The sequence below is a fragment of the Streptomyces sp. NPDC050842 genome, assembly GCF_044456565.1.
Lineage (GTDB): Bacteria > Actinomycetota > Actinomycetes > Streptomycetales > Streptomycetaceae > Streptomyces.
Genome location: NZ_JBITGA010000009.1, coordinates 113,323 through 169,474, shown reverse-complemented (window position 1 = coordinate 169,474; position 56,152 = coordinate 113,323). Strand labels below are relative to the sequence as shown.

The window sequence follows — 56,152 nt, the reverse complement described above, 5'->3', positions numbered from 1 at the left end:
CGGTTCAGCCCGCCTGGAGCATCAGGCCGATGCCGAGGACCATCAGGCCCGCCCCCACGACCCGGGGGCCGCCGAAGCGTTCCTTGAAGAAGAGCGCGCCGATCGCCGCGCCCACGATGATCGAGGACTCGCGGAGCGCCGCGACCGGGGCCAGCGGGGCCTTCGTCTGGGCCCACAGGACGAGGGCGTACGCCATGAGGGAGAGGGCCGCACTGAGGAGGCCCCGGGCCGCGTACGGGCGGAGTTGGGGGACGAGGGCCGCGCGGCGCCGCCACAGGGCGTACGCCGGGATCGCGAGGCCCTGGAGGATCATCAGCCACGCGATGTAGCCGAGCGGGGTGCCGGACACGCGGACGCCCACCCCGTCGACGACCGTGTAGATCGCGATGGACAGACCCGTCGCGCCGGCGGCGACGAGCGCCGGCCAGTGCGGGCGGGTGTCCTTGCCCCGGATCCCCCAGAGGGCCAGGCCCGTCAGGCCCGCGCACGCCACCGCCACCCCCAGCAGCTGCCAGCCGCCCGGCACCTCGTCGAGGAACACGGCCGCGAGGACGGTCACGACGAGGGGGGCCGTACCGCGCGCGATCGGGTACATCTGCCCGAAGTCGCCCAGCGTGAACGCGCGCATGAGCAGGGCCTGGTAGCCGACGTGGAGGAGCGCCGAAGCGATCAGGTACGGCCACGCGCCGGCCGCCGGGAGGGGGACGAAGACGGCCATGACCAGGCCGAGCAGCGCCCCGCCGCCGCAGATCAGCGTGAACGAGAGCAGCTGGTCCTTGATGTGGTGCGCGACGGCGTTCCAGCTCGCGTGCGTGACGGCGGCGACGATCACCGCGAGGGTGACGAGCGGGGTCACGCCGAGGGCTCGCGGACGTCCACCAGGGTGGCGCCGGCGTGAGCGACCAGCGTCTTCGGGTCCAGCGCGAAGACGGTGTGCGGGGTGCCCGCCGCCGCCCACACCACGTCGTGGTCGAGGACGCCCCGGTCGGCGAGGACCCGGGTCCGGGTGCGGTGCCCGAAGGGCGGGACACCCCCGATCGCGTACCCGGTGGTCTCCCGGACCGCCTTGGCGTCGGCCCGGGTGACCTTCCCGGCGCCCAGCTCCTGCCGTACCCGCTCGACGTCCACCCGCGAGGCGCCGTCCATCAGGACGAGGACCGGCACCCCGTCGGCGGCGAAGATCAGCGACTTCACGATCTCGGCGACCTCGCAGCCGATGGCGTCGGCGGCCTGCTGCGCGGTGCGGGTCTCGTCCGGGAAGCGACGGACCTCGACGTCGAGGCCCAACTCCTGGAGAGCGGCGGCGAACAGGGGGTGCGCGGGGGAGGTCTCGTCAGCGGTGCTCATGGCCCGCACGCTAGCGGTAGCTGTACGGGCCACGCGACCGTGTTCCGCAGGCTGGGTCAGCCGGCCTTCAGGACCTGCGCGACCACCGGGCCCGCCGCGTCGCTGCCGTGGCCGCCCTCCTCGACGACCGCCGCCGCCGCGAGGTCGCCCGAGTAGCCGGTGAACCAGCTGTTGGACGTGCCTTGGCCGTCGACCTCGGCGGAACCGGTCTTCGCGCCCTTCGGGCGGGCGAGCCCCGACATCGCGCGGACCGCGGTGCCGTCCGCCGCCGTCGCCGTCTCCCTCATCATCCGCTGCAGCCCCGAGGCGACCGCGGGGGAGAGCCGGTCGGCCTTGGCGAACTCCCGGTCGTCGAGCTCCTTCGCCACCAGGTACGGCTGGAGGAACCCGCCGTTCTTCACGGTCGCGGAGAGCGAGGCGACGTTCAGAGCGCTCATCGTGATCTTGCCCTGGCCGATGTACGAGGCGGGTGTCTCGCTGCCGGCCGACTCGGGGACGCTGCCGTCCGCCGCCGGGACGCCCACCGCCCAGGTCTGGCCGATGCCGAAGGAGTCGCGGGCGGTGTCGCCGAGGGCGGTGTTCTCGATGCCCTTTTCATTGAGGGGAGGGACCGCCTTGATGAAGGCGGTGTTGCAGGAGCGGCGGAACGACTCGGCGAGGGTGCCGTTGGGGATGCTGAACCTCTTGAGGTTCTCGAAGGTGGTGCTCCTCGACACGACGTCGGGAGGACACTCGACCTTGCTGTCGGGCGTCGCGATGCCGTTCTGCATCATCATCGCCGCCGTGACGATCTTCATCGTCGAACCGGGGGCCTGGGCTCCCCGGAACGCGGTGTTGTACTCGGTGGCCGGGTTGTTGGCGACCGCCCGTATCGCGCCCGTCGACGGCTCTATCGCCGCCACCGAGGCGTTCTCGTACGTCTTGACCGCCTTCTCGGCCGCCGCCTGCACACCCGCGTCGATCGTGGTCTTCAGCGTGCCCGGCTTGCCCTTCGACAGGACGAGGAGGGTCGAGTCCGGCACGGACGCGCTGCCCGACTCGATCCACGTCTCGATGCCGGTCTCGCCGCCCGCCTTCGCCCCGTACCGCTTGCGCAGCTCGTCCAGGACCGGTCTCAGCGACGGGTACTTCTCCGCCGTCAGCTCCTTGCCGTTCCGGTCGACGGTCTTCACCGAGGGCGTCTTCGCGACGCCCGTGCGCAGGGTGGCGTCGGCGGTGAGCAGCCTCGGGTGGAGCACGGACGGTGCCCACTTCACCAGTGGCCGGCCGGTGGTCTGCCCCCGGACGACGGTCAGTTCGGAGGCGTACGACCAAGGCTTCGACACGCCGTTGTGCGTGATCGTGGCCTTCACGGTGAACGGCACCTTCGCCCCGACGGGCGCCCCCGGCGTGATCTCGGCCTCCGAGACGCTCGCGCCCTCCCGGTAGGCCGCCACGGCCGGCCCCGCCGTGACCGGGTCGTTCGTCAGCTGCCCGGCCTTCTCCGGCTCACCGGCGGCCCAGGCCGCGAGGAAGTCCCGCGCGGTCGTCGTCACCTCGTCGCCCGTGACGGGCCCGGTCTTCGGTGCCTCATCGGAGGAACGGTTCCCCACGGACGAATCGCCGCCCGTGATCCCGTTGTAGAGGTTGAATCCCCCGTACCCGACACCGCCTGCCACGACGAGGAACACGCCCCCGACTATCGCGGTCTTGGCTCCACTGCGCATGACTGCGCCTCCCCTCCCCAGGTGGCCGTCCAGTCAACCAGCGTCCTTTCGGTGTGTCGAGCAACTACCGCCACATACGTCACTTGGGCCGTCGTGTACTCGGCAGAGAGGCCGCGTCGTACTCGGTCACCTCCCGCACCTCGTGGAGGAAGAGCTGGAAGAGGAGGTGACCGGGCGTCTGCTGCCACTCGCCGTTCCGTTGCGAGGACTTACCGGGATTGACGCTGAAGTATCCGTGCTGCTCGGCCTTGATCCCGATGTAGCCGCCGAGCGTTCCCTCGTTCGCGGAGGCCGCCACGCGCTGGGGGTCCTTCGCCCCGGGGGGATACGCGTGGTTGATGTAGGTCGGCGCGTCCCCCTGGGGTGCCAGCGCGGTGTACAGCGGGTTGAAAAGCAGCTCGTGAGCTCCGGGCTTGAGCGTGAAGGCGAGCATCCTGCTGCCGTCTTCCATGTAGTTGTGAGCCTGCTTCTGGTCGCCCAGGTGAGTGCCGACCGGGATGTAGGGGTGTCCCGAATCGTGCCATTCCTCGGCGGTCGCCTTCGGGTTCTCCCTGATCCAGGCCTCGGTCGCGGCCTTCTCGCTCACGACGCCTTCAGCGCCCTGGGCCCACTCCAGCACCCGGTCCGCCTCACCGCTGCTCATGCCGCGGTAGAGCGTCATGGACCCGGATGTCGCGGGCTTGGCGTCCAGCTGCACGAGCAGGCTGTTGGCGATTCCGCCGACGATGGCATCGATGGGTCGTGGCTTGACCTTCACGATGCCCTTCATGCCCTTCCTGGCCTTCTGCAGCTCCTTGGCCCCTCCCGCCTGCTGTTCCCAGTAGCGCTGGGTGAGCATGTCGTCGGCTGTGGTGGGGTATTCGACGCGCTGCACGGACGGTGTGCCCGACGCCACCGGAGAAGGGGCCGCGTCACGCTGCACGGCATGTGCGGCCTCCGGCCGGGCGCCCGCCATCACGCGGTTCGCGGTGGCCTCGGCCTCTCGCTCGAAGCGGTCGGAGGGGTCGCTCACGCGGAGCCCGGATCCGGTGTCGGAGCCGGCGACAGGGCCCTGGCGCTGCTGGATGACATGGGTCAGCTCGTGGGCGAGGGTGTGTTTGTCGTTGCCGCCGTCGCCGATGACGACGTGGTTGCCGGAGGTGTAGGCGCGGGCGCCGACCTCGGCGGCGGACGTCCTGGCGGCGGAGTCGTCATGGATGCGGACGTCGGAGAAGTCCGCGCCGAGCCGGCTCTCCATGTCGGTGCGGGTGGCCTCGTCCAGGGAGCGTCCGGGGGCGCGCAGGACGTCGTGAACGGCTGAGCGCTGCACCGAGGGCGCCGCCTGCTCGGTCTGCCCGTGGCCGCAGCCGGCGTTGTGCTGGTGCAGTTCCTGGGCCCAGGGGTGGCCGGCCATGCGGAGCAGTTGGATGGCCGCCGCGTTGCCCGCGCCGGGCGGGAGCCCGGCCGTTCCCTGGGGCGAGGAGGACTCCGCCTCCCGGCGCGCGACCGCCTTGCCGGCCGGTGTCCGGTCCTGCTCTCCGCCGTTGCTGGTTCTGCCGTCGCTCGGGGTCCGCACGGGTACCTCACTCCTGGTCGCGGCCTGAGCTTCCTGGATACACGCAGGCGAGCCGCCGGCCCACGGCACGCGGGGCAGGAGCGGGGGCAGAGGCGGGGGACCGATCGGGCAGCCTCGTACGGCGGCGACGCGGACGGCCCCGGCCATGCGGACGGCCCCGGACATGCGGGAGGGGTGCGACCGGACCGGTCGCACCCCTCCCACATGCCATTCGTGTCTACGTGGCTAGACCCACGTGTCGAGCCACATCCGACCCCGCCATTGGTCTATCGGAATCGGCGTTCCCGTGTAGATCGGCCAGAAATAGATGAAGTTCCAGACGATCAGCAGCACCAGGCATCCGGCCGCCACCGCGCCGAATGTGCGGCGCCTTTCCGAGGAGCCGCGTGGCCCGATGATCGCGCCCAGCATCATGGCCACCGCCAGACACAGGAAAGGCACGAAGACGACCGCGTAGAAAAGGAAGATGGTGCGTTCCTGGTAGAGGAACCAGGGGACCCAGCCCGCCGCGATGCCGCACGCGATCGCGCCCGCGCGCCAGTCGCGGCGGAAGGCCCAGCGCCACAGGACGTACAGGATGGCGAAGCAGGCGGCCCACCACAGGAGAGGGGTGCCGAGGGCCAGGACCTCCTGGGCGCACTTCGCCTTGGCGGTGGCCGGGCAGCCGGCGGTGCCGGGGGCCGGGGACTCGTAGAAGTACGAGACGGGGCGGCCGAGGACGATCCAGGACCAGGGGTTCGACTCGTACGTGTGCGGCGAGGTCAGGCCCACGTGGAACGAGTAGACCTCGGACTCGTAGTGCCAGAGGCTGCGCAGCCACTCCGGCAGCCAGCCCCAGAAGCTGTCCCCGCCGCCCGGGAGCTTGTCCTGGTCGGCGGCCCAGTTCCGGAAGTACCCCTTGTCGGAGACGATCCAGCCGGTCCAGGTGACCAGGTACGTGGCGATCGCCACCGGCACCACCGACACGAACGCCGGGACCAGGTCCTTCTTGATCACCGAGAGGTACGGGCGGACCGCGCCGCCCGTGCGGCGGCCCGCCACGTCCCACAGGACCGTCATCAGGCCGAACGCCACCATGACGTACAGGCCGTTCCACTTGGTCGCCGCCGCGAGGCCCAGCATCACGCCGGCCGCGATCCGCCACGGCCGCCATCCCATGCGCAGGGTCTCCGCGATCTCCCCGTCGGGCCGCAGCACCCCCTCCTCGTCCTCGGGAAGCGCCGCCGCGAGCCGTTTCCGGTTGCGGTCGCGGTCGACGACGAGGCAGCCGAAGGAGGCGAGCACGAAGAACATCAGCACCTGGTCGAGGAGCGCCGTGCGGCTCATCACGAAGTGCAGTCCGTCGACGGCGAGCAGCAGGCCCGCCAGACAGCCGAGGAACGTCGAGCGGAAGAGGCGCCGGCCGATCCGGCACAGCATCAGCACCGACAGCGTGCCGAGCAGCGCCACCATGAAGCGCCAGCCGAAGGGCTCGAAGCCGAAGATCTTCTCGCCGAGGCCGATGACCCATTTGCCCATCGGGGGATGGACGACGTAGCCGGGGTCGGTCGGGACGAGCACCGCGCCCGGGTCGTTCAGGATCGTCTTGTCGATGTCCTTCGGCCAGGCCCCCTCGTACCCCTGGTTGATCAGGGCCCAGGAGTCCTTGGCGTAATACGTCTCGTCGAATATCACCGCGTGCGGCTTGCCCAGGTTCCAGAACCTCAGCAGGCCCGCGACCGCCGTGACCAGGAGCGGACCGCCCCAGGCCATCAGCCGCCACAGCCGCTCGGCCCGGACGGGGCCGATGCCGAGGAGCGACCACACACGCGCCGATGGACGGGCGTACGGGGGGTCGAGCCGCTCCCGCAGCCCGATGGGAGCGGGGTTCTCGGCGCGGGGCGCGTAGCCGAAGCGCCGCAGCCTCTGCTGCCACGAAGAGGGCTCTGCCACGGCGTGCCGGCCCTCCAGGGTCTCGGGTGCGGTACTGGTCACCGCGCCATCGTAGGGAACGCGCCTGTGCGCGTCGCCTGTCCGGGCTGGGAGGATGTCCCGTGTGACAGGAACGCTGGTACTCGCAGGGACCCCCATCGGTGACATCGCGGACGCTCCGCCCCGACTCGCCACCGAACTGGAGAACGCGGACATCGTGGCCGCCGAGGACACCCGGAGGCTGCGCGGCCTGACCCGGGCCCTCGGCATCCACACCTCGGGACGGGTCGTCTCGTACTTCGAGGGCAACGAGTCCGCCCGTACGCCCGAACTGGTCGAGGCGCTCGTGGGCGGCGCCCGTGTGCTGCTCGTCACGGACGCGGGCATGCCGTCCGTCTCGGACCCCGGCTACCGCCTGGTCGCCGCCGCCGTCGAGCAGGACATCAAGGTCACGGCCGTCCCCGGCCCGTCCGCCGTGCTCACCGCGCTCGCCCTCTCCGGGCTGCCCGTCGACCGGTTCTGCTTCGAGGGCTTCCTGCCGCGCAAGGCGGGCGAGCGGCTCGGGAAGCTGCGCGAGGTCGCCGACGAGCGTCGGACCCTCGTCTACTTCGAGGCCCCGCACCGGCTCGACGACACGCTCGCCGCGATGGCCGAGGTCTTCGGCGCCGAGCGCCGTGCCGCCGTCTGCCGCGAGCTGACCAAGACGTACGAGGAGGTCAAGCGCGGCCCGCTCGCCGAGCTCGCCGCCTGGGCCGCCGAGGGCGTACGCGGCGAGATCACCGTCGTCGTCGAGGGCGCCCCGGAGACCGGACCCGGCGAGCTCGACGCCGCGGAGCTGGTGCGCAGGGTGCAGGTGCGCGAGGAGGCGGGGGAGCGGCGCAAGGAGGCGATCGTCGCGGTCGCGGCCGAGGCGGGCCTGCCCAAGCGCGAGGTGTTCGATGCGGTCGTCGCGGCAAAGAACGCGGCAAAGGGCTGACTGGAAGGGTCCTCGTAAACGTAAAGGACTAACCTGAAAGGCAAAGCCGAACCCGGCGCCGGGACTCTTCGCAGGGCGCTTGGCAAGGGAAGAGCCAAAAGCCTTCCATGGTTCGTCTCCTGCTGATGCGCTCCGGCCCGAAAAGGCGTCCACTGATCAGTGGAGAGGAGCTGGCATGAGCGAGATCACCGGCACCGGCATATCCGTCGCCCATGAGGCGTACGCCTTCGCCTGCATGCGCTGTGGATACGGCTGGGAGCAGGCGTACGACATCGAGCACCACGTCGACGCCGCCGGCCAGGAATTCGTCGTCTACAAGGCCGACGGGGAGCGGGTCCCTTCCCCGCTGTCCAGTCCCACCTGCATGAACTGCGGCGGTCACGTCGTCCGGATCATGCGCGCGGGGCAGGTGTCGTCGGTGCTCGACCTGATCGCCGCGACGGAGAAGCACCAGCACGGGGCGAAGGCGACCAAGCCCGTCTCGATGGCCGGGCCGATCGGACAGGAACTGACCGTGGGCGCCGAGGACGCCATGGCCACCGCGGGCACGAGGGGCACGGCGGGCTCGGCGGGCACGGCGGGAGCCTCGGACGCCGCGGGACCGGAGACACCGCCGGTGCCGCACCACTGGCACCTCTCCGACCTCCTGCATCCCTTCCGCAACCGCGAAAGGTAAGCCGGGGGTCACCCCGCGCGCCGGCGCTCGTGGCCCTCGTACGATCGGGGCCATGAGTGCCAAGGACGCCCCGCCGCCGCTGCCCGAACCCCTGCTCGTGGAGGTCGCGGACTCGCACACCCACCTGGACATGCAGTCCGGGACCGTCGAGGAGGCCCTGGTCAAGGCCGCCGCCGTCGGCGTGACCACGGTCGTCCAGGTCGGCTGCGACGTGAAGGGCTCGCAGTGGGCCGCCGAGACCGCCGCCGCCCACGCGAACGTGCACGCCGCCGTCGCCCTGCACCCGAACGAAGCCCCGCGGATCGTCCTGGGGGACCCCGACGGCTGGTCGCGGCAGGGGGCGCGGGAAGGCGGCGGCGACGCCGCCCTCGACGACGCGCTCGCCGAGATCGACCGGCTCGCCGCCCTGCCGTACGTCCTCGGGGTCGGCGAGACCGGCCTCGACTTCTTCCGCACCGGCCCCGAGGGCATCGCCGCGCAGGAGCGTTCCTTCCGCGCCCACATCGAGATCGCCAAGCGGCACGGCAAGGCGCTCGTCATCCACGACCGCGAGGCGCATGCCGACGTGCTGCGCGTCCTCGACGAGGAGGGCGCCCCCGAGCGGACCGTCTTCCACTGCTACTCCGGCGACGCCGCCATGGCCGAGATCTGCGCCGCCAAGGGCTACTACATGTCCTTCGCCGGCAACGTCACCTTCAAGAACGCCCAGCACCTCCGCGACGCGCTCGCCGTCGCCCCGCTGGAGCTCGTCCTCGTCGAGACCGACGCGCCCTTCCTCACCCCGGCGCCCTACCGGGGCCGCCCCAACGCCCCGTACCTCATCCCGGTCACCGTCCGGGCGATGGCGGCCGTGCGCGGGATCGGGGAGAACGACCTCGCCGAGGCGATCGCCGTGAACACGGCCCGCGCCTTCGACTACTGACCACCGGCTACTGATTACTGATCCATAACGGTTACGTGTCGTAGCCGGATAGTTCGGGAGAGTGACCGTGGCCGGGGCTAGTGTCCCGGCCTCGTGAGCACTTCCCAGGGCAGTCACCGAGCCGGACGGCGAGCGGCGACCCTGCCCGTCCACGAGCAGCCCACCCAAGAGGCCCGGCTCGTCGTCCCCGGTCAAGGGGGCTCCCGGGCCGGATCCCGGCGTGCCGCCCGCCGCCGCAAGGCCGCCGGCTCCCCCCGGGACGGCCTCCGGCGGCTCGTCCCGCAGGCCCTCGTCGTCGCCTTCCTCGCCGGCGGCACCAGCGCCTTCGTCGCCAACGACAAGGCGGTCCGGCTCTCCGTCGACGGCGTCCCGCGCAGCTTCCACACCTTCGCCGACGACGTCGACGAGCTCCTCGCCCACGAGGGCCTGACCGTCGGCTCCCACGACATCGTCGCCCCCGCCCCCGGCGAGGCCCTCGCCGACGGCGACGAGGTCGTCGTCCGGTACGGGCGGCCCGTCGCCCTCACCCTCGACGGCCGGCGCCACACGATCTGGACCACCGCCAGGACCGTCGAGGGGGCGCTGCGCCAGCTCGGGGTCCGCGCGGAGGGCGCGTACCTCTCGGTCTCCCGCGCGGCCCCGATCACCCGCCAGGGCCTCGCCCTCGACGTCCGCACCGAGCGGACGGTCACCTTCCTCGCCGACGGCCGCGAGCGCGTCGTCCGCACCAACGCCGCCACCATCGGCGAGGCCCTCGCCGAGGCCGGGATCACGCTCTCCGGCCAGGACACCACCTCCGTCACGGCCGGCTCCTACCCCCGCGACGGCCAGACGGTCACCGTGCTGCGCATCACCGGCTCCCGGCAGGTCCGGGAGGAGGCGATCCCGTACGCCGTCGAGAGGGTCCGCGACCCGGAGCTCTTCGCGGGCACCGAGGTCGTCGAACGCCAGGGTGTCGCGGGCGTCCGCCGCGTCACGTACGCCCTGCGCACGGTCAACGGCGTCAAGCAGAGGCCCCGCAGGACCGGCGAGGAGATCGTCCGCGAACCCGTCAGCCGCAAGGTGCGGGTCGGCACCCGGGCGCTGCCCACCTCCGTCGCCGGCGCCGACGGCCTCGACTGGGGAGCGCTCGCCGCCTGCGAGTCCGGCGGCCGCCCGAACGCCGTCGACCCCTCGGGGACGTACGGCGGGCTCTACCAGTTCGACCCCGGCACCTGGCGCTCGCTCGGCGGCACCGGCACCGCCCAGAACGCGCCCGCGGCCGAGCAGACGTTCCGGGCGAAGAAGCTGTACGTGCAGCGGGGCGCGAGCCCGTGGCCCCACTGCGGCAGGCGGCTCCACGGGTGAGCCGTCGGTCGGCCCCACCGGTGCCCCGTAGGCTGTACCGGTGAGCACCACCACCGGCCCCGAAAGCCCCGACGCCCTCCTCGGCCCCGCCGACATCCGTGAGCTGGCCGCCGCCCTCGGCGTGCGCCCCACGAAGCAGAAGGGCCAGAACTTCGTCATCGACGCCAACACCGTCCGGCGGATCGTCCGCACGGCCGAGGTGCGGCCCGACGACGTCGTCGTGGAGGTGGGGCCCGGACTCGGCTCCCTCACCCTGGCGCTCCTGGAGGCCGCGGACCGGGTGACGGCCGTCGAGATCGACGACGTGCTCGCCGCCGCGCTGCCCGCCACGATCGCCGCCCGCATGCCCGCGCGCGCCGACCGCTTCGCGCTCGTCCACTCCGACGCCATGCAGGTGCAGGAGCTCCCAGGCCCGCCGCCGACCGCGCTCGTCGCCAACCTGCCGTACAACGTGGCCGTGCCGGTCCTGCTCCACATGCTGGAGCGGTTCCCGACCATCGAGCGGACCCTCGTCATGGTCCAGGCCGAGGTCGCCGACCGGCTCGCCGCCAAGCCCGGCAACAAGGTCTACGGCGTCCCGTCGGTCAAGGCGAACTGGTACGCGGAGGTGAAGCGGGCCGGCTCCATCGGCCGCAACGTCTTCTGGCCCGCGCCGAACGTCGACTCGGGTCTCGTCTCCCTCGTCCGGCGCAGCGAGCCGCTCGCGACCACCGCCTCCCGCAAGGAGGTCTTCGCGGTCGTCGACGCGGCGTTCGCGCAGCGCCGCAAGACCCTGCGCGCGGCCCTCGCGACGTGGGCGGGCTCACCCGCCGCGGCGGAGGAGGCCCTGGTCAAGGCCGGGATCTCGCCGCAGGCGCGCGGCGAGGCGCTGACGGTCGAGGAGTTCGCGAGGATCGCGGAGGCGAAGCAGTGACCGTGACCGTACGGGTGCCCGCCAAGGTCAACGTCCAGCTGGCGGTGGGCGCGGCCCGCCCCGACGGCTTCCACGACCTGGCCAACGTCTTCCTCGCCGTCTCCCTGTACGACGAGGTGACGGCCACCCCGGCCGCCGAGCTGACGATCACCTGCGAGGGCCCCGACGCCGACAAGGTGCCGCTGGACCGCACGAACCTCGCCGCGCGCGCCGCCGAGCTGCTCGCCGCCCGGCACGGCATCTCCCCGGACGTGCACCTGCACATCGCCAAGGACATCCCCGTCGCCGGCGGCATGGCCGGCGGCAGCGCGGACGGCGCGGGCGCGCTGCTCGCCTGCGACGCGCTGTGGGGCCTGAACTCCTCGCGCGAGTCGCTTCTCGAGATCTGTGCGGAGCTGGGCTCCGACGTGCCGTTCAGCCTGGTCGGCGGGGCGGCACTCGGCACCGGCCGCGGCGAGACGCTCACGGAACTCCCGGTCGGCGGGACCTTCCACTGGGTGTTCGCCGTCGCGGACGGCGGGCTCTCGACCCCGGCGGTGTACGGCGAGTTCGACCGCCTCACCGAGGGCGTCGACGTCCCCGCCCCGACCGCCTCCCCGCTCCTCCTGGACGCCCTCCGCACCGGCGACACCACCGCCCTCGCGGGCACGCTCGCCAACGACCTCCAGGCGGCGGCGCTCTCCCTGCGCCCGTCGCTCGCGGCGACCCTGACGGCCGGCACGGACGCGGGCGCGCTGGCCGCGCTGGTCTCCGGCTCGGGCCCGACGACGGCGTTCCTGGTGAAGGACGCGGGGGCGGCGGAGTCCGTCGCCGCGGCCCTCATCGCCTCGGGCACGTGCCGCACGGCGCGGCCGGCGACCTCCCCGGCGCCGGGCGCGGCCGTCCTCCCGGCCTGACACCTTCCCTTCACCTTCGCCTGCCACCCTGGGCCGTCGGTTCCGACGAGCCCTGGGGGGCATCGCGTGAAGGTGTGGCGGTGGTGGAAGGCGACGACGGCGAGACACCGGCTGGTGCTGAAGCTGCTCGACGAATGCGGCCAGGTCGGCATGTTCAGCGGGCTGATCGTCTGGAACCTCGCGTTCTGGGACTCCGGCGAGGTCCAGGCCGTCCTGTCCCCGCTCCCCGGCGCCGCCTGGTGGAGGTGGGTGGTGTTCGCGGCCGCCGTCATCTGCCTCCCCGCCGCCTGCCGGGGTGCCGTGCACGCCTGGCGGGCGTGGCGCCGCGACCCGGACCGCGTCCGCGCCGGCTGAGTCTCCTCAGCGCTTGTTCTTGGAGATCCGGGCCAGGAGCAGGTTCGGGTCCGGGTTCTGTGTGTTGAAGAAGGCCGCGCTGTTCACGTAGACGGTCTTGGCACGCACCGCCACGGAGGTCGGGTTGTCGAGGCCGTCCGCGCGGGTGAGCACGGTCTTGTGGGTGCCGTCGGGCCGCACGAGTTCCACCTCGTCGACCTGGTTCAGCGCGGCGAGGACCGTGTCGCCGTGCCCGGTGAAGGCGAAGTCGTCGATGGACGTGAGCCCGGTCGCCCGGGTCTCGATCGGACCCGCCGCGTGGTCGGGGCCGGGGCCGATCGGGATGCGCAGCAGGGTCTCGCGGGCGGTGTTGGACACCCAGACGGCACCGTGGTGGATCTTGAGGCCGTTGGCGCCGAAGGGGATCTGCGCGGTGGGTTCGAGAGCGGCGCCGGTGGCCCAGGCCGTGGGCGTGCCGCCGGTCACCGGGAGGGACCACACCGTGCCGAGCTGCGTGTCGGCGGTGTAGAGGGTGCCGCACTTCTCGTCGAGGGCGAGCCCGTTGGGGAAGGAGTTCGCCGGGAAGAACCCGATCTGCTCCGGCTCGCCGCCGCCGGGCGCGATGCGCCAGACGCCGGTCTCCTCCGTCCCGGTGACGTAGGTGACGTACAGGGTGCCGTCGTGGGCGCGGGCGATGCCCAGGGCGACCGCCCCGCCGACGGGCGTCTGCGCGTCCGGCACCTCGGGCAGGGTGGCGAGGATCGTCGTCCCGCCCTCCTGGGTGACGCGGGCGACCTGATGGGCGAGGGCGAAGGTGATGTCGGCGGAGCCGTCGGGTTCGAGGGCGATGTTCTCCGCGCTCTGCCCGGCGGCGAAGTCGAAGTGGGCGACGACGCGGGGATCGGACACGGTCGGATCGCCGCCCGACGCGGGGCCCGCCGCGAGCACGGCGAGTGCGGCGGTGGCGGTGGCGACGGCGGCGAGGCGTGGGTGTCTCGTCATGGGTGTCTCCTTCGAGGCGGCTTGGGGGCGGTGGCCCGAGGAGAACATGGCGGGTCGTCAGTCACGGGGTCCGGCAGCCGTGGCCGAGGGGTCGCCCGCGTGGTGGACGGCATGGGGCCGGTTGGCACTGCGCCCGGGGGCCCGGGAGGCGCGTACTCAGCGGCCGGTTGAGTATCCGCGCCCTGTCGGCCACCGGCCCCCGCGCGGGACCGTACGCGCATGGGAATCAGCGCTCGTGAACTCGCCGCCGCGACACCCGCGACCCGCGACCGGTACGTCGACCTGCTCCGGGTCGCCTCGCTCGCGGTCGTCGTCCTCGGGCACTGGCTCATGGCGGCCGTCACCGCGGACGGGCAGATCGGGAACCTTCTCGCCGTCGTCCCCGAGCTCCAGCTCGTGACCTGGGTCTTCCAGGTCATGCCGGTGTTCTTCTTCGTCGGCGGCTTCTCGCACGCCCTCGCCCACCGCTCCCGCCCCGGGTACGCGTCCTTCCTGCGGGCCCGGCTCCAGCGGCTGCTGCGGCCGACGATGGTCTTCGTCGCGGTGTGGGGCGCGGCCGCGCTCGTCCTCCAACTGGCCGGCGCCGACGGCGGGCTCACCGGGGTCGCGCTGCGTCTGGTCACCCAGCCGCTCTGGTTCATCGGGATCTACCTCGCGATGGTCGCCTTCACCCCGCCGCTGCTGCGGCTGCACGAGCGCTGGGGCTGGGGCGCGTTCGCCGCGCTCGCGGGCGGGGCGGTCGCCGTCGACGTGCTGCGGTTCGCGGCCCACGTGCCGTTCGTCGAGTTCCTGAACTTCGCGTTCGTGTGGCTGGCGGTCCACCAGCTCGGCTTCCTGCGCGCCGACGGCATGATCCGCCGCCCGGCGCTGCTCGCCGGTGCGGGCCTCGTCGGTGCCGCCGCGCTCGTGGCCCTCGGCCCGTATCCGCTGTCGATGGTGGGAATGCCCGGCGAGAAGGTCTCGAACATGGCCCCGCCGACCCTCGCCCTGCTCTGCCACGGCCTGTGGCTGGTCGGCGCGGTGGAGCTGCTGAGGGGGCCGGGGGCGCGGCTCGTCGCCCGGGCCGGGGTGTGGCGGGCGGTGGTCGCCGCCAACGGGATCGCGATGACCGCGTTCCTCTGGCATCTGACGGCGATGCTCGGCGTGTACGGGGCGATGCTCGGCTTCGGCGTCACGCTGCCCGAGCCGGCGTCCGGCGCCTGGTGGGCGCAGGTCCCGCTCAGGATCGCCGCGGCTGCCGTCCTCACCGCCGGGCTCGTCGCCGTGTTCCGCCGCTTCGAGGCCCCGCCGCGGCCCGCGCCGCCGACCGCCTCGGGCGGCCCCGCCGCGGCCCTCGGCATCACCCTCGCGCTGCTCGGCGTGCTCGGCCTCTCGATGACGGGCTTCGCGGGCCTGCTGACGGGCCACTCGGCGACCCTGATCGCCGTCCCGGTCACGGCCCCGGCGGCCGTCGGCCTCGCCCTCGCGGGCTGGCTGCTGGTGGAGCGGGCGGGGCGGAGCCGGGCCGGGCACGGTTCCTGAGGTCGTCGCCTCAGATCGCGATGACGGTCGCCCGCCCGGCGCAGAGGACCGTCAGGTCCTCCGGGTCCGAGGTGAGCACGGTGACCGGACCGGGCGCCGCGAGAGCCGTCGCGGCGACCATCGCGTCGATGGCGTACGTGTGGCCGTGCAGCCCGTTCTCGGCCAGCAGCGCAGCCGCACGGCGGGCGACGGCGTCCGTCACGGGCTCGATGACGAGGCGGGACAGGGTCCATTCCAGGGCCGCGCGGTTGATCCGCGGGTGCATCACCTCCACCAGCGTGGCGGCGCTCGTCACGACGCGCAGGTCGTCGGCGCGGGCGAGCGCGAGCCAGGTGGTGACCTCGCGGTCACGCAGTACGGCCTTGGCCAGTCCCTCGCTGTCGAGGACCAGGGTGCCGCCGGGGACGGCCTCCGTACGGGTCACGCGGCGCTCGCCCCGGTCGCCTTCGCGTCGCTCTGCTGCTCGCGGGCCCGGCGCAGCTGTTCGCGCCGTGCCTGGATCTCCTCGTCCGTGACGGGTCCGTGCTCGGCCTCGGCCACCGAGACGAGCTCGTTGAGATCGTCCCGCTCTATCTGCCGGGCGACCGCGGCCGCGACATAGGCGGAGAGTCCCGAGGGCCCGCTGCGGGCCCGTGCCGCCTCCGCGATGTCGCGCGGCATGCTGATCGAGTACTTCTGAGTGGGCTCGCTCATGCCCCTTATGCTACTGCCGATGCCACCCGTCGGCGTGGCGTACGCGGCGACGTACCCTGGGACGTCGATCGATCCCCCGTACAGGAAGAGTCAACGTGGCCGTCAACCTGGTCAATGTCGAGGCTGTCACCAAGGTGTACGGCACCCGTGCCCTGCTCGACGGGGTCTCGCTCGGCGTCTCCGAAGGGGAGCGGATCGGGGTCGTCGGGCGCAACGGCGACGGCAAGACCACCCTCATCCGGATGCTCGCCAAGCTGGAGGAGGCCGACACCGGCCGCGTCACGCACAGCGGCGGGCTGCGGCTCGGCGTGCTCACGCAGCACGACTCGCTCGACCCGAAGGCCACCATCCGGCACGAGGTCATCGGCGTCATGGCCGACCACGAGTGGGCCGGCAGCGCCAAGATCCGCGACGTGCTCACCGGGCTCTTCGGCGGGCTCGACCTGCCCGGCTTCGAGCAGGGCCTCGACACCGTCATCGGCCCGCTCTCCGGTGGCGAGCGGCGCCGGATCGCGCTCGCCAAGCTCCTCATCGACGACCAGGACATGCTCGTCCTCGACGAGCCCACCAACCACCTCGACGTCGAGGGCATCGCCTGGCTCGCCAAGCACCTCCAGGAGCGCCGCTCCGCGCTCGTCTGCGTCACCCACGACCGCTGGTTCCTCGACCAGGTCTGCACCCGCATGTGGGACGTGCAGCGCGGTGACGTGCACGAGTACGAGGGCGGCTACTCCGACTACGTCTTCGCCCGCGCCGAGCGCGAGCGCATCGCGGCCACGGAGGAGACGAAGCGGCAGAACCTGATGCGCAAGGAGCTGGCCTGGCTGCGGCGCGGCGCCCCCGCCCGTACGTCCAAGCCGCGCTACCGCATCGAGGCCGCGAACGAGCTCATCGCCGACGTGCCGCCGCCGCGCGACACCAGCGAGCTGATGAAGTTCGCCAACGCCCGCCTCGGCAAGACGGTCTTCGACCTGGAGGACGTGACCGTCACCGCCGGTCCCAAGACCCTCCTTCGGCACCTCACCTGGCAGCTGGGCCCCGGCGACCGGATCGGTCTCGTCGGCGTCAACGGCGCGGGCAAGACCTCACTCCTGCGCGCCCTCGCCGACGCCGCCGTCTCCGACGGCGAGCAGCAGCCCGCCGCCGGCAAGGTCGTCGTCGGCAAGACCGTCCGCCTCGCCTACCTCTCGCAGGACGTCACCGAACTCCCCGGCACGCTGCGCGTCCTGGAGGCCGTCCAGCAGATCCGCGACCGCGTCGACCTCGGCAAGGGCCGCGAGATGACGGCCGGCCAGCTCTGCGAGCAGTTCGGCTTCACCAAGGAGAAGCAGTGGACGCCGGTCGGCGACCTCTCCGGCGGTGAGCGCCGCCGCCTCCAGCTGCTGCGCCTGCTGATGGACGAGCCGAACGTCCTCTTCCTCGACGAGCCCACCAACGACCTCGACATCGAGACCCTGACGCAGCTGGAAGACCTCCTCGACGGCTGGCCGGGCTCCATGGTCGTCATCTCCCACGACCGGTTCTTCATCGAGCGCACCACCGACAAGACGCTCGCGCTGCTCGGCGACCAGACCCTGCGCATGCTGCCGCGCGGCATCGACGAGTACCTGGAGCGCCGCCGGAAGATGATCGAGGCGGCCGTCCCGACGCCCGCCGCCGCCGCGGCCGCGCCGCAGAAGGCCGGCGTCTCCGCGGCCGACGCGCGCGCCGCGAAGAAGGAGCTCCAGAAGGTCGAGCGACAGCTCGACAAGGTCTCCCAGAAGGAGGCGAAGCTGCACACGCAGATCGCCGACAACGCCACCGATTTCGAGAAGGTGGCGAAGCTCGACGCGGAGCTCCGGGAACTCGTCGGGGAGCGCGAGGAGTTGGAGATGCGCTGGCTCGAACTGGCCGAGGACGCGTAACGGGACAGGTGACGGCACGCATAACAAGGGCATCACGGGCCGGTCCTCCCTTGGGTACAAGGGGCGGACCGGTCGCTTTTGCGCCGCCGCGTGAGTGGTAGAAAGAAAACCCGCTCACGTCAAGGGGGAACCGCTGATGACCCAGCCGCCCAGCAACCAGCCGCCGGGGGGCTTCGGAGCCCCTCAGGACCCGAACCAGGTCCCGGGCCAGGGCATGCCGCCCGTGCCGCCGGTCCCGCCGCAGGCACCGCCGGTGCCGCCGCAGGCCGGCGCGCCCGGTCAGCCGGCCCAGCCCGGCCCGTACGGCCAGCCGCAGCAGCCGCCGCAGCAGCCCGGGTACGGATACCCGCAGCAGCCCGGTCAGCCGGCCCAGCCCGGTCCGTACGGTCAGCCGGCCCAGCCCGGTCCGTACGGCTACCCGCAGCAGCAGCCCGGTCCGTACGGCCAGCAGCCGCAGCAGCCCGGCCAGTACGGCCAGCAGCCGCAGCAGCCGGGTCCGTACGGCCAGCAGCCCGGCCAGTACGGCGGCGGTTACCCGACGCAGCCCATGTACCAGGGCGCCCCCACCCCGCCCGCCTCCGGCGGTGGCCTCAAGGGCCGGACCGGTGTCGTCGCGGCCGTGGCCGCCGGAGCCGTCCTGGTCGCCGCCGTCACGACCTGGGCGGTCGTCGGCGGCGGGGACGACGAGAAGGACCCGATCGCCGGGCCGACCGCGACCGCGAGCGCCTCGACCTCGGCCACCGGCGCCCCCAAGCCGACCGAGTCGGTGGACCAGGGCGACGGTTCGGGCGACGGCCGGGGCGGTGACGACGACCTCAACGCCGGCCGCAAGCCCGGCGAGGCGAAGGTGAACTGGCTGCTCAAGAACAACGTCGACCTGCCCCGCAACGGCGCCGACGTCATGGGCCCGTGGATCGTCGGCGACGTCGTCGTCAAGGCGATGTACAAGAGCATCGACGGCTACAGCCTGAGCGACGGCTCCCTGAAGTGGCACGTCGACGTGCCGTTCGAGCTGTGCGCGGCCCCGCCGCAGCCCTCCACCGGCGGCTTCATGGTCTTCGGGCACAACGACAGCGCCAAGGACGGCGCCAAGTGCCTCGGGCTCCAGCAGGTGAACCTCAAGACCGGCAAGGTGGGCTGGAAGAAGTCCATCCCGAAGCCGACCGGTCTCTTCGCCTTCTCCGACAACACCCTGTCCATCAGCGGCAACACGGTCACCGCGGCCGGCTCCAGCACCGCCTACGGCTTCTCCCTCACCGACGGGAAGCAGCTCTTCAAGGGCGCGACCTCCGGCTGCAAGCCCTTCGCCTACGCGGGCGGCAGCAAGCTGATCGCCGCGATGGACTGCCCCTCGGGCAGCACGACCAAGAAGATCCAGGCGGTCGGCGAGGTCAACCCCGCCACCGGCAAGCCCAAGTACACCTTCCAGCTGGAGGCGAACTGGGAGGTCGACAAGGTCTACTCGGTCGACCCGCTGGTCGTCTCCGCCACCCAGCGCGAGCAGAAGAAGTGGACCATCTTCGCGCTCGACGCCAAGGGCAAGCTCCGCTCGCAGATCCAGGGCGGCAAGGACAAGTTCGCCCCGTCCTGCGGCGGCAGCTTCGTCGTCTTCGGCAAGAACCTCCAGGGCTGCACCGGAGTCGCCGCCGACGCCAACACCTTCTACATGGCCACCGAGACCTCGTACGGCAAGTCCAACGAGGTCGTCGCCTTCGACCTGAAGACCGGCAAGCCCAAGTGGCGTTCCAAGGCGCCGGACGAGCAGCAGATGACCCCGCTGCGCATGGACGGCGGGCAGGTCCTGGTCTACGTCGACCCGAAGTACGACAAGGGCGGCGCGGTCGCGACCATCGCCCCGACCGGCGGTGCGCCGAAGATCGTGCTCCAGCACCCGGCCTCGACGTCCGAGGTCGAGAACAGCTTCTACGACCCGGGGTTCGCCTACGGCAGTGGCACCTTCGTCGTCACGAGCGGACGTGTCTCCGCGACGAACGACAAAGAAGAGAAGGAAGTCAAGACGATGATGGCGTTCAGCAAGTGAGGGATTCGGACCGATGACGCAGCCACCCCCGCCCCCGCCGAACCAGCCCCCGGATCCCCAGGGCGGCTTCGGCGCCCCCACGCCCCCGCTGGGGGCACCCGGGCCGCAAGGCCCAGGGGGACAGCCGCCGGGTTACGGCTACCCCCAGCAGCCCCCGGCCCAGCAGCCGGAGCCGGGGTACGGCTACCCGCAGCAGCCGCCGGCCCCGCAGCCCGAGCCCGGTTACGGCTACCCGCAGCATCAGCAGCAGCCGCCCACGGCTCCGCAGCAGTCCCCGTACGGCTACCCGACGCCCCCGCAGCAGCCGGGCCAGCAGCCGGTCCCGCCGCCGTACGGCTACCCGGCGCAGCCGCAGCAGCCCTACGGCGGCTACCCGCAGACCGCCCCGGTCCCGGCCGTGGCGCCCGGCGGCAAGAAGCTGTCGGCGCAGCTCCAGATCGTGATCGCGGCGGCCGTCGCCGTCGTCCTGATCGTCGGCGCCGGCATCTGGTACGCCAACTCCGAGAGCGGCGGCGACGACAAGAACCCCGTCAGTTCCGCCGGCACCTCCCAGGGCACCGGCGGCCAGACCGGCGGGTCCGACGGCGCGAACGGCCTGGGGGGCGACGGCAAGGAGAAGGCCCCGGCTGTCACCCAGGCGCAGGAGGTCTTCCGCATCGGTCTGCCGAAGGTCCCCGACACCACCGACGTCTCCGGTTCCTGGGCCACCGACAAGGCGTTCGTGAAGACCGGCGTGAACTCCGTCGTCGGCTACGACCGCGACAAGGGCACGGCCCTGTGGACGCTCCCGCTGACCGGACAGGTCTGCGGCGCGTCCCGGCACATGACCGCCGACCACAAGGTGGCGATCCTCTTCGAGGCCACCAAGCGGGTGGCGCCGCGCTACTACCAGCCCTGCACCGAGGTCGGCATGGTCGACCTCGGCACCGGGAAGCTGCTGTGGACGAGCTCCGTCACCGGTGGTTCCGCGGGTGACGCGAAGGCCCGGTTCAGCGAGGTCACGCTCAGCGGGCAGACGGTCGCGGCCGGCGGCACCGACGGAGGCGCGGCCTTCGACGCGGCCAACGGCAACCCGCGCTGGAAGCCGCAGGCCAACGACCAGAACTGCTTCGACCTGGGCTACGGCGGCGGCGCGGGCCTCGTCGCGGTCCGCAAGTGCGGTCCGTACGACAGCCAGTACGTGCTGATCCAGAACCTCAACCCGACCACGGGCGCCCCGCTCTCGCAGTACAAGATGCCGACCGGCGTGAAGTACGCGTCGGTCGTCTCCACCAAGCCGCTGGTCGTCGCGGCCGACGTCGGCGACAGCGCCGGTGACGGCAGCGGCATCTCGGACTTCTTCTCGATCGACGAGAAGACCGGCAAGCTGAAGGCGAAGATCACGGCGGACGCCGACCAGTACGGGGCCCGCTGCCGTTCGACCAAGGTCGAGGCCTGCACGCAGGCACTCGTCGGCAACGGCCGGCTCTACGTACCGACCGAGGAGCACGAGGGCTCCACCGGCGAGTACGGGGACGAGACGAACGAGATCATCGCCTTCGACCTGGCCACGGGCAGGACGGTGCCGGAGAAGGCGGACGCGGGCGACACGTACACGCTGGTCCCGCTGCGCATGGACGGCGGCGACCTGATCGCGTACAAGGTCCCCCCGTACGACAAGGGCGGCCGGGTCGTGTCCATCAACGGCGGCACGATGAAGGAGACCGTCCTCCTGGAGAACCCGTCGGAGAAGACGACGCGGGAGACCGAGCGGAGCTTCGGCGTGACCGGCAGCGAGTACCTCTACGCCGACGGCCGGTTCTTCGTCTCGAAGACGTACGTCAGCAAGACCCGCGACGGCGGCTCCTCGGCCACCGGGGAGTACCTCGCCGTCTCGTACCGCGCCAAGGGCTGACAGCCGCGGACACATACAGAAGCGGGCCCCTCCGGTATGCCGGAGGGGCCCGTTTCGTCTGCTCGGCCCGAGACCGAGGAGCCAGGGAAACGGGGTTGGGTCGACATGGGGTGGGGAGCGTGTACCTTGCCGGGTCTGGCCTGCCGGGTGACGGTGGGCCCGGAGGATGGGGGATGACCGGGATGGGCGTACGCCTCGTGGTGGTCGACGACCACCGACTGCTCGCCGAGGCGCTGGCCTCGGCGCTGAAGCTGCGCGGGCACCGGGTGCTCGCGGCGGCGGCGCCGGTGGCCGGGGCGGCGGAGCTCGTGGTGGCCCGGGCGCCGGAGGTGTGCCTGCTGGGCACCGCCGCCCCGGCCGAGCCGGGCGCCTTCGACGTGATCGCCCGGATCAAGCGGGAGCGGCCGCAGGTGGCCGTGGTGGTGCTGGGTCCCGTGCCGTCGCCGCGCGGGATCGCGGCGGCCTTCGCGGCCGGGGCCTCGGGGTACGTCCGGCACGACGAGCGCATCGAGGGCGTCGAGCGGGCGCTCGTGAAGGCCCGGGCGGGGGAGGCGGCGGTGGCGCCGCAGCTGCTCCAAGCGGCCTTCGCGGAGCTGCTCAATCCCTCGGTGCGGCAGGACGACGAGGGCCAGCGGCTGCTGCGGCTGCTCACCCAGCGGGAGGTGGAGGTCCTCGTCCGGGTCGCGGAGGGGGAGGACACCCGGCTGATCGCGGCGGGCATGCGGATCGCGCCGAGCACGGCGCGGACGCATGTGCAGCGGGTCCTGATGAAGCTGGGCGTCGGTTCGCGTCTGGAGGCGGCGGCGCTCGCGGCCCGCACGGGGCTCCTCGACCGGGCGGTGCCGACGCAGCGCGGCACGTTCTCGTAATCCTTCGATCAGGTGTCCGTCCGTCCGTGTGCGCGGGCGGACGGCTTCGGCATTGACGGTGATGTGCGAATGTGATTCTTTGTGCGTGGTTCTGTTTGATCCCGCCCGGAGGGCACCCCCGTGAAGAAGACCGTCACCACGCTCGCCGACGGGCGCGAGCTCATCTACTACGACTCGCGCGACGACGCCGTCCGCGACGCCGTCGACCCGCGCCCCCTCACCCCCGTCGTCTCCCGCTCCGAGATCCGGTACGACGAGCTCACCGGCGACCCCGTCGCCGTCGCCTCGCACCGCCAGGCCCGCACCTACCAGCCGCCGGCGGACGCCTGCCCGCTCTGCCCCGGCCGGGACGGGCGCGAGAGCGAGATCCCCGCCGCGGGCTACGAGGTGGCGGTCTTCGAGAACCGCTTCCCCTCCCTCTCCGGCGGCTTCGGCCGCTGCGAGGTCGTCTGCTTCACCGAGGACCACACCGCCTCCTTCGCCGACCTCACCGAGGAGCAGGCCCGGCTCGTCCTCGACGCCTGGACCGACCGGACCGCCGAACTCTCCGCGCTGCCCGGCATCGAGCAGGTCTACTGCTTCGAGAACCGCGGCCAGGAGATCGGCGTCACCCTGCCCCACTCGCACGGCCAGATCTACGCCTTCCCGTACGTCACGCCCCGCACGGCCCGGATGCGGAGCCGGCTCGACGAGCACCGGGCGGCGACCGGACGGAACCTCTTCGACGACGTCGTCGCCCGCGAGCGGACCGACGGCGAGCGGGTCGTCCTGGAGACCGAGCACTGGATCGCCTTCGTGCCGTACGCGGCCCACTGGCCGTACGAGGTGCACCTGTACCCCACGCGCCGGGTGCCCGACCTGCTCGCGCTCGACGAGGCCGCCCGCACAGAGTTCGCACAGGTCTACCTGGAACTCTTGAGGCGCTTCGACCGGCTCTTCGGCCCGGACGAGCCGCCGACGCCCTACATCGCCGCCTGGCACCAGGCGCCGTTCACGGGCGAGCGGCGCGAGGACTTCGGACTGCACCTGGAGCTTTTCACCGTCCGACGGGCCTCTGGCAAGCTGAAGTTCCTCGCGGGCACCGAGTCCGGCATGGGCGCGTTCATGAACGACGTACGGCCGGAGGACGCGGCCCGACGCATCCGAGAGGTGGCCACCGCATGACCACGACCGCGAAGAAGTACCTGGTGACGGGAGGGGCCGGGTACGTGGGCAGCGTCGTCGCCGCCCACCTCCTGGAGCGGGGCCACCGCGTCACCGTCCTCGACGACCTCTCCACCGGCTTCGCCGAAGGCGTCCCGGAAGGCGCCGAGTTCATCGAGGGCCGCATCCAGGACGCCGCGCGGTGGCTGGACTCCGGCTACGACGGCGTCCTGCACTTCGCCGCCTTCTCCCAGGTCGGCGAGTCCGTCGCCAAGCCCGAGAAGTACTGGGAGAACAACGTCGGCGGCACCATGGCCCTGCTCGCCGCCATGCGCGCGGCCGGGGTCCGCAAGCTCGTCTTCTCGTCCACCGCCGCGACCTACGGCGAGCCCGAGTCCGTCCCGATCACCGAGACCGCGCCGACCGCGCCCACCAGCCCGTACGGGGCGAGCAAGCTGGCCGTCGACCACATGATCGGCGGGGAGTGCGCCGCGCACGGCCTGGCCGCCGTCTCGCTGCGCTACTTCAACGTGGCCGGGGCGTACGGCGCGCTCGGCGAGCGCCACGCGCCCGAGTCGCACCTGATCCCGCTCGTCCTCCAGGTCGCCCTGGGCGAGCGCGAGGCCATCTCCGTGTACGGCGAGGACTACCCGACCGCGGACGGCACCTGCGTCCGCGACTACATCCACGTCGCCGACCTCGCCGAGGCCCACGTCCTGGCGCTCGACGCGATGACCGCCGGCGAGGTGACGGCGGGCGAGCACCTCGTCTGCAACCTCGGCAACGGCAACGGCTTCTCCGTCCGCGAGGTCGTCGAGACCGTACGGAAGGTCACCGGCCACCCGATCCCGGAGGTCACCGCCGCCCGCCGTCCCGGCGACCCGGCGGCCCTGGTCGCCTCCGCCGCGGCCGCCCGCGACCGGCTCGGCTGGACGCCGTCCCGCCCGGACCTGGCGGACGTCGTCGCCGACGCCTGGGCCTTCGCCCGGCACCGCGCGGGGGAGGGGCGTTCATGAGCGTCGCCGCCGGCTTCGAGGCGCTGTACGGCGCCGCCCCCGACGGGGTGTGGGCCGCCCCGGGGCGGGTCAACCTCATCGGTGAGTACACCGACTTCAACGACGGCTTCGTGCTGCCGCTCGCGCTGCCGCACACCGCCGTCGCCGCCGTCTCCCGCCGGGACGACGGCATCCTCCGCCTGCACTCCGCCGACATCGACGGCGGGATCGTCCAGCTGGCGGTCGAGGACCTGCGGCCGCTCTCCGGCGGCGGCTGGGCGGCCTACCCGGCCGGTGTCGTCTGGGCACTGCGGGAGGCCGGGCACCCGGTGACGGGCGCGGACGTCCACCTCGCCTCGACCGTGCCGACGGGCGCGGGGCTCTCCTCCTCGGCGGCCCTGGAGGTCGTCACGGCGCTCGCCCTGAACGACCTCTTCGGCCTCGGGCTCTCCCGGCCCGAGCTCGCCCGGCTCGCCCAGCGCGCGGAGAACGCCTTCGTCGGCGTCCCCTGCGGCGTCATGGACCAGATGGCCTCCGCCTGCGCGGAAGAGGGGCACGCCCTCCATCTGGACACCCGGGACCTCTCGTACCGTCAGGTCCCCTTCGACCTGGCCCGCGAGGGGCTGCGGCTGCTCGTCGTCGACACCCGCGTGAAGCACGCGCTCGGGGACGGCGCGTACGCGGAGCGGCGCGCCGGTTGTGAAGCGGGTGCGCGGGCGCTCGGCGTGCGGGCCCTGCGCGATGTGAGCGCCGCGCACCTACCCGAATCCCTCGCACTCCTGAGCGACGAGACGGTTCTGCGCTATGTCCGCCACGTCGTCACGGACAACGCCCGGGTGGAGCGCGTGATCGCGCTCCTCGACGCCGGGGACCCCCGGGCCGTCGGTCCGGTCCTCACCGAGGGCCACGCCTCCCTCCGGGACGACCTGCGCGTCTCCTGCCCCGAGCTGGACCTCGTCGTCGAGGCGGCGAACGCGGCCGGGGCGCTCGGCGCCCGTATGACAGGCGGCGGCTTCGGCGGCTCGGCCGTCGTCCTCGTCGAGTCCGACCGGGCGGAGGAGGTCGCCGCCGCCGTCGGGAAGGCCTTCGCGGAGGCCGGGTACGCGGCCCCCGGGATCTTCCCGGCCGTCCCCGCGGAGGGCGCGCGCAGGCTCTGAACCCGGCCGTACGTACGGGCGATCCGGCCATATGTACGGACGACTTCGCACAGTTCCGCCAAACGGCCCCCGCCGCGGCGCCCCGCCCCTACCCTGAGGGGCAGCGCCGGTGGGGGCCGGTGCTGTTCAGGGGTCGAGACCTGCCGGGTACGGCGCCGCAAGCGGGGTAGTCAACGCACGGCGGCGGCCGTGCAACGGACGGACCCGCCTCCGGCGCCGTGCCCGCGCCGGTCCGTTCCTCGACACTTGGGGGTGTCCGTGGCACGTATCCGGGTCCTGGTGGTGGACGACCACCGCATCTTCGCCGAGTCGCTCGCCGCCGCTCTCGCGGCGGAGCCCGACGTCGACGTCTCCGCCGCGGGCAGCGGCCCGGCCGCCTTGCGCTGCCTGGACCGCGGGGTCGCGGAGGGGCGCAGGTTCGATGTGCTGCTCGTCGACGCCGAGCTGGGCGCGGGTCCCGCGGCGGCCGCCGCCGCGCGCGCGGTGCCGGACCACGGGGAGTCGGTGGTCGACGGGATCTCCCTGGTCGCGGGCGTGCGCCGGGCCCAGCCCGCCGTCCGTACCGTCGTCCTCGCCGAGAAGGACGACCCGCGCAGGGCGGCGCTCGCCCTCCAGGCCGGGGCCTCGGGATGGGTGGCGAAGGACTGCTCGCTCCAGCGCCTCCTCGCGGTGGTCCGGGGGGTGTTGCGGGACGAGACGCATCTGCCGCCCGCGCTGCTCACCGGGGTACTGCGGGAGCTGACGGCGGCCCGCAAGCACCGCACGGACAGCGAGCGGCTCGTGGAGGCGCTGACCCCCCGCGAGCGGGAGGTGCTGCGCTGCATGGTCGCGGGCCTGGGTCGCAAGGCGGTCGCCGAGCGGCTCTTCCTCTCCCCGCACACCGTCCGTACACATATGCAGAACGTGCTGGGGAAGCTGGGGGTCCACTCGACCCTGGCGGCGGTGGCACTGGCCCGCCGCGCGGGCGTAGGCCCGGCACCGCTGGACCCGGAGGGGCTACCCGCTCAGGTCCTGCCGGCTCAGGCGCTACCCGGGGACGTTGTCGAACGGGGCGGTCAGCCGGCGTAGCAACGCGGCCAGTTCGCCGCGCTGGGCGCGGGAGAGCTGGGCCAGGATGGCGCGCTCCTGGGCGAGGAGCCCGGCGAGCGCCTCGTCGGCGCGGTCGCGGCCCTCGGGGGTGAGCCGGACGAGGACCCCGCGCCGGTCGCTGGGGTCGGGGAGCCGCTCGACCAGGCCCTTCTTGGTGAGCCGGTCGATGCGGTTGGTCATGGTGCCCGAGGTGACCAGAGTCTGCGTCAGGAGCTGGCCGGGGGAGAGCTGGTAGGGCGCGCCGGCCCGGCGGAGCGAGGTGAGGACGTCGAACTCCCAGGGCTCCAGCTGGTGCTCGGAGAAGGCGAGCCGACGGGCGCGGTCGAGGTGCCGGGCGAGCCGCGAGACGCGGCTGAGCACCTCGAGCGGTTCCACGTCGAGGTCGGGGCGCTCGCGGCGCCATGCTGCGACCAGTCGGTCGACCTCGTCCTCCATGGCGATCAGTGTAGAGGGTCTGTTGACATAAAGTCTCTTGTGTTCGAGTTTCTCGATATCGAGAATCTTGGTTACGAGATATATTTCACCGGCGTGCGGGGAAGGGACCGGGCCGGAACACCATTCCGCTTCGGTAACTCGTTCCAGCAAGGGGGCTTCGAACATGCATTCCGTGGAATCCACCGCACCAACCTGGGATCCGCAGCAGTACCTCCGTCACTCCGGCCACCGCACCCGGCCCTTCCTCGACATGCTCGCCCGAATACCACGCCTCCCGGCCCAGGGCAGGCCGGCCCGCATCGCCGACCTCGGCTGCGGCCCCGGGAACATGACGGCGCTCCTCGCCGACCACTGGGCCGACGCCCACATCACCGGCTTCGACCTCTCACCCGACATGCTGGAACGCGCCGAGAAGGACTGGTCCGGCACCACCCGGGGCGGCGGCTGGCTCGACTTCAGGCCCGCCGACGCCGCGCACTGGACCCCGGCCGAGCCGTACGACCTGATCGTCTCCAGCGCGGCCCTCCAGTGGGTTCCCAACCACCCCGAGTCCTTCGCCGTGTGGATCGACGGCCTCCGCCCCGGCGGCACCCTCGCCTTCCAGGTCCCCGCCAACTTCACCTCGCCCAGCCACGCCCTGCTCGGCGAACTCTGCGACACCCCCGAGTGGCGCTCCCGCCTCGGCGACCAGGGCCGCCGCTTCGTCCACATCCTCGACGCGGCCGAGTACCTCACCCGGCTCACCGACCTCGGCTGCGAGACCGACGTCTGGGAGACCACGTACTGCCGGCTCCTCCAGGGCGAGGACCCCGTCCTCGACTGGGTGATGGGCACGGCGCTGCGGCCCGTCCTCACGACCCTGGGCGACGACCAGGCGGCGGTCGACGCGTTCCTCGCGCAGTACCGCGCCCGGCTCCGCCAGGTCTACCCGCCGGGCCCGCACGGCACGGTCTTCCCCTTCCGCCGCGTCTTCGCCGTCGCCCGCAAGCCGGCGTGAGCGCCTTGACGCACGGGCGCTTAACCACGGGCGCCCCGCACCGAAGAGCCGGTGCGGGGCGCCCGTGTCCTGTGCGGACGGACCGGACTAGTACAGGCTGTCGTACGTCTGGTAGCCGTAGCCGATCTTCACCCGGGGGGTGAGGGTGGCGCCGGTGCCCGTGCCCAGGTACCGGTACAGGTCACCCGCGGAGTTCACCGCCAGCAGGTCGGCCTTGCCGTCGCCGCTCATGTCGCCGGGCGCCACCAGCTTGTTGTAGGTGCCCCAGCCGCGGCCGAGGTTGACGCGCTTGGCGAACGGCGTGGTCGCGGAACCCGTGCCCCGGTACAGCCAGAGGGTGCCGGCGCCGTCGCGGGCCAGCAGGTCATCCCGGCCGTCGCCCGAGAAGTCGCCCGCGCCCAGGACGCGGTTGTACGCGCTCCAGCCGTCACCGACCCGGATCCGGGAGCCCACAGCCGTGCCCTTGCCGTTGCCGGGGTACAGGTAGAGGACTCCGGAACGGTCCCGGGCCACCAGGTCGGCCTTGCCGTCGCCGGTCAGGTCACCGGGGCCGGCGATGAGGTTGTAGATCTGCCAGCCGCCGCCGAGGTCGGTCTCGCCGTTGCTGGTCAGGCGGCCTTGGTAGACGTCCAGGAAGTCGGCGAGCGGGCCCGGGTCCAACGCGGAGACGAACGAGATGTTCGCCCCGGCGAAGACGCCGGTGGCGCTCGCCTGCTGGCGGGCGCCGAGCTTGCCGCTGTTCCGGTGGCGGTACTCGAAGAGCGTCCCGGCCTTGTCACGGGCGAGGAACCCGCGCTTGCCGTTCGTGGGAATGTTGCCCGCCGCGCCGAACTGGTCGACGTCGACCCAGCTGCCGGAGAGTTTCAGCGGCGCCGAGTACGAGCCGTTGCCGAGACCGCTGTAGGCCCAGAGGGAGCCGGCGCCGTCACGGGCGAGCAGGTCGGCCTTGCCGTCGCCGTTGCGGTCGTCGGGGGCGAGGAGCTGGTTGTACGTGTTCCAGCCCTTGCCGAGCTCCCTGCGGGGCTTGAACGGCGAGGACGGGACGCCGGTGCTGCCGTAGAAGAACAGCCGGCCGTCCGTGGTGCGGGCCACGACGTCACCGCGGCCGTCGCCGCTGTTGTCGCCGATGCCCACGAGCTGGTCGTAGACGCCCCAGCCGGGGCCGATCTTCACGCGGCCGGCGAACGGCGCCGTCGCCGTGCCGGTCCAGCGGTAGTAGTAGAGGTCGCCGTTGTGCTGACGGGCCAGCAGGTCGGCCTTGCCGTCACCGCTGATGTCACCGGGCGAGAAGACCTTGTTGTAGAGGGTCCAGCCCTTGCCCGACCAGGTGATCGAACCGCCGGTCGCGGTCGACTCCGAGTACAGCCGGAGCACGCCGTCCTCGGAGCGCGAGAGCAGCTCGGGCTTGCCCGTGCCGTTCTGGTCGCCGAGCGGAACGAGGTCGAAGCCCAGCGAGGAGCCCGCGGTCTCGAACACGGTGGCGGCCGCGCCGTTGGACGGCGCGACGAACGTCCAGCCGGTCCACCTGCGGTGGACCAGATCGGTCTTGCCGTCCCCGGTCACGTCGAAGCGGGGCCGCACGACGGCCGCCGCCGCGGCGGCGCGGGCCGTGCCCGGCTCCACGGCCGGCTGCGACATGTCCAGCGTCGGCGTCGACGTGTCGGCGGTCTGCGGCCGCTCCACGACGGGCCGGGGGCCGGACTCGGCCACGGCCACGGCGGGCGAGGCCAGCACCATGCCGGCGGACAGGGCGAGCGCGGTGCACGTGGTGACACGGCGGGCACGCCCGAAGAATGCGGAACGCAAGGAATCCCCCCAGGGATGAGACGACCCGCACCGGAACACCGATGCGGGTCGCCGGAGAACGGAGAGGCTGATTACGACATGGTGTTGTAGGCCTGGAAGCCGTGGCCGATGTTGAGGCGCGTCGAGAACTTCGACGGGCTGGTGTTCAGGTAGCGGTACAGGTCGCCGCCCGAGGTCACACCGAGCAGGTCGGCCTTGCCGTCGGCGTTCAGGTCGCCGGGGGCGACCAGCTGCTTGTACGTGTTCCAGCCGCCGCCGATCTCCACGCGCGTCTTGAACGGCGTGGTGCCGTTGCCGGTGCCCGGGTACAGGTACAGGACGCCGCCCGTGGTGCGGGCCAGCAGGTCGGTCCGACCGTCGCCGGTGTAGTCGCCGGCGCCGAGGATCTTGTTGTACGCGCCCCAGCCGCTGCCCACGCGGACGCGGCTGGAGAGGGCGTCGCCCTTGCCGTTGCCGCGGTACAGGTAGAGGACACCGGAACGGTCCCGGGCGAGCAGGTCGGCCTTGCCGTCGCCGCTCAGGTCGCCGGGGCCCACGAGGGTGTCGTAGGCGCCCCAGCCGTAGCCGATGGGGTTGCCTTCGACCCAGAGCTCGCCGTCGTCGAAGACGATGGCGAGGTCGGAGTAGCCGTCCGAGTTCAGCGAGGACAGGTGCGAGTACTTCAGCCCGGCCCAGCTACCCGCCTCGTCGAGCATCTGGCGCGCGCCCAGCTTGCCGGTGGTGGTGTTGCCGTACCAGTACAGCGACCCGCCGGAGGTGCCCGCCATGACACCCTCCTTGCCGGTGTACGGGATGCTGCCGGAGTTGGCGAACTGCGCGATGCCCGCCCAGTCACCCACGGCACCGGCCTGCTGGCGCCCGCCCAGGGTGCCGTTGCCGTTGGCGGGGTAGTAGAAGGCCGTGCCCGTGTTGTCCCGGGCCAACAGATCGCCGCCGCCGACGGGCAGGATCTGGTTGTAGGCGTTCCAGCCACCGCCGATGGCCTTGCGGACGCCGAACGGCTTGGTCTTGTCGCCCGTGCCGGCGTACCACCACAGCGTGCCGGCGGTGTCGCGGGCGTACAGGTCGGCGCGACCGTCACCGTTGCCGTCGCCGAGGCCCACGAGCTGGTCGTAGGCGTTCCAGCCGCCGCCGACGCTGATCCGGGTGCCGAGCGGCGCGGACAGGTTGCCGGTGGCCAGGTACAGGTAGAGCGCGCCGTCCTGGGTGCGGGCGATCACGTCGGCCCGGCCGTCGCCGTTCACGTCACCGGGCGAGACGATCTTGTTGTAGGTCTGCCAGCCGCCGCCCACGACGTCCTCGTACGGCGTGCCCGTCGCGTCGGCGTCCTTGTACAGCGTCAGGGTGCCGTTCTCGGAGAGGACGAGCACCTCGGGCTGGGGCTCGCCGCCCTGGTTGCCGATCGGGATGACGTCCTTCGCGACGTCGTCGACGCGGAACAGCTCGAAGGGGTCCTGGGACAGGTCCGAGTAGAGCTGGCCGTCCAAGCCCCGGAAGATGAGGTCCTCGATGCCGTCCCCGTCCAGGTCGGAGAGCAGCGGGGAGGTGGCCTCGGCAGCGGCGATGCCCGCGCGGGCGCCGTCCTGCTTCGGAAGGGTCAGCTTCGGCGGGGTGAAGGCGGGCGCCTTCTTCTCGACCGAAGGGACCGGCGCCGGAGTGTCGGCGGAGGCCGTGCTCGTGAGGAGCATGCCCGCGGAGAGGGCGAGAGCGGTGCAGGCGGTGACCCGGCCGGCACGCTTGGAGCGCAGGAAGAACAAGAAGATCCCCCCAGGGAATCAGAGGTTCGAAGGAACCAAACAGGGGGGCTCGTACAGGCATCGAACGGCGTCAGCGCAGGCCGGTGGGCGTGCGGAGACGGCTTCGCTCGAAGGTCGGAACACCCCCCCGGATGTTGAACGCGATTCTACCCACGGGGGCGCCCTACGCCAGAGCTTTACTCAGTGAAAGCGCCGGAATCGAACTTTCCGGTTCAGTTCTTGCGATGCCCTATCAACCGCGGCTTCTGCTCCAGACCGTCGAGGCCGTGCCACGCCAGGTTCACCAGGTGCGCCGCGACCTCCGCCTTGTCCGGCTTGCGCACGTCCAGCCACCACTGGCCCGTCAGCGCCACACTGCCCACCAGCGCCTGCGCGTACAGCGGGGCCAGCTTCGGGTCGAAGCCGCGGTTCTTGAACTCCATCCCGAGGATGTCCTCGACCTGCGTGGCGATGTCGCTGATCAGCGAGGCGAACGTGCCCGTCGACTGCGCCACCGGCGAATCCCGCACCAGGATCCGGAAGCCGTCCGTGTACTTCTCGATGTAGTCGAGCAGCGCGAACGCCGCCTGCTCCAGGAGCTCCCGCGGGTGGCCCGCGGTCAGCGCGCCCGTCACCCCTTCCAGGAGCTGCCGCATCTCCCGGTCGACGACGACCGCGTACAGCCCCTCCTTGCCGCCGAAGTGCTCGTACACCACCGGCTTGGAGACCCCGGCCTTCGCCGCGATCTCCTCCACCGACGTGCCCTCGAAGCCCTTCTCGGCGAACAGCGTGCGGCCGATGTCGAGGAGCTGTTCCCGGCGCTCCGCGCCCGTCATCCTCACCCGGCGGCCACGCTGGGGCTTCCGCTCGCCGCTGCCGTTGTCGGTGCTGCCGGTACCACTGGAACTGCCGTCGATCGCCACGTCTTCCATCATGCCGCTTCTGCGGACGGGTTCTGCCGCCGGGCTTCGATGCGCTCCTTCGCCGGCCAGCGCACGTCCGACGCCCAGCCCGCCAGCTCGAACCAGCGGATCAGCCGCGCGCTGGAGTCGACCTGGCCGCGCAGCACCCCGTGCCGGGCCGAGGTCGGGTCCGCGTGGTGCAGGTTGTGCCAGGACTCGCCGCAGGACAGCACCGCGAGCCACCACACGTTGCCCGAGCGGTCACGCGACTTGAAGGGACGCTTGCCCACCGCGTGGCAGATCGAGTTGATCGACCAGGTCACGTGGTGCAGCAGCGCCACCCGGATCAGCGAGCCCCAGAAGAACGCGGTGAACGCGCCCCACCACGACATCGTCACCAGGCCGCCCACCAGCGGCGGGATCGCCAGGGACAGGATCGTGAAGGAGAGGAAGTGGCGGGAGATCCCCCGAATCGCCGGGTCCTTGATCAGGTCCGGGGCGTACTTGTGCTGCGGCGTCCGCTCCTCGTCGAACATCCAGCCGATGTGCGCCCACCACAGGCCCTTCATCAGCGCCGGGACCGTCTCCCCGAAACGCCACGGCGAATGCGGGTCGCCCTCCGCGTCCGAGAACTTGTGGTGCTTGCGGTGGTCCGCCACCCAGCGCACCAGCGGACCCTCCACGGCCAGCGACCCCATGATCGCGAGCGCGATCCGCAGCGGCCGCTTCGCCTTGAAGGAACCGTGCGTGAAGTAACGGTGGAAACCGATCGTGATCCCGTGGCAGCCGATGTAGTACATCGCCACCATCAGCCCGAGATCCAGCCAGCTCACCCCCCAGCCCCAGGCCAGCGGCACCGCCGCGAGCAGCGCCACGAACGGCACCGTGATGAACAGGGCCAGGGTGATCTGCTCGATCGAACCCTTGCTGTCCCCGCCCAGCGTGGCGGAGGGCAGGGCCGTGGCGGCGTCGGACGCCTCGGGCGCCGAGGTCACCTCGGAGCTGATGGTCATGGGTGTCCCCTGGGGATGAGGGTGAGGGTGAAAGGTCGACGAAGAAGCGGAAACCTACGCCGTGGCTACGCCTCCGTAACCTACGGCGTCGTAAGTATGGCAGCGCCGTGACGCGCGGCAAGAGGGCACGAGAGGGGCGTTGGCCACGCCGCCACGGCGGACACCTATCCTGGGTGCGTCGGACAGCGCGGTCCGCAAGCCTCCAGTACCCCTCCAGACGTGCTCAAACACTGCAAGGAGCCGCACCTGTGAGCAGTGCCGACCAGACCCCCACCGCCAGCGCCGAGCTGCGCGCCGACATCCGCCGACTGGGCGATCTGCTGGGCGAGACCCTCGTCCGGCAGGAGGGCCACGAGCTCCTCGACCTCGTCGAGCAGGTCCGCAGCCTCACCCGCGAGAACGGCGAGGCAGCCGCCGAGCTGCTCCGTGGCGTCGAACTGGAGACCGCCGCCAAGCTGGTGCGCGCCTTCTCCACCTACTTCCACCTGGCGAACGTCACCGAGCAGGTCCACCGCGGCCGCGAGATGCGCGAGAAGCGCGCCGCCGAGGGCGGCCTCCTCGCCCGCACCGCCGACATGCTCAAGGACGGCGACCCCGAGCACGTCCGCGAGACGGTCAAGAACCTCAACGTGCGCCCGGTCTTCACCGCGCACCCCACCGAGGCCGCCCGCCGCTCCGTCCTCAACAAGCTGCGCCGGATCGCCGCCCTCCTGGAGACCCCGGTCATCGAGGCCGACCGGCGCCGCCACGACCTGCGGCTCGCCGAGAACATCGACCTCATCTGGCAGACCGACGAGCTCCGGGTCGTCCGGCCCGAGCCCGCCGACGAGGCCCGCAACGCCATCTACTACCTCGACGAGCTGCACGCCAACGCCGTCGGCGACGTCCTGGAGGACCTCGCCGCCGAGCTGGAGCGCGTCGGCGTCGAGCTGCCCGCCGGCACGCGCCCGCTGACCTTCGGCACCTGGATCGGCGGCGACCGCGACGGCAACCCCAACGTCACCCCGCAGGTGACCTGGGACGTCCTGATCCTCCAGCACGAGCACGGGATCACCGACGCCCTCGAACTCGTCGACTTCCTGCGCGGGCTCCTCTCCAACTCCATCCGCTACACCGGAGCCACCCAGGAACTCCTGGACTCCCTCCAGCGCGACCTGGAGCTCCTCCCGGAGATCAGCCCCCGCTACAAGCGCCTCAACGCCGAGGAGCCGTACCGGCTCAAGGCCACCTGCATCCGGCAGAAGCTCGTCAACACCCGCGAGCGCCTCGCCTCCGGCACCCCGCACCAGGACGGCCGCGACTACCTCGGCACCGCCGAGCTGATCCACGACCTCACCCTCGTGCAGACCTCGCTGCGCGAGCACCGCGGCGGCCTCTTCGCCGACGGCCGGATGGACCGCACCATCCGCACCCTCTCGGCCTTCGGCCTCCAGCTCGCCACCATGGACGTCCGCGAGCACGCCGACGCGCACCACCACGCCCTCGGCCAGCTCTTCGACCGCCTCGGCGAGGAGTCCTGGCGGTACGCGGACATGCCGCGCGACTACCGGCAGAAGCTGCTCGCCAAGGAGCTGCGCTCGCGCCGCCCGCTCGCCCCGACCCCGGCCCCGCTGGACGCCGCCGGCGAGAAGACCCTCGGCGTCTTCCACACCATCAAGCAGGCCTTCGAGCGCTTCGGCCCCGAGGTCATCGAGTCGTACATCATCTCGATGTGCCAGGGCGCCGACGACGTCTTCGCCGCGGCCGTCCTCGCCCGCGAGGCCGGTCTGATCGACCTGCACGCCGGCTGGGCCAAGATCGGCATCGTGCCGCTCCTGGAGACCACCGACGAGCTCAAGGCCGCCGACGTCATCCTCAACGACATGCTGGCCGATCCCTCCTACCGGCGCCTCGTCTCGCTCCGCGGCGACGTCCAGGAGGTCATGCTCGGCTACTCGGACTCCTCCAAGTTCGGCGGCATCACCACCTCCCAGTGGGAGATCCACCGCGCCCAGCGCAGGCTCCGCGACGTCGCCCACCGCTACGGCGTACGGCTCCGCCTCTTCCACGGCCGCGGCGGCACCGTCGGCCGCGGCGGCGGCCCCTCGCACACCGCGATCCTCGCGCAGCCCTGGGGCACGCTGGAGGGCGAGATCAAGGTGACCGAGCAGGGCGAGGTCATCTCCGACAAGTACCTGATCCCGTCCCTCGCGAGGGAGAACCTGGAGCTGACGGTCGCCGCCACCCTCCAGGCCTCCGCCCTCCACACCTCCCCGCGCCAGTCCGACGAGGCCCTCGCCCGCTGGGACGCGGCCATGGACACCGTCTCGGACGCCGCCCACACCGCGTACCGCAAGCTGGTCGAGGACCCGGACCTGCCCGCGTACTTCTTCGCGGCCACCCCGGTCGACCAGCTCGCCGACCTCCACCTGGGCTCCCGCCCGTCGCGCCGCCCCGACTCGGGTGCCGGTCTCGACGGACTGCGCGCCATCCCGTGGGTCTTCGGCTGGACGCAGTCCCGCCAGATCGTCCCCGGCTGGTTCGGCGTCGGCTCGGGCCTCAAGGCCCTGCGCGAGGCCGGTCTCGACGCGGTCCTCGGCGAGATGTACGGGAAGTGGCACTTCTTCCGCAACTTCCTCGCCAACGTCGAGATGACGCTCGCGAAGACCGACCTGCGGATCGCCCGTCACTACGTCGACACCCTCGTCCCCGACGAGCTGAAGCACGTCTTCGAGGCCATCGAGGCCGAGCACGCGCTGACGGTCGCCGAGGTCCTCAAGATCACCGGCGGCGAGACGCTGCTCGACTCCAACCCGGTCCTCCAGCAGACCTTCGCGATCCGCGACGCCTACCTGGACCCGATCTCCTACCTCCAGGTCGCCCTCCTCGCCCGCCAGCGCGCGGCCGCCGAGCGCGGCGAGGACCCGGACCCGCTGCTCGCACGGGCCCTGCTCCTCACGGTGAACGGTGTCGCGGCGGGCCTGCGCAACACCGGCTGATCCGACCCCTGTCCATGACTGTGCCCCCGCCGGAATCCGACGGGGGCACAGTCATGCGTACGGGGTACGTCAGTGCTGCTGCGCCTTGCGGCGGCGGGTCACCAGGAACGCGCCGGCACCCGCGAGGGCCACGGCGACGGCGGCGAGGACGCCGACGGGGGCGCTGGAGCCGGTCTCGGCGAGGTCGCCCTCACCCTTGGTGTCGGTGCCGTCGGTGCCGGCGGTCTCGCCGGCCGGGGCGGTCACGGACGGGGTCTCGGACGGAGCCGGGGACTCGGTACCGCCGGGCGTCGTCTCGGAGGGAGCCGGGGACTCGGTACCCGGGGTCTCCGTGCCGGGTGTCTCCGTGCCGGGTGTCTCCGTGCCGGGTGTCTCCGTACCCGGGGTCTCCGTGCCGGGGGTCTCGGTGCCGGGCGTCTCGTCCGGGCAGTCGACCTTGAAGACCTTGTGCTTGGCCTTGCCGTTCTCGCCCTCGAAGTTCCAGAACAGCTTGTACTGGCCGTCGGCGAGGGTCAGGTCCTCGGTGCGCCCGTGGCCCTCGGCGTCGAGAGTCAGGGAGCCGTCCTTGACCTCGGTGCCCTTCTCCTGGTCGTTGTTCGACCAGGCCTCGATGCGCCAGGTCGCCTTCTGCTGCGCGTCGAAGTGGAAGGCGTCGAGGTAGAACGTGCAGACCTTCGGCTCGTTGGCCTTGATTTCCTCGTCGGTGTTCGCGTCGTGGATCTTGACCGTGCCGTTGTCGCCCTTGGGGCCTTCGGAGGCGAAGGCGGCGGGGGCCAGCACGAGGGAGCCTGTCACGGCCGCGACGAGCGCGCCGGAGGAGATGAGAGTACGTCGCATGTGCAGTCGTCCGTCTCGGAGATGAGGATGCCGTGGGGGATGGCGGACGCAGACTATCCGTCGCTATAAGTCGGCCTTAACCCAGTGGCCCGTAACGATCGCGCCATGAAACGGCCAAATCCTGTCAGAGCGTCAGGAACGCCGCGACCAGCAGCGCCCCGCCCGCTCCCGCGAGCGACCACGCCGTCCTCGTCAGCCGCAGCCCGCCGCCGACCACCGGCGCCGCGAGCAGCAGCGCCCCGCCCAGGGGCAGCCACGCGTGCAGACCGCCGCCCCAGCCCGTCCGTACGCCCTCGTCCGTGCCCGGCTTCACCACCACCGGTATCGTCACGCCCTTCTCCGCCGCGACCGAGGCCTCGATCGTCAGCGTCCGCCGCGGCGACGACGGGTCCTCGGCGGCGTACGTACCGCTGCACGTGTCCTCCGTGCAGCCGGTCACCGTCAGCGTCCCGTGCTCACGGCCCTTGGCGAGCAGGACGTGCTGGGCGGAGTCCCACGACGCCCACGCACCCCCGACGACGAGGAGCAGGGCGACCAGGGTCATGGCGGCGTTACGGACGTGCGTCATGACCCGCGATCGTACAGTCGTACGTTCCCGCGTCCGGGGGCCCTACGAGTTGTACGCGGACTGGGCCCGCTCCAGGCCCTCGGCCACCAGGCACTCCACCGAGTCCGCCGCCCGGTCCACGAACCAGTCGAGGTCCTTGCGCTCCGTCGACGAGAAGTCCTTCAGGACGAAGTCCGCGACCTGCATCCGGCCCGGCGGACGCCCGATCCCGCACCGCACCCGGTGGTACTCGGGACCCATCGCCTTCGTCATCGACTTCAGACCGTTGTGGCCGTTGTCGCCGCCGCCGATCTTCAGCCGCAGCACCGCGTAGTCGATGTCCAGCTCGTCGTGGATCGCCACGATGCGCGCCGTCGGCACCTTGTAGAAGTCGCGCAGCGCCGTCACCGGACCGCCCGACAGGTTCATGTACGACATCGGCTTCGCGAGGATCACCCGGCGGTTCTCCGGCCCGGGGGGACCCATCCGGCCCTCGACGACCTGCGCCTGGGCCTTCTGCGCCCGCTTGAACGAACCGCGCATCCGGTCCGCGAGCAGATCCACCACCATGAAGCCGATGTTGTGGCGGTTGGCCGCGTACTCCGGTCCCGGGTTGCCGAGGCCGACGATCAGCCAGGGGGCGTTCGGGTCGTCGTCCGTCATGTGCGTCAGGTCTCCTCGTATCCGTCCGTACAAGAGAAACGGGGTGACGGGCCGATCGGCCCGTCACCCCGTCACGTCAAGCAGAGCCCGTCAGGCGGGCCCGTAGGCAAGCCCTCAGGCAGAGCCTACGGCTCAGGCCTCGGCACCCTCGGTGGCGGCCTCGGCGGCCGGCTCCTCGGACTGGGCGGACAGGATCTGGATGACGACGGCGTCGGGGTCGGTCACCAGGGTGGTGCCGGCCGGCAGCTCGACGTCCTTGGCGAGGATGGAGTTACCGGCCTCCAGGCCCTCGATGGAAACGGTGACGGAGGTCGGGATGTGCGTGGCCTCGGTCTCGACGGAGAGCGTGTTCAGCACGTTCTCGACCAGGAAGCTGCCCGGGGCCAGTTCGCCCTCGGTCTCGACGACGACCTCGACGGTGACCTTCTCGCCACGACGCACGAGGAGCAGGTCGACGTGGACCAGGAAGCCCTTGATGGCGTCACGCTGGACGGCCTTCGGGATCGCCAGCTCGTTCTTGCCGTCGACGTCCAGGGAGAGCAGGACGTTCGGCGTACGCAGCGCGAGCGCCAGGTCGTGGGCCGGGAGGGTCACGTGCGCCGGCTCGGCACCGTGGCCGTAGACGACGGCGGGAACCTGGCCGTCACGGCGGACCGCGCGAGCGGCGCCCTTGCCGAACTCGGTACGGACGGAAGCGGCGAGCTTGACCTCGGACATGGTGCACTCCTCGTAGAAAGGTGACGAAAAAACTGGGTCACCCGGCCACGACTGGCGATGGCCTGCTACGAAGAGCGCGTCGATAACGGACCGCCGTGACCCTGTACATTCGTACGGGTACGGCCTCCCTCGCCGAGCAACTACGGCAGTCTACCCGCCGCCACCGGGCCGCCCAAATGGATCAACCGGGACCCCTCCGACCTGTGCCTCCCTGGCCCCCTGGTCTCCCCGGCCCCCCTGGTCTCCCCGGCCCCCTGGGCTCCTTGGTCCTCCCCGGCCCCCGTCAGCCCGCCGCGCCGCCCCCGCCCGACTCCGCGAGCAGGTCGCGCAGGACCGGACCGGCCGACCCCGAACCGCTCTCCGCCCCCTCCACCACGCACGCCACCGCGATCTCGTCGTCGTACGCCACGAGCCAGCCGTTGTTGTTCCCGTCCTCCGTCACCTCGGCCGTCCCCGTCTTGGCCCCCACCTCGCCCGGCAGCCCCGCGAGGACCTTCGCCGACCCGTCCGTCACCGTGTCCCGCATCAGCGACCGCACCTGCTTCACCACCCCCGAGGGCAGCGGCTTCGTCGCCACCGCCGGCTGCTCCGTCCCCTTCACCAGCAGCGGCTGGTGGAACGTCCCCGACACCGCCGTCGCCGTCGCCGACGCCATCGCCAGCGGATTAGTGCGCAGCCTCCCCTGCCCGAACAGCGCCGCCGCCTTCTCCGTCTCGCTCGCGGGCACCGGCACCTCGGCGTCCACCGAGCCCACACCCGTCTTCCACTCCGGCCCGATCCCGAAGTAGTCCTTCGCGAACACGGTCATCTCGTCGTTCGTGAGACGCCCCCGCAGCGCCACGAACGCCGTGTTGCACGAATGGATGAAGTCCTCACGGAACGTCGCCCCCGGAATCTCCGAGGTCTCCACGTTGTGGAACTGCTTCCCGACCGTCAGGTACTTCGGACAGTCCACCCGCGACTCCGGCGTCACCGCCCCCTTCGCCAGCAGCGCCGCGGTCGTCACCACCTTCCACGTCGACCCCGGCGCGTACGTGCCCTGGAAGGCCCGGTTGAAGCCGCCGGCCGGCCCGTTCGCCACCGCCACCACCTCACCGCTGTCGATCCGCACGGCCACCAGACCCGCGTTCCGCCCGTCGGCGTGCCGGGCGAGCGCCCTCTCCGCCGCCCGCTGGATCCGCGCGTCGATCGTCGTCCGCAGCGGACCGCCGCCCTCCCCGGGATCCGGCCCGAAGCGCACGGCCGTCGACCTCGTCTCGCCCGTGATCCGGTCCACGACCCGCACCTCGCCCCGCGGCTTCCCGCCGCCCAGGCCCAGCACCGAGACCAGCGACGGATGCTCCGCCGCCGAGATCGCCTTCCCGTCCCGGTCCACCGCCGCGAGCTCCGCCGACTCCTCCTCCACCAGCTTGAACCGCTGCTTGTCGTTCAGCTGGGGATGGATCAGCGGCAGCTCCCACCGCACCCGCCACCCCGCCTCCGTACGCGCCACCGCGAGCTCGGAGCCGTACGACCACGTCCCCAGCTCCGCCACCGGCATCCTCGCCCGGTACGGGACACGGGCGCCGGCGCCCGCCTCACCGTCCACGCGGGCCGCGCCCGCCGTCAGCGCCGGCTTCGTGATCTCCAGACCCGCGGTGAAGTTCCGCAGCGTCTCCTCGGCCTTCGCCGGCGAGTCCGTCAGCCGCGCCGCCGCCGGGAGATCCCCCGCCGCCCAACTCCTCAGGAACGCCTGAGCCGTCCGTACGGCCTCCGGATCGGCCGTCCTCGGCGGCTCCTCGCCCTTCTTCAGCGGGCCGTACGCGACCGCCCACCCGGCGGCCCCCGCCACCAGCGCACCCGTCACCGCCACCGCGGGCCAGCGCCGCCGCCTCGCCCGCCCCACCCCTGCTCGATGTGTCGTCATACCGGCAGCGAAACAGACACGCGTACGACCAGTCCAAGACTCGAATCGCCATGAAATACATAGCTGATTGCCTATCCTTGCTGCTCATGGACCTGCTCCTGCACCTGCGGTACTTCAGGACCGTCGCCGAGGAACAACACTTCGGACGGGCCGCCGCCCGCCTGCGCATGGCCCAGCCCTCCCTCTCCCAGCGCATCCAGCGCCTCGAACGCGAACTCGGCGTCCGCCTCCTCGACCGCGGGGCCCGCGGCGCCACCCTCACCCCCGCCGGCCGCCTCGTCCTCACCGAGGCCGACCAGCTCCTCGCCGCCGCCGACCGGCTCACCGCCACCGTCGCCCGCGTCCACAGCGGCGCCGCCGGCACCCTCCGCGCCGCCGTACCACCCGGCCTCGGCGCCACCGCCGTCGGCGCCCTCCTCACCGCCTTCCGCGAACGCTCACCCGGCGCCACCCTCGAACTCCGCGAACTCCCCACCGCCGCCCAGACCGCCGAACTCGCCGCCGGCACCCTCGACGTCGGCATCGTCCGCCACCCCTGCCCCGCCCCCGGCCTCGCCTTCGGCCCCACCCTCCACCAGCCCCTCGGCGCCCTCCTCGCCGCCGACGACCCGCTCGCCGCCCCGCCCGAACTCCCCGCCGCCGCCCTCACCGGCCGCGACCTCGTCCTCTTCCCCCGCGCCGAGGCCCCCGCCCTCCACGACGAGACCCTCACCGCCTGCGCCCGCCACGGCTGCACCCCCGCCGCCGTCCTCGCCGCCACCGGACCCGACTTCACCCGCGGCCTCGTCCTCTCCGGCGGCGCCGTCGCCCTCGTCCCCCGCACCCCCGACGAGGCCGGCACCGTCTGGCGCCCCCTCCGCGGCGCCACCGTCACCTGGCGCACCTCCACCGCCTGGCCCGACGGCAAGGACAGCCCCGCCGTACGCCTCTTCGCCGACACCGCCCACGCGGTCCTCCGCGCGCACGCGGACATGCGCCCCGCCCCGTCGACGAGGATGGTCTTCCCCCGCCCCGCATCGGAGTTCCCCCTGTGACCGCGCACGCCGCCGCCCACCGCCGCATCACCGCGGCCTTCTCCGACGCGGGCGTCACCGGCCGGCTCCACGCCGTCGACATCGACACGGGCAGCGCACTCGGCCTCGGCTCCGACACCCTCGTACCGACCGCCAGCGTCCACAAGCTCTGCCTCGTCGCCACCCTCTACCGGCAGTCCTCGCTCGGCCTCGTCGACCCGACCCGCCCCGTCGACATCCCCGCCGAGGGCCGCGCCCCCGGTGCGACCGGCCTCTCCGTCATGCGCGACGCCGCCCGGCTCTCCCTCCGCGACCTCGCGAGCCTCGCCGTCGCCGTCAGCGACAACACCGCCGCCGACCTCCTCTGGGACGCCCTCGGCCTCGACACCGTCAACGCCACCATGGCCGGCCTCGGACTGACCAGGACCCACGCCGTCCAGACCATGCGGGAACTCTTCGAGACCGTCCGCGAGGACGCCCACGGCGACCCCGCCGCCCTCACCGACCCCGCCGTCGTCGCCCGGCTCCGCGCCCTCGACCCGACGCGTACGAACCGCTCGACCCCGCGCGAGATCGCCGCCCTGCTCGCGGCCGTCTGGCGCGACGAGGTCTGTCCGGGGGAGCACGGCGAGGAGCTGCGGGCCCTCCTCGGCCTCCAGGCCTGGAGCCACCGGCTCGCCGCCGGCTTCCCCTTCGACGACGTCCGCGTCAGCGGGAAGACCGGCTCCCTGCCCACCCTCCGGCACGAGGCGGGCGTCGTCGAGTACCCCGACGGCGGACGGTACGCGGTGGCCGTCTTCACCCGCGCGGCCTCCACGGACGTCACGCTGCCGGCGGCGGACGCGGCGATCGGCGCGGCGGCGAGGATCGCGGTGGACGCGCTCAGGGCATGAGAAAGGGCCGCTCCCCGAGTACGGGGGAGCGGCCCTTCCTAGGTACTGCTACGGACTCAGTGCTCCTCGAAGAGGCTCGTCACGGAGCCGTCCTCGAAGACCTCGCGCACGGCGCGCGCGATCGTCGGCGCGATCGACAGGACCGTGATCTTGTCGAGCTCGAGGGCGCCCGGAACCGGCAGCGTGTCCGTGAAGACGAACTCGCTGACCTTGGAGTTCTTCAGGCGGTCGGCGGCCGGGCCCGACAGGATGCCGTGCGTGGCCGTCACGATGACGTCCTCGGCTCCGTGCGCGAACAGGGCGTCCGCGGCGGCGCAGATCGTGCCACCGGTGTCGACCATGTCGTCCACCAGGACACAGACGCGGCCCTTCACGTCACCGACGACCTCGTGGACGGTGACCTGGTTGGCGACGTCCTTGTCGCGGCGCTTGTGCACGATCGCCAGCGGCGCGTCGAGACGGTCGCACCAGCGGTCGGCGACACGCACACGGCCGGCGTCCGGGGAGACGATCGTCAGCTTCGCGCGGTCGACCTTCGCACCCACGTAGTCCGCGAGGACCGGCAGCGCCGACAGGTGGTCCACCGGGCCGTCGAAGAAGCCCTGGATCTGGTCGGTGTGCAGGTCCACGGTCAGGATGCGGTCCGCACCCGCCGTCTCCAGCAGGTCCGCGACCAGACGGGCCGAGATCGGCTCGCGACCACGGTGCTTCTTGTCCTGACGGGCGTAGCCGTACGACGGGATGATCACGGTGATGCTGCGGGCCGAGGCCCGCTTCAGCGCATCGACCATGATCAGCTGCTCCATGATCCACTTGTTGATCGGAGCCGTGTGGCTCTGGATCAGGAAGCAGTCCGCGCCGCGGGCCGACTCCTGGAAGCGGACGTAGATCTCACCGTTGGCGAAGTCGAACGCCTTGGTGGGAACGAGACCGACGCCCAGCTGGTGCGCGACCTCCTCGGCCAGCTCGGGGTGGGCGCGGCCGGAGAAGAGCATCAGCTTCTTCTCGCCGGTCGTCTTGATCCCGGTCACAGCACTGTCTCCTCAGACGTGTTCTCTGGCCGCGAACCCACGCCCTGCGAGCGCGTGTGCGAACCAGCCGAATTTGTGTGCACGTATCACGGTACGCCGAGTTCGACGCACCCGTTTCCGGTCAGCTTTCGCTTGCGGAGTCCTCCGAAGCGACCTGAGCGGCCTGCGCGGCAGCGCTTCCGGGCCGCTTCCGGGCCACCCAACCCTCGATATTCCGCTGCTGGCCCCGGGCCACGGCCAGTGCACCGGCCGGGACGTCCTTCGTGATGACGGACCCGGCGGCGGTGTAGGCGCCGTCCCCGATGGTGACGGGAGCCACAAACATGTTGTCCGAGCCGGTCTTGCAGTGGGAGCCGACCGTGGTGTGGTGCTTGGCCTCGCCGTCGTAGTTCACGAAGACGCTCGCGGCGCCGATGTTCGTGTACTCGCCGATGGTCGCGTCGCCGACGTACGACAGGTGGGGGACCTTGGTGCCCTCGCCGATCGTCGCGTTCTTCATCTCGACGTACGTACCGGCCTTGGCCTTCGCGCCGAGGTTCGTGCCCGGACGGAGGTACGCGTACGGCCCCACGGAGGCGCCCTCGCCGACGACGGCGGTGTCGGAGACGGTGTTGTCCACCCGGGCGCCCTTGCCGACGCGGGTGTCCTTCAGCCGGCTGTTCGGGCCGACGACGGCGTCCTCGGCGACGTGCGTGGCGCCGAGCAGCTGCGTACCGGGCAGGATGACGGCGTCGGCCTCGAAGGTCACGGTCACGTCGATGAACACGGAGGCGGGGTCGACGACGGTGACGCCGCCCATCATGGCCTGCTCCAGGAGCCGCTGGTTCAGCAGGGCGCGGGCCTCGGCGAGCTGCACGCGGTTGTTGATCCCGAGGATCTCGCGGTGGTCGCCGGCGACGGAGGCGCCGACGCGGTGGCCGGCCTCGCGCAGGATCGACAGCACGTCGGTGAGGTACTCCTCGCCCTGGCTGTTGTCCGTCCGCACCTGACCGAGGGCCTCGGCCAGCAGCTTCCCGTCGAACGCGAACACCCCGGAGTTGATCTCGCGGATGGCGAGCTGCTCGGCGGAGGCGTCCTTGTGCTCGACGATCGCGGTGACGGCACCGGCGGCGTCGCGCACGATCCGGCCGTAGCCGGTGGAGTCCGGCACCTCGGCGGTCAGCACGGTCACGGCGTTGCCGTCGGCGGCGTGCGTGCCGGCCAGGGCCTTCAGGGTCTCGCCGGAGAGCAGCGGGGTGTCGCCGCAGACGACGACGACGGTGCCGTCGGGCGTCTTCCCCAGCTCCTCAAGGGCCATGCGCACGGCGTGCCCCGTGCCGTTCTGCTCCTCCTGCACGGCGGTCCGGGTCCCGGCGTAGTGCGCCTCCAGGTGACCCTTCACCTGCTCACGGGCGTGCCCGACGACCACGACGAGGTGCTCGGGCTCCAGCTCGCGGGCGGCGGACACGACGTGCCCGACGAGCGAACGTCCGGCGATCTCGTGCAGGACCTTGGGGGTCTTCGACTTCATGCGGGTGCCCTCACCCGCTGCGAGGACGACGACGGCTGCCGGGCGGTTGGCGCTCACGGGAATGCCCTTCGGCTTTGGGTGGTGGACGCACGAAGGATACCGGGGGGCCGGGGGCCGGACATGAGCGCGGGTCCTGACCGTGACGGTCAGGACCCTGGTGAAGAAGCTCCCCCGCCAGGACTCGAACCCGGACATAAGGCACCAAAAGCCTCAGTGCTGCCAATTACACCACAGGGGATGGCGTGTGGGGTCAAAACGGACAGGCCGTCAGTCCTGTGCCCCGGCGGCCTCCACTATGCCGTACCAGGCACCTTCCACGCGACGGTATAGCTCCGGAGTGCCCGCGGTGCGGGTGGTGACGCGTGGCGCGCCCGTAGGGTGGAGGGCATGACCGCGACGGGGGCAGACCGGGACGCTGTGGGCGTTCGTTCGGGGAGTTGGTGGTGGTGGGGGAGACGGCGGAGTGTCGCTCTTGATGTGGGGCTCGCTCTCCTCTCCGCACTGGAGTGCGGGTTTCAGGGCATCGGGTTCGCCGAGAAGGCCGGGCTGCCCGTGCCCGTCGGGGTGCTGTTCGGGCTGATCGTCGGGTCGACGCTGCTCGTGCGGCGGCGGTGGCCCATCGCCGTCGTGCTCGTCTCCATGGCCGTCACGCCCGCCGAGATGGGCTTCCTGATGGGGATCGTCGGGCTGTACACGCTCGCCGCCTCCGAGGTCCCGCGCCGCATCACCGCCGTCCTGGCCTCGATGTCGACCGTCGCCGTGTTCGTCGTGACCTTCGTGCGGATGCGCCAGGACGTCGCCCAGGCCGATGTCGGGCAGCCGGACATCGACCCGAGCGGCTGGTACGTGCCCGTCGTCTCGCTCTTCATGACCCTCGGGCTCAACGCGCCGCCCGTGCTCTTCGGCCTCTACATAGGGGCCCGCCGCCGTCTCATGGAGAGTCTGCGCGAGCGGGCCGACAGTCTGGAGCAGGAGCTGTCGCTCCTCGCCGACCGGGCCGAGCAGCGGGCGCAGTGGGCCCGGCGGGAGGAGCGGACCCGGATCGCCCGGGAGATGCACGACGTCGTCGCGCACCGGGTGTCGCTGATGGTCGTGCACGCGGCGGCCCTCCAGGCGGTGGCCCTGAAGGACCCGCAGAAGGCCGTGCGGAACGCCGCCCTGGTCGGTGACATGGGGCGGCAGGCGTTGACGGAGTTGCGCGAGATGCTGGGGGTTCTGCGGGAGGATCTGGCGCCGGTCGTCCCTGCCGTGGTGCCGCTGGCCGCCGTGGGGCGTGCCGCTGCCGCCGCCGCGGAGGCCGCCGCCGACGACGGTCCGCGCCTCGACGTCCTGGAGGCGCTGTGCGAGCAGTCCCGGCTCGCGGGGGCGGTCGTGGAGCTCGTGGTGCTGGGGGAGGCGCGCGCGTATCCGCCGGAGGTGGAGCGTACGGCGTACCGCGTGGTGCAGGAGGCGCTGACCAACGTCCACAAGCACGCGGCGGGCGCCGAGGTCGTGGTGCGCCTCGCGCACCGCGAGGCCGAGGTCGCGATGCAGGTGGAGAACGGTCCCTGTCCGTCGGACGCGGGCGTCGCCGACGCGCACCTGCCGAGCGGGGGGAACGGGCTCGTCGGGATGCGGGAGCGGGTCGCGCGGCTCGGTGGCGTGTTCGTGGCGGGTGCGACGGACGCGGGCGGGTTCAAGGTGTCCGCGGTGCTGCCGACGGGGGAGTAGAAGGTCTACTGCCCCGTCGTCAGACGGTTCGGCTGGACGCCGTTGATCAGCGTCGAAAGCGCCGCGTCGATGTCCTTGCCGAGGTACCAGTCGCCCGCGTGGTCGAGGCTGTAGACCCGACCTTCGACGTCCATCGCCAGGACGGCCTGGTGCTCGCCCTCCTCCCCGAGCGGGGCGAGCTCGCTCTCCAGGGCGCGCCCCAGGTCGGCGAGGGTGCGCGCGAGGTGGAGCCCGGCGAGCGGGTCGAAGCGGACGGTCGCGGGCGCTATCTGCCGCCCGTGCCCGGGAGCGGTGATCCGCAGTCCGCCGAATTCCGCCCAGGCCTCGACGGCCGCGGGGAAGACGCTGTGCCGGTGGCCGGCGGGGGAGACGTGGGCACGCAGGGCGTCGGCCCACTCCTCGGCGAGCTTGATGTCCCAGCGGCCGGGCTGCCAGCCGGCCTCGCGGAGGGCGGCGTCGACGTTGACCGGGAAGCGTGTGGTGCTGAGGTGGTCGGGCATGGGTGTGCGGTCAGCCGTTCTCGACAGGTGTCGTGGGGTCGACGGTGCGGACACCGAAGTGGGCGAGCATCGCCGTACAGGAGCGACAGGGGGCCGCGTAGCTGCCGTGGAGCGGGTCGCCGTCCTCCCGGATGCGCCGGGCGGTGAGCTTGGCGTGCTTGAGGGACCGGCGGGCCTCGCCGGGGGTGAGGGGCTTGCGCTGGGCGCGCTTGGAGCGGCCGTTCTCGGTGGCCGTGAGGTGCCGGGAGAGCAGGATCGCCTCGGGGCAGCGCCCGGTGAAGCGTTCCCGTTGGTTGCCGGTGAGGGTGTCCAGGAAGTCCTGGACGAGCGCGTGCAGGAGGGGCGGGCGGTCGCCGCGGCCCGCGGTGCACGTGAGGGTCTCGCCGCGCACGGAGAGAGCGGCCCCGACGGTGGGAAGGATGCCGTCGCGGCGGTGACGCAGTAAGGGCGCCCGTGTGGCTTCGGCGCTGCTGCTCCAGTTGAGGCGTGGGTCACCCTGTGTGGGCGTCGTTGCTGTTTGCATGGTGCGTGTCTTCCCCTCCTGCAATCCCCCGAGTTGCGTGCACAGCCTGCCAAATAGGGAGCCATATGGGGAAGCTGGGGGCGCGAACGGTGGGGCCGGTGTGTCGGAATCATGGTGCAACTGTCATGGCGTCGTGACACTTGGTCACCGTCGGGCGGGGGCCGTTCGAGCTCTTGTGGCAGCGCATAGGCTGTCCCAGATCAGTCGGTAGCAGCAGTCAGCGACGCCAGTGCAGGGGGCAACCGCCATGACGACAGGTCGGCTCGGGCAGGACACCGCGCCACCGAACGCGGCCTATGCCGGGCAGGTCGTGCATTTTCCGGACCCGGTCCGCGCCGCCCGTCACCCCAGAGGGGTACGGATCGACGAGCACGGCCACCCGGACTTCTCGCCGTACGCGCGTGCGGCGGCGGAGATCGCCGATCCTCCGGAGGGCTTCGGCGTCGACGAGCTGCGTCTCACGGACTACGTGTCGGCGAACGCGGCGATGGCGGCGACCGGTCATGAGCTGTGGGACACGATCCCGCCGGTCGCGACCCCGCACGGCTGGACCTGGCACCACGTGGCGCGCAGTCGCCGGATGGAGCTCGTGCCGGTCGAGGTGAAGGCGCTGCTGCGCCATCACGGTGGAGTGGCGACGGCCGCCGTCGATCACGCGAAGCGCGGCACGCGGCCGCTCCAGGAGACCCGTCCCGCGCACTTCGGCCTGCCGAAGACGCTCGTGTCGGTGTCGGAGTCGCAGCTCCAGGGCGTCGAGGAGGACCTCGGCTACCGGCTGCCCGGCGCGTACCGCTCGTTCCTGAAGGCGGCGGGCGGGTGCGCGCCGGTGGGCGCGGCGCTCGACGCGGAGCTGGGGCTCCTGGTCGACCAGCCGTTCTTCACGGTGCGGGAACAGGCGGGCGTCAACGACCTCGTCTACGTCAACAAGTGTCTGCGTGACCACCTGACCAAGGACTATCTGGGCGTCGCCTTCGTCCAGGGCGGTCTGGTCGCGGTGAAGGTGCGGGGCGACGCGATCGGCTCGGTGTGGTTCTGCGCGTACGACGACGCGCGGGATTCCGGGCCGGAGGCGGGCGCCTGGTCGGTGGCCGAGCGGGTCGAGCGGCTGCTGCTGCCCTGCGGCGAGGACTTCGACGTCTTCCTGCAGCGTCTCGCCGGCAATCCGCCGGAGCTGGAGACGGTGGCGAACCTGATGGTGGACGGCGGCTTCGCGCGCGCCGTGCCCGTGGTCCCGGTAGGGGAGTGAACTGGCTGTGGTGACGTTCGCGCAGGCGCAGGAGCGCGCCGAGGAATGGATCAACGGCGACCTGCCGGCGTACCAGCACCGTGAGGTGCGGGTGCGGGAGTTCGAACTGGGCTTCGTGGTGTGGTCGGAGGACCGTCAGGGCGGTCCCGTCTCGGACGGCGGCCGGCAGCGGCTGGTGATCGCGCGGGACAGCGGCGAGGCCACGCTGTGGCCGGGGCTCCCGGTGGGCGAGGTGATCCGGCGGTACGAGGAGGAGTACGGGTCGCAGGAGGAGGCGGCCGCCCCGGCGGCGCCGCAGGCGGCCAGGATCGATCTGAACCAGACGTCGTTCCTGCTGAGCCCGCCGGAGTGGCTCCAGGACGCGGCGGACCGGATCGGCCTGCCGCAGGGGCCGAACGCGTCGCAGGAGGGCGGGAGTTCGTCCGCGCCGGTGGACGACGCGTCGGATTCGGTGTCTTCGGACACCTCGGGGGCTTCGGCATCTTCGGCCGCTTCGGTTTCGGTGGCGTCGTCGGCTGGTGTCGGGGCGGACGAGCCGACGGCTCCGGCCGCGGCCGCTCCGGTGGCTCCGGTTGCTCCCCCGGTCGCGCCTGCGCCCGTACCCGTTCCGACTCCTGCTCCCGTGTCCACCCCGACCCCCGCTCCCGCGGCGAGTCCGTGGGCGGACGCGAACGCGAGTTCCGGTGGTGCGGACGGGGCGGTGCCGTTGCCCGCGACCGTGTTCGCGCCGCCGCTGTCGGGGACGGACGACGAGGACACGCCGCCCCCGTTGGTGGGTGCCGACGCACCGACCGCCCTGATGAAGGGGGGCAGCGCGCTGCCCCCGACCGCGGTGGCTCCGCGCCTCGACCCGTCGGCGCCGCCGCCGTCGGCTCCGGTGGTGCCTCCTGTCCAGCCCGCGCCTCCCGGTCCTCCGGTTCCGGCGGCCGGGCCCGGTGCGACGCCGCCTCCGCCGCCGCCCGCGCCGCGGGCGCCGGGTGCCGGGGACATCGCGGACGCCGCGACGAGCAAGGCCGCGCTGCCGCCGAAGAGCGGGCGCGGTCCGGCGACGCCTCCGCCGCCGCCGGGCGCGCCGGGTGTGCCCGGCGCGTCGCTGGGGGGTGCCCCCGCGTACGTACCGACGCAGCTGGTGTCGCAGCTCGGGCCCGAGGGGCTCAAGCCGCCGCAGCCCGCCCCGCCGGGTCCGCCCGGTGCGCCGGCCCCTCCCGGTCCTCCCGGTCCGCCGACCCCGCCGCAGCCCGTGCACCAGGCGGCGACGATGCTGGCGCACCCGAGTCAGAGTGGTCCGGGCGCGCCTCCGCCGCCCCCGCCGCCGCCGGGTGTGCCCGGTGGTACGCCCGCGGGTGGCGTGGCGCACGCCGCGACGATGCTGGCGCACCCCGGTCCTGGCGGCCCGTCGGTGCCGCCGCCTCCGGGGCCGCCGGCTCCGCCGCCGCCGGTGCACGGCGGGCACACGCCGCCGCCCGGCCCGGGGCCCGTGGCGCCCGCGTACGGGTATCCCCAGGCCGCGGGTCAGCCGACGGTCGGCCCCGGCTATCAGGCGGTGCTGCGCTACCGGGCGCCCGACGGTTCCGAGGCGCAGATCATCCGGCGTTCGGCGCCGGGCACCCCGCACCCGGAGTGGCAGATCCTGCACGAGCTGCGCGCGATGAACGTGCCGCCGCAGCAGGTGCTCGAACTGCACACGGAGCTGGAGTCCTGTGAGCTGCCGGGCGGTTACTGCGCGCGGATGATCCGGGAGACGTGGCCGCAGGCGCGGATCACGAGCATCGCCCCGTACGGTCGCGACCACGCGGGCCGGCAGCAGGGCATGCGTCAACTCCTCACCCATCAGGGCGAGTTGCATCAGGTCGCGGACGGTCCGGCGCGTCCGGCGCCGGTGCGGGCGCCGCTGCCGCAGGTGCAGCCGGCGCCGCCGGTCCCGCCGGAGGCGATCGCGCAGGAGCTGGCCGGGGCGTTCGGCCCGGGCATCCTCCGCTTCGACCAGCACGCGGTGTCGCGTCAGGGTGTGCCGGAGCTGGTGGCGCGGACGCTGATGTGGGCAGGACTGCCGGCGGACTTCGGTCCGTTCTTCTGGGCGCAGCCGGCCGTGCCGGTGGTGCCGACGCTCGCGGAGCTGGCGGCGCAGCGGCAGGTGCAGTCGGCCCCGGACGCGAGTTCGTACCTGGTGCTCGGCTCGGACTTCGGGCGGGCGATCTGCGTCCAGTACGGGACCGCGCACATCGTGGCGGTGCCGGTGGAGGCCGGTCCGGGCGGGCAGTCGGTGCCGCCGCAGTTCGTGAACACCGGGCTGCCGGAGTTCGCCCGCTCGATGGCGCTGCTCGGCCGGATGTGGCGGCTGCGCTTCGGGCTCAACCCGGAGCAGGCGGGGCGCTGGACGGTCGACTTCCAGGCGCAGTTGGCGATGCTGGATCCGGCGGCGCTGTCGTCGCCGGAGAACTGGTGGTCCGTGCTGCTCGAGCAGATGTGGGACGGCCTCCTGTAGGCACAGATGGACAGAATGTGACGAAAGGCGCTCGACGTGTATCCACGTTGGGCGTCTTTTGTCCGTTCTGATGGCGCATCCTGGACGTTCGGGCCGTTGGGGTCACAGGGAAGGGGCGTCAGGGATGAATTTCGCTGTCGGACGGGGGCGCGGATACCGCCCCGAGCAGGTCGACCGCCACCTCGCGGCGCTCTCCGAGGAGCGCGACGGGGCGTGGGAGCGGGCGGCGCGGCTCACCGTCCTCGCGAAAGACATGGAGGCGGAGGCGGTACGGCTGCGCGAGGCCGTCGAGGCGCTCGCGCCGCAGCGGTACGAGGCGTTGAGCGACCGGGCCCGGAAGATCCTGGAGATGGCCGAGCAGGAGGACGAGACGCTTGTCCGTGCCGCGGAGGCCGAGGCGCAGTCCCTCGCGGAGGCGGCCGATGCGGCGGGCCGGGAGGCGGAGGAGTCGGCCCGGGCGTACGCGGAGGGCGTCCGGACGGCGGCCGAGTCGGCGGCCCGCGCGACCCTGACGGCGGCGCGCGAGCGGGCCGAGGAGCTGGCGACGGACGCGGGCCGTGAGGCGGAGGAGCAGCGGTCCGCGGCGCGGGAGGTCTTCGAGGAGACCGAGCACCGGGCGACGGAGCTCCTCGAAGAGCAGCGGGCCGAGCAGACGGCGGTACGGGACGAGGTTGAGCGTACGGCGGAGGGCAAGGCGGCCGATCTGGACGCGCGCCACGACGAGCTGGTGGCCCGCGCGGAGGAGCGGCTAGCGGAGGCGCAGCGCGCCCTGGCGGAGACCGAGGAGCAGGCCCGGCACGGCCAGGAGGACGCGGAGGCGCGGGCGGAGGAGATCCTCGCGGAGGCCCGGATGAAGAGGGAGCGGGCCGAGCGCGAGACGGAGCGGGTGCTGCGGGAGCACGACGAGGCGCGGGACGAGATCCACGGGCACATGGAGCACATCCGCAACTCGCTGGCGGCGCTGACGGGGCGGGTGGCACCGCCGGCGGAGGAGGCCGAGAAGGCCGAGAAGGCCGAGGAGGGCGAGCAGGACGAGCAGGACGCGGACGAGGCCTAGGGGAGGGGACGGGGGCTCAGAGGCTTCCGCTGCGCGGAAGCCTCTTCAAAGCCTGCGCCCTGCCCTCAGTCCAGGCAGAACTCGTTCCCCTCCGGGTCGGCCATCGCGATCATCCCCTCGTCCACACCGTCGGATTCGAGCCGGTACAGCCGCTTCGCGCCCAGCTTCTCCAGCCTGGTGCACTCGTCCTCCAGCACGGCCATCCGCTCGTCCCCGGTCAGGCCGGGTGCCGCGCGCACGTCCAGGTGCAGGCGGTTCTTCACCGTCTTGCCCTCCGGCACCTTCTGGAAGTAGATGCGCGGTCCCTTGCCGTCCGGATCGGTGATGGCCGCCCGGAGGTTCGGCTCCTGGGGCGGCGGCGGGAGCCGGTAGCCCAGCGCCTGAGCCCAGAACGTCGCCTGCGCGCCCGGATCGGCACAGTCGTACGTCACCTGGAATTCCTTGGCCATGCCGCCTCCACCGCTCGAAACCAGCTCACGTCCTCGCCCCGGTCATCGCCGGAACGCGCCGCCATCCTCGCACCGCCCCCGGGCGGGCCGCTCGCCGATTTCGGCTCGCAGGGGCGTCAGTTGACGGACTAGCCTCACGGGGCCCCCGCTCCACGAGGGCTCGGACGGCGACTTCGCGGGTCTCCTCGGCGAGGGCGAGGGCGGTCTGTACGTCGGCTTCCAGAGGATCGACGCGTACAGGGCACCGATCTGGCCCGAGGGGGCGGTGCCGCAGCAGAGCCACCTCTGCTTCGACGTCGACGACCTGGACGAGGCCGAGACCGAGCTTCTCGCGCTGGGCGCGACCCTCCCCGCCGACCAGCCCTGCCCGGACCCGGTACGCCGATGTCGTGCTGGACATCCCGACCGGCGTGATCACCGACACGTACCCCGTCACCGGAACCAGCAGCGTCCACGTCCGGACCGGATCGGTCACGGCGGGGCACGTCGCCTGGGTGGCACCCGCGTCCTCCACGACGGTCGTCGTCGGCACGAGGGCCACCGGTGACGTGGCGGGAACACGTATCGCCGACGTCGTGGCCAGGGACCGGAGCGGGGTCCTCTGGCTGTACCAGGGGGCGGGCGCGTGGGGCCGGGGAGCCTTCCTCGGCCGGGTCAGGGTCGGCGGCGGCTGGCAGGCGTACGACCGGCTCGCGGGCGGCAGCGACGTCACCGGCGACGGCCGCTCCGACCTCCTCGCCACCGACAAGTCCGGCGTCCTGTGGGTCTACCCGGGCACCGGCAACGCCAAGGCCCCCTTCTCCGCCCGCAAGAGGGTCGGGGGTGGCTGGGGGACGTACAACCACGTCACGGCCGTCGGGAACATCGGCGGCGCGAAGGCCGGCGACCTCGTCGCCCGGGACCGGGCCGGTGTGCTGTGGCTGTATCTCGGGAAGGGTGACGGGTCGTTCGCGGAGCGGGTGCGGATCGGCGGCGGCTGGAGCGGATACGGCCACCTCGTCGGCATCGGTGACGCGAACCGGGACGGCCGCCCCGACCTGCTGGCCTCCCGCGGCGGCGGCGAGACGACCTTCTACGCCGGCACGGGCGACTGGCGGTCACCGTTCAAGACGGGCCCCGGTGGCTCCGTACTGTCCTGGCACTCGGGGCACGACGAGGTGTTCTGGCGGGCCGGTCCCACCTGAAGCCCGCCGGACACGTCCACCTCTGGGGGCCTGGGCGACCCGCGCCGTTCCTGATGCCCTTCCTGATGTCGTCTGCCGTGCCACGCTCAGGCGGCCTGGCGGTCGGTGCCGGTGGCGATTTCGCGGGTGGCGTCGGCGATGGCGCGGTAGTCCTTGCGGAGGATTTTGGAGTGGTTGCTGGGGACCTTCGCGCTGATCCGGATGTTCGGATTGCGGGTCGTGACCGGGGTGAGGTCGGCGCGGATCTTTTCCATCAGGACGGGGTCGCCGCCGAGGTTGCCGCCGGTGGCCAGGACGTAGCGGGTGGGGACGGTGATGCGGTCGAAGACCGGATCGAGCGCGGCGGGTGCGCAGAGTTCGTTGACCTCGATGTTGATCTCGGCGTGCTGTTCGGCGCTCATCCGGGCCGCCATGCCAAGCCGGCGGGCGATCGGGAAGAGCGGGCTGAGGCGACGGAAGAGTTTGCGGACCTGGGTCTTGGTGGCGTCGTCGAGCCAGGAGTGGGGCATGGCGCCGTCCACGGACACGACCCCGTGGACGCGGTCGGGGTTCTGCGCGGCCCAGTGGACCGCGAGCATCGCGCCGTAGGACCAGCCGACAAGGATGGGGCGGTCGATGCCTCGGGCGGTGAGGACGGCGTCGAGGTCGCGCAGGCAGGCGGCGAAGGTGTAGTCGGCGGAGAGGCCGGACTTGCCTCGGGCGCGCTCGTCGTAGGTGATGTGGCGGTAGTCGCCGCCGAGTTCGCCGATCACGTGGCGCCAGTGCTTCTGGTCGGCGTAGGAGCCGTTGAGGTAGACGACGGGGCGGCCGGCGCCGCCGGTGTCGGTCACGGCGAGGCGGGTGTCGTCGACCGAGACCGTACCGGTCCAGGCAGCGGGATGGGTGAGGGCGGTGACGGTCATGACGAGCCTTCTTTCCGGATGGCAGGGAGGGGAGGGGCGATGCGGGTGTTTCAGAGGCTGCGGGCGGTGATGTCGCCGTGGGCGGTGGTCGCGTGGATGTTCAGCCCGGCCGTCGAACCCTCGCTGTTCTGCAGGGTGTTGGTGATGCGGCCGTAGGTCGTGCCGGCGTCGAGGGTCGCGGAGACGCCGCGGGCGGCGCCGATCTCCAGGTCGCCGGACTCG

50 protein-coding genes, 1 tRNA gene and 1 pseudogene (1 of these 52 cut by a window edge) are annotated in these 56,152 nt (G+C 72.3%); 26 read left to right on the top strand and 26 right to left on the bottom strand.

The window, feature by feature from the left end:
* Positions 1 to 4 precede the first annotated feature (4 nt).
* The 5 genes from ACIBG6_RS28740 to ACIBG6_RS28720 form a co-directional block, all read right to left on the bottom strand.
* Positions 5 to 856 (bottom strand): EamA family transporter, encoded by an 852-nt coding sequence (locus ACIBG6_RS28740; protein WP_399225560.1) that lies wholly within the window; start codon positions 854 to 856, stop codon positions 5 to 7.
* Positions 853 to 1,347 carry a YbaK/EbsC family protein gene (locus ACIBG6_RS28735; RefSeq protein ID WP_399225559.1) on the bottom strand — a complete coding sequence of 165 codons (495 nt, stop codon included), beginning with the start codon at positions 1,345 to 1,347 and terminating at the stop codon, positions 853 to 855. The genes ACIBG6_RS28740 and ACIBG6_RS28735 overlap by 4 nt, the downstream gene beginning before the upstream one ends.
* Before the next feature lie 56 nt (positions 1,348 to 1,403).
* Positions 1,404 to 3,053 (bottom strand): penicillin-binding transpeptidase domain-containing protein, encoded by a 1,650-nt coding sequence (locus tag ACIBG6_RS28730; RefSeq protein WP_399225558.1) that lies wholly within the window; start codon positions 3,051 to 3,053, stop codon positions 1,404 to 1,406.
* Between the two features lie 79 nt (positions 3,054 to 3,132).
* Complete coding sequence (locus ACIBG6_RS28725) at positions 3,133 to 4,608, bottom strand: DUF4157 domain-containing protein (RefSeq protein ID WP_399225557.1); 1,476 nt, start codon at positions 4,606 to 4,608, stop codon at positions 3,133 to 3,135.
* Between the two features lie 225 nt (positions 4,609 to 4,833).
* Positions 4,834 to 6,582, bottom strand: a complete 1,749-nt coding sequence (locus tag ACIBG6_RS28720) for a dolichyl-phosphate-mannose--protein mannosyltransferase (protein ID WP_399225555.1) — start codon at positions 6,580 to 6,582, stop codon at positions 4,834 to 4,836.
* Between the two features lie 52 nt (positions 6,583 to 6,634).
* Between ACIBG6_RS28720 and rsmI the strand changes: the two genes are divergently transcribed.
* The 7 genes from rsmI to ACIBG6_RS28685 all read left to right on the top strand — a co-directional run bounded on the left by rsmI (position 6,635) and on the right by ACIBG6_RS28685 (position 12,603).
* Entirely contained in the window at positions 6,635 to 7,495 is an 861-nt protein-coding gene (rsmI, locus tag ACIBG6_RS28715) for a 16S rRNA (cytidine(1402)-2'-O)-methyltransferase (RefSeq protein ID WP_317596145.1), read from the top strand.
* A 175-nt stretch (positions 7,496 to 7,670) separates the two neighbouring features.
* Positions 7,671 to 8,171 carry a hypothetical protein gene (locus tag ACIBG6_RS28710; RefSeq protein ID WP_399225554.1) on the top strand — a complete coding sequence of 167 codons (501 nt, stop codon included), beginning with the start codon at positions 7,671 to 7,673 and terminating at the stop codon, positions 8,169 to 8,171.
* 52 nt (positions 8,172 to 8,223) lie between these two features.
* Entirely contained in the window at positions 8,224 to 9,093 is an 870-nt protein-coding gene (locus tag ACIBG6_RS28705; RefSeq protein WP_317596141.1) for a TatD family hydrolase, read from the top strand.
* Positions 9,094 to 9,186: 93 nt separating this feature from the next.
* Positions 9,187 to 10,440 (top strand): ubiquitin-like domain-containing protein, encoded by a 1,254-nt coding sequence (locus ACIBG6_RS28700; RefSeq protein WP_399225553.1) that lies wholly within the window; start codon positions 9,187 to 9,189, stop codon positions 10,438 to 10,440.
* 40 nt (positions 10,441 to 10,480) lie between these two features.
* Positions 10,481 to 11,353: a 16S rRNA (adenine(1518)-N(6)/adenine(1519)-N(6))-dimethyltransferase RsmA gene (rsmA, locus tag ACIBG6_RS28695; RefSeq protein WP_399225552.1), complete on the top strand. Its 873-nt coding sequence runs from the start codon at positions 10,481 to 10,483 to the stop codon at positions 11,351 to 11,353.
* A complete protein-coding gene (locus tag ACIBG6_RS28690) occupies positions 11,350 to 12,249 on the top strand; it encodes a 4-(cytidine 5'-diphospho)-2-C-methyl-D-erythritol kinase (protein WP_399225551.1) in 900 nt (299 codons plus the stop codon). The genes rsmA and ACIBG6_RS28690 overlap by 4 nt, the downstream gene beginning before the upstream one ends.
* Positions 12,250 to 12,315: 66 nt before the next feature.
* Complete coding sequence (locus ACIBG6_RS28685; RefSeq protein WP_399225550.1) at positions 12,316 to 12,603, top strand: hypothetical protein; 288 nt, start codon at positions 12,316 to 12,318, stop codon at positions 12,601 to 12,603.
* Positions 12,604 to 12,609: 6 nt separating this feature from the next.
* On the opposite strand, the gene ACIBG6_RS28680 is transcribed toward ACIBG6_RS28685, so the two are convergent.
* Entirely contained in the window at positions 12,610 to 13,584 is a 975-nt protein-coding gene (locus ACIBG6_RS28680) for a hypothetical protein (RefSeq protein WP_399225549.1), read from the bottom strand.
* 219 nt (positions 13,585 to 13,803) lie between these two features.
* On the opposite strand from ACIBG6_RS28680, the gene ACIBG6_RS28675 reads away from it, so the two are divergent.
* Complete coding sequence (locus tag ACIBG6_RS28675; RefSeq protein ID WP_399225548.1) at positions 13,804 to 15,105, top strand: acyltransferase; 1,302 nt, start codon at positions 13,804 to 13,806, stop codon at positions 15,103 to 15,105.
* Between the two features lie 10 nt (positions 15,106 to 15,115).
* On the opposite strand, the gene ACIBG6_RS28670 is transcribed toward ACIBG6_RS28675, so the two are convergent.
* A complete protein-coding gene (locus ACIBG6_RS28670; protein ID WP_399225547.1) occupies positions 15,116 to 15,529 on the bottom strand; it encodes a PIN domain-containing protein in 414 nt (137 codons plus the stop codon).
* Complete coding sequence (locus tag ACIBG6_RS28665; RefSeq protein ID WP_399225545.1) at positions 15,526 to 15,798, bottom strand: CopG family transcriptional regulator; 273 nt, start codon at positions 15,796 to 15,798, stop codon at positions 15,526 to 15,528. Before ACIBG6_RS28665 ends, ACIBG6_RS28670 begins: the two co-directional genes overlap by 4 nt.
* A gap of 95 nt (positions 15,799 to 15,893) precedes the next feature.
* On the opposite strand from ACIBG6_RS28665, the gene ACIBG6_RS28660 reads away from it, so the two are divergent.
* The 8 genes from ACIBG6_RS28660 to ACIBG6_RS28625 all read left to right on the top strand — a co-directional run bounded on the left by ACIBG6_RS28660 (position 15,894) and on the right by ACIBG6_RS28625 (position 26,869).
* Positions 15,894 to 17,702 carry an ABC-F family ATP-binding cassette domain-containing protein gene (locus ACIBG6_RS28660; RefSeq protein WP_399225544.1) on the top strand — a complete coding sequence of 603 codons (1,809 nt, stop codon included), beginning with the start codon at positions 15,894 to 15,896 and terminating at the stop codon, positions 17,700 to 17,702.
* A 136-nt stretch (positions 17,703 to 17,838) separates the two neighbouring features.
* On the top strand, positions 17,839 to 19,743 hold the full coding sequence (locus ACIBG6_RS28655) for a hypothetical protein (RefSeq protein WP_399225543.1): 1,905 nt from the start codon (positions 17,839 to 17,841) through the stop codon (positions 19,741 to 19,743).
* A gap of 13 nt (positions 19,744 to 19,756) precedes the next feature.
* Positions 19,757 to 21,637, top strand: a complete 1,881-nt coding sequence (locus ACIBG6_RS28650; RefSeq protein WP_399225541.1) for a PQQ-binding-like beta-propeller repeat protein — start codon at positions 19,757 to 19,759, stop codon at positions 21,635 to 21,637.
* 182 nt (positions 21,638 to 21,819) lie between these two features.
* The gene (locus ACIBG6_RS28645) at positions 21,820 to 22,506 is read left to right on the top strand and encodes a response regulator transcription factor (protein WP_399225779.1); all 687 of its coding nucleotides are present in this window, start codon (positions 21,820 to 21,822) and stop codon (positions 22,504 to 22,506) included.
* Positions 22,507 to 22,626: 120 nt separating this feature from the next.
* Complete coding sequence (gene galT, locus ACIBG6_RS28640) at positions 22,627 to 23,670, top strand: galactose-1-phosphate uridylyltransferase (RefSeq protein ID WP_399225540.1); 1,044 nt, start codon at positions 22,627 to 22,629, stop codon at positions 23,668 to 23,670.
* Complete coding sequence (gene galE, locus ACIBG6_RS28635) at positions 23,667 to 24,665, top strand: UDP-glucose 4-epimerase GalE (protein WP_399225538.1); 999 nt, start codon at positions 23,667 to 23,669, stop codon at positions 24,663 to 24,665. The genes galT and galE overlap by 4 nt, the downstream gene beginning before the upstream one ends.
* Complete coding sequence (gene galK, locus ACIBG6_RS28630; protein ID WP_399225537.1) at positions 24,662 to 25,801, top strand: galactokinase; 1,140 nt, start codon at positions 24,662 to 24,664, stop codon at positions 25,799 to 25,801. Before galE ends, galK begins: the two co-directional genes overlap by 4 nt.
* A gap of 258 nt (positions 25,802 to 26,059) precedes the next feature.
* A complete protein-coding gene (locus ACIBG6_RS28625; protein ID WP_399225536.1) occupies positions 26,060 to 26,869 on the top strand; it encodes a LuxR C-terminal-related transcriptional regulator in 810 nt (269 codons plus the stop codon).
* Here ACIBG6_RS28625 and ACIBG6_RS28620 read toward each other — a convergent pair.
* The gene (locus tag ACIBG6_RS28620; protein WP_024754861.1) at positions 26,828 to 27,325 is read right to left on the bottom strand and encodes a MarR family winged helix-turn-helix transcriptional regulator; all 498 of its coding nucleotides are present in this window, start codon (positions 27,323 to 27,325) and stop codon (positions 26,828 to 26,830) included. The two genes, ACIBG6_RS28625 and ACIBG6_RS28620, sit on opposite strands and share 42 nt — an antisense overlap.
* Positions 27,326 to 27,488: 163 nt before the next feature.
* Between ACIBG6_RS28620 and ACIBG6_RS28615 the strand changes: the two genes are divergently transcribed.
* On the top strand, positions 27,489 to 28,322 hold the full coding sequence (locus ACIBG6_RS28615) for a trans-aconitate 2-methyltransferase (protein ID WP_399225535.1): 834 nt from the start codon (positions 27,489 to 27,491) through the stop codon (positions 28,320 to 28,322).
* Between the two features lie 87 nt (positions 28,323 to 28,409).
* Here the strand turns inward: ACIBG6_RS28615 and ACIBG6_RS28610 are convergent, their stop codons facing one another.
* The 4 genes from ACIBG6_RS28610 to ACIBG6_RS28595 all read right to left on the bottom strand — a co-directional run bounded on the left by ACIBG6_RS28610 (position 28,410) and on the right by ACIBG6_RS28595 (position 33,779).
* Positions 28,410 to 30,128, bottom strand: a complete 1,719-nt coding sequence (locus ACIBG6_RS28610) for an FG-GAP repeat domain-containing protein (protein ID WP_399225534.1) — start codon at positions 30,126 to 30,128, stop codon at positions 28,410 to 28,412.
* A 71-nt stretch (positions 30,129 to 30,199) separates the two neighbouring features.
* On the bottom strand, positions 30,200 to 31,885 hold the full coding sequence (locus tag ACIBG6_RS28605) for an FG-GAP repeat domain-containing protein (RefSeq protein WP_399225532.1): 1,686 nt from the start codon (positions 31,883 to 31,885) through the stop codon (positions 30,200 to 30,202).
* Between the two features lie 212 nt (positions 31,886 to 32,097).
* Entirely contained in the window at positions 32,098 to 32,796 is a 699-nt protein-coding gene (locus ACIBG6_RS28600; protein ID WP_399225778.1) for a TetR/AcrR family transcriptional regulator, read from the bottom strand.
* Positions 32,796 to 33,779 carry an acyl-CoA desaturase gene (locus ACIBG6_RS28595; RefSeq protein ID WP_399225531.1) on the bottom strand — a complete coding sequence of 328 codons (984 nt, stop codon included), beginning with the start codon at positions 33,777 to 33,779 and terminating at the stop codon, positions 32,796 to 32,798. Before ACIBG6_RS28595 ends, ACIBG6_RS28600 begins: the two co-directional genes overlap by 1 nt.
* Positions 33,780 to 34,027: 248 nt before the next feature.
* On the opposite strand from ACIBG6_RS28595, the gene ppc reads away from it, so the two are divergent.
* Positions 34,028 to 36,757 (top strand): phosphoenolpyruvate carboxylase, encoded by a 2,730-nt coding sequence (gene ppc / locus ACIBG6_RS28590; protein WP_399225530.1) that lies wholly within the window; start codon positions 34,028 to 34,030, stop codon positions 36,755 to 36,757.
* A 69-nt stretch (positions 36,758 to 36,826) separates the two neighbouring features.
* On the opposite strand, the gene ACIBG6_RS28585 is transcribed toward ppc, so the two are convergent.
* The 5 genes from ACIBG6_RS28585 to ACIBG6_RS28565 form a co-directional block, all read right to left on the bottom strand.
* Positions 36,827 to 37,594 carry an LPXTG cell wall anchor domain-containing protein gene (locus ACIBG6_RS28585; protein WP_399225529.1) on the bottom strand — a complete coding sequence of 256 codons (768 nt, stop codon included), beginning with the start codon at positions 37,592 to 37,594 and terminating at the stop codon, positions 36,827 to 36,829.
* A gap of 124 nt (positions 37,595 to 37,718) precedes the next feature.
* On the bottom strand, positions 37,719 to 38,162 hold the full coding sequence (locus ACIBG6_RS28580) for a hypothetical protein (RefSeq protein WP_399225528.1): 444 nt from the start codon (positions 38,160 to 38,162) through the stop codon (positions 37,719 to 37,721).
* A 42-nt stretch (positions 38,163 to 38,204) separates the two neighbouring features.
* Positions 38,205 to 38,804, bottom strand: coding sequence for an aminoacyl-tRNA hydrolase (gene pth / locus ACIBG6_RS28575; protein ID WP_399225527.1), 600 nt, complete (start codon positions 38,802 to 38,804; stop codon positions 38,205 to 38,207).
* Positions 38,805 to 38,936: 132 nt separating this feature from the next.
* On the bottom strand, positions 38,937 to 39,521 hold the full coding sequence (locus ACIBG6_RS28570) for a 50S ribosomal protein L25/general stress protein Ctc (protein WP_399225526.1): 585 nt from the start codon (positions 39,519 to 39,521) through the stop codon (positions 38,937 to 38,939).
* A gap of 283 nt (positions 39,522 to 39,804) precedes the next feature.
* The gene (locus ACIBG6_RS28565) at positions 39,805 to 41,427 is read right to left on the bottom strand and encodes a penicillin-binding transpeptidase domain-containing protein (protein WP_399225525.1); all 1,623 of its coding nucleotides are present in this window, start codon (positions 41,425 to 41,427) and stop codon (positions 39,805 to 39,807) included.
* 86 nt (positions 41,428 to 41,513) lie between these two features.
* Between ACIBG6_RS28565 and ACIBG6_RS28560 the strand changes: the two genes are divergently transcribed.
* Together ACIBG6_RS28560 and ACIBG6_RS28555 are read left to right on the top strand one after the other, a co-directional pair.
* Complete coding sequence (locus ACIBG6_RS28560; RefSeq protein ID WP_399225524.1) at positions 41,514 to 42,461, top strand: LysR family transcriptional regulator; 948 nt, start codon at positions 41,514 to 41,516, stop codon at positions 42,459 to 42,461.
* Positions 42,458 to 43,333 (top strand): serine hydrolase, encoded by an 876-nt coding sequence (locus ACIBG6_RS28555; protein ID WP_399225523.1) that lies wholly within the window; start codon positions 42,458 to 42,460, stop codon positions 43,331 to 43,333. The genes ACIBG6_RS28560 and ACIBG6_RS28555 overlap by 4 nt, the downstream gene beginning before the upstream one ends.
* Before the next feature lie 56 nt (positions 43,334 to 43,389).
* On the opposite strand, the gene ACIBG6_RS28550 is transcribed toward ACIBG6_RS28555, so the two are convergent.
* The 3 genes from ACIBG6_RS28550 to ACIBG6_RS28540 form a co-directional block, all read right to left on the bottom strand.
* Complete coding sequence (locus tag ACIBG6_RS28550; protein ID WP_056649212.1) at positions 43,390 to 44,364, bottom strand: ribose-phosphate diphosphokinase; 975 nt, start codon at positions 44,362 to 44,364, stop codon at positions 43,390 to 43,392.
* Positions 44,365 to 44,485: 121 nt separating this feature from the next.
* Positions 44,486 to 45,931 (bottom strand): bifunctional UDP-N-acetylglucosamine diphosphorylase/glucosamine-1-phosphate N-acetyltransferase GlmU, encoded by a 1,446-nt coding sequence (gene glmU / locus ACIBG6_RS28545; protein WP_399225522.1) that lies wholly within the window; start codon positions 45,929 to 45,931, stop codon positions 44,486 to 44,488.
* A 109-nt stretch (positions 45,932 to 46,040) separates the two neighbouring features.
* Positions 46,041 to 46,112: transfer RNA gene (locus ACIBG6_RS28540), tRNA-Gln, on the bottom strand.
* A 149-nt stretch (positions 46,113 to 46,261) separates the two neighbouring features.
* On the opposite strand from ACIBG6_RS28540, the gene ACIBG6_RS28535 reads away from it, so the two are divergent.
* Positions 46,262 to 47,584, top strand: a complete 1,323-nt coding sequence (locus ACIBG6_RS28535) for a sensor histidine kinase (protein ID WP_399225521.1) — start codon at positions 46,262 to 46,264, stop codon at positions 47,582 to 47,584.
* Positions 47,585 to 47,589: 5 nt separating this feature from the next.
* On the opposite strand, the gene ACIBG6_RS28530 is transcribed toward ACIBG6_RS28535, so the two are convergent.
* Both ACIBG6_RS28530 and ACIBG6_RS28525 read right to left on the bottom strand, forming a co-directional pair.
* On the bottom strand, positions 47,590 to 48,084 hold the full coding sequence (locus ACIBG6_RS28530; protein WP_399225519.1) for an SUKH-3 domain-containing protein: 495 nt from the start codon (positions 48,082 to 48,084) through the stop codon (positions 47,590 to 47,592).
* A gap of 10 nt (positions 48,085 to 48,094) precedes the next feature.
* Complete coding sequence (locus ACIBG6_RS28525; protein WP_317596083.1) at positions 48,095 to 48,607, bottom strand: YwqJ-related putative deaminase; 513 nt, start codon at positions 48,605 to 48,607, stop codon at positions 48,095 to 48,097.
* A 247-nt stretch (positions 48,608 to 48,854) separates the two neighbouring features.
* Between ACIBG6_RS28525 and ACIBG6_RS28520 the strand changes: the two genes are divergently transcribed.
* The 3 genes from ACIBG6_RS28520 (at position 48,855) to ACIBG6_RS28510 (ending at position 53,395) form a co-directional block, all read left to right on the top strand.
* Positions 48,855 to 49,853: an SMI1/KNR4 family protein gene (locus ACIBG6_RS28520; protein WP_329623026.1), complete on the top strand. Its 999-nt coding sequence runs from the start codon at positions 48,855 to 48,857 to the stop codon at positions 49,851 to 49,853.
* 7 nt (positions 49,854 to 49,860) lie between these two features.
* Positions 49,861 to 52,338, top strand: coding sequence for an SUKH-4 family immunity protein (locus ACIBG6_RS28515; protein WP_399225517.1), 2,478 nt, complete (start codon positions 49,861 to 49,863; stop codon positions 52,336 to 52,338).
* A gap of 124 nt (positions 52,339 to 52,462) precedes the next feature.
* Positions 52,463 to 53,395 carry a cellulose-binding protein gene (locus ACIBG6_RS28510; protein ID WP_399225516.1) on the top strand — a complete coding sequence of 311 codons (933 nt, stop codon included), beginning with the start codon at positions 52,463 to 52,465 and terminating at the stop codon, positions 53,393 to 53,395.
* A gap of 65 nt (positions 53,396 to 53,460) precedes the next feature.
* On the opposite strand, the gene ACIBG6_RS28505 is transcribed toward ACIBG6_RS28510, so the two are convergent.
* The gene (locus ACIBG6_RS28505; protein WP_399225515.1) at positions 53,461 to 53,844 is read right to left on the bottom strand and encodes a VOC family protein; all 384 of its coding nucleotides are present in this window, start codon (positions 53,842 to 53,844) and stop codon (positions 53,461 to 53,463) included.
* 148 nt (positions 53,845 to 53,992) lie between these two features.
* Here ACIBG6_RS28505 and ACIBG6_RS28500 point away from each other — a divergent pair.
* Positions 53,993 to 54,208: pseudogene (locus tag ACIBG6_RS28500) on the top strand (VOC family protein); the annotation flags it as partial.
* A 25-nt stretch (positions 54,209 to 54,233) separates the two neighbouring features.
* Positions 54,234 to 55,028 carry an FG-GAP repeat domain-containing protein gene (locus ACIBG6_RS28495; RefSeq protein ID WP_399225514.1) on the top strand — a complete coding sequence of 265 codons (795 nt, stop codon included), beginning with the start codon at positions 54,234 to 54,236 and terminating at the stop codon, positions 55,026 to 55,028.
* Positions 55,029 to 55,114: 86 nt separating this feature from the next.
* On the opposite strand, the gene ACIBG6_RS28490 is transcribed toward ACIBG6_RS28495, so the two are convergent.
* Both ACIBG6_RS28490 and ACIBG6_RS28485 read right to left on the bottom strand, forming a co-directional pair.
* Entirely contained in the window at positions 55,115 to 55,930 is an 816-nt protein-coding gene (locus tag ACIBG6_RS28490; RefSeq protein ID WP_399225513.1) for an alpha/beta fold hydrolase, read from the bottom strand.
* Between the two features lie 50 nt (positions 55,931 to 55,980).
* Positions 55,981 to 56,152, bottom strand: partial view of a DUF4097 family beta strand repeat-containing protein gene (locus ACIBG6_RS28485; protein ID WP_399225512.1) — the final stretch only. Its footprint extends 500 nt past the window's final position; 172 of the gene's 672 nt are visible here — the last part of the coding sequence; its start codon lies off the right edge, out of view; it ends in the stop codon at positions 55,981 to 55,983.

Coding starts and splice junctions, on each gene's coding strand:
- ACIBG6_RS28730 (WP_399225558.1), bottom strand. CDS start 3,053: ATGCGCAGTGGAGCCAAGACCGCGATAGTCGGGGGCGTGTTCCTCGTC.
- ACIBG6_RS28655 (WP_399225543.1), top strand. CDS start 17,839: ATGACCCAGCCGCCCAGCAACCAGCCGCCGGGGGGCTTCGGAGCCCCT.
- ACIBG6_RS28585 (WP_399225529.1), bottom strand. CDS start 37,594: ATGCGACGTACTCTCATCTCCTCCGGCGCGCTCGTCGCGGCCGTGACA.
- ACIBG6_RS28580 (WP_399225528.1), bottom strand. CDS start 38,162: ATGACGCACGTCCGTAACGCCGCCATGACCCTGGTCGCCCTGCTCCTC.
- ACIBG6_RS28675 (WP_399225548.1), top strand. CDS start 13,804: ATGGGAATCAGCGCTCGTGAACTCGCCGCCGCGACACCCGCGACCCGC.
- ACIBG6_RS28505 (WP_399225515.1), bottom strand. CDS start 53,844: ATGGCCAAGGAATTCCAGGTGACGTACGACTGTGCCGATCCGGGCGCG.
- ACIBG6_RS28705 (WP_317596141.1), top strand. CDS start 8,224: ATGAGTGCCAAGGACGCCCCGCCGCCGCTGCCCGAACCCCTGCTCGTG.
- ACIBG6_RS28595 (WP_399225531.1), bottom strand. CDS start 33,779: ATGACCATCAGCTCCGAGGTGACCTCGGCGCCCGAGGCGTCCGACGCC.
- ACIBG6_RS28525 (WP_317596083.1), bottom strand. CDS start 48,607: ATGCAAACAGCAACGACGCCCACACAGGGTGACCCACGCCTCAACTGG.
- ACIBG6_RS28735 (WP_399225559.1), bottom strand. CDS start 1,347: ATGAGCACCGCTGACGAGACCTCCCCCGCGCACCCCCTGTTCGCCGCC.
- ACIBG6_RS28620 (WP_024754861.1), bottom strand. CDS start 27,325: ATGGAGGACGAGGTCGACCGACTGGTCGCAGCATGGCGCCGCGAGCGC.
- ACIBG6_RS28615 (WP_399225535.1), top strand. CDS start 27,489: ATGCATTCCGTGGAATCCACCGCACCAACCTGGGATCCGCAGCAGTAC.
- ACIBG6_RS28600 (WP_399225778.1), bottom strand. CDS start 32,796: ATGGAAGACGTGGCGATCGACGGCAGTTCCAGTGGTACCGGCAGCACC.
- ACIBG6_RS28520 (WP_329623026.1), top strand. CDS start 48,855: ATGACGACAGGTCGGCTCGGGCAGGACACCGCGCCACCGAACGCGGCC.
- ACIBG6_RS28510 (WP_399225516.1), top strand. CDS start 52,463: ATGAATTTCGCTGTCGGACGGGGGCGCGGATACCGCCCCGAGCAGGTC.
- ACIBG6_RS28565 (WP_399225525.1), bottom strand. CDS start 41,427: ATGACGACACATCGAGCAGGGGTGGGGCGGGCGAGGCGGCGGCGCTGG.
- pth (WP_399225527.1), bottom strand. CDS start 38,804: ATGACGGACGACGACCCGAACGCCCCCTGGCTGATCGTCGGCCTCGGC.
- ACIBG6_RS28645 (WP_399225779.1), top strand. CDS start 21,820: ATGGGCGTACGCCTCGTGGTGGTCGACGACCACCGACTGCTCGCCGAG.
- ACIBG6_RS28530 (WP_399225519.1), bottom strand. CDS start 48,084: ATGCCCGACCACCTCAGCACCACACGCTTCCCGGTCAACGTCGACGCC.
- galE (WP_399225538.1), top strand. CDS start 23,667: ATGACCACGACCGCGAAGAAGTACCTGGTGACGGGAGGGGCCGGGTAC.
- galK (WP_399225537.1), top strand. CDS start 24,662: ATGAGCGTCGCCGCCGGCTTCGAGGCGCTGTACGGCGCCGCCCCCGAC.
- ACIBG6_RS28535 (WP_399225521.1), top strand. CDS start 46,262: ATGACCGCGACGGGGGCAGACCGGGACGCTGTGGGCGTTCGTTCGGGG.
- ACIBG6_RS28710 (WP_399225554.1), top strand. CDS start 7,671: ATGAGCGAGATCACCGGCACCGGCATATCCGTCGCCCATGAGGCGTAC.
- ACIBG6_RS28560 (WP_399225524.1), top strand. CDS start 41,514: ATGGACCTGCTCCTGCACCTGCGGTACTTCAGGACCGTCGCCGAGGAA.
- ACIBG6_RS28570 (WP_399225526.1), bottom strand. CDS start 39,521: ATGTCCGAGGTCAAGCTCGCCGCTTCCGTCCGTACCGAGTTCGGCAAG.
- ACIBG6_RS28665 (WP_399225545.1), bottom strand. CDS start 15,798: ATGAGCGAGCCCACTCAGAAGTACTCGATCAGCATGCCGCGCGACATC.
- rsmI (WP_317596145.1), top strand. CDS start 6,635: ATGTCCCGTGTGACAGGAACGCTGGTACTCGCAGGGACCCCCATCGGT.
- ACIBG6_RS28650 (WP_399225541.1), top strand. CDS start 19,757: ATGACGCAGCCACCCCCGCCCCCGCCGAACCAGCCCCCGGATCCCCAG.
- ACIBG6_RS28490 (WP_399225513.1), bottom strand. CDS start 55,930: ATGACCGTCACCGCCCTCACCCATCCCGCTGCCTGGACCGGTACGGTC.
- ACIBG6_RS28680 (WP_399225549.1), bottom strand. CDS start 13,584: ATGACGAGACACCCACGCCTCGCCGCCGTCGCCACCGCCACCGCCGCA.